The organism is Idiomarina sp. T82-3 (assembly GCF_001577655.1).
GTDB classification, from domain to species: Bacteria; Pseudomonadota; Gammaproteobacteria; order Enterobacterales; family Alteromonadaceae; genus Idiomarina; species Idiomarina baltica.
The window spans coordinates 1-57,671 of record NZ_LSBQ01000008.1 but is presented as its reverse complement, the minus strand read 5'-3'; the positions used below and the strand labels follow the sequence as shown (position 1 = coordinate 57,671).

Below are 57,671 nucleotides of genomic sequence, written 5' to 3'. Positions count from 1 at the left end.
TGCATTGTCAGGATGCAGCACACCAATTCAAGAGCAACGAACACTAGCGCAAACGCTTGAAACTGGAGGTGCGCTTAAGCCTTTACAAAAAAACATTGAACTCGATCAGGCGGACTTATTTTTTGATATTCACCCTGAGACAAAGTCGGTAATTGGCACAACGACATTGACACTCACCGTAACGGCTGAACAGAAGCAGCTATTGTTAGACTTGGACAACAACTATCGTATCTCATCAATTACCGCCGCAGGGCATCCGGTGAGTGACTTTAGTCACGAAAAGGGTGAGATCCGTTTTACCCTACCTGATAGTGTCACCGTCAACCAGCCGTTCGAGGTAACTATCAATTATGAGGGCCAGCCTCATGTGGCTGAACGAGCGCCCTGGGATGGCGGCTATGTGTGGTCTAAAACTGAGTCAGGTCAACCGTGGATCGCGACCGCAGTGCAAGGTGAGGGATGTGATTTAATTTGGCCCTGCCTCGATCACCCAACGTTTGAGCCGCAGCAAACAGATATTCGCATTCGTGTGCCAAAGGGACTCGTCGCGGCAAGCAATGGTCAACTTATCGAAACCACTGAGGGCGATGATTGGAGCGAATATCATTGGCGTAGCGAACAGTCACAAAATAATTATGGCATCGCGTTAAATATCGGTCCTTACGATAAGCTCGAGACGACCTATCACAGTCGTTACGGGCATGAATACCCGCTTGTATTCTATTACTTGCGAGGCGAGAAGGAAAAAGCACAAAAACTCTTTGCGGAGTTTCCTAAGCAACTTGAATTTTACGAACGGGTCATAGGGCCATACCCCTTTTATGCTGAAAAAATGGGGGTTGTACAAACACCTCATTTAGGGATGGAGCACCAGACCATTAATGCCTATGGGCAGGATTATAAACCAGGGAAGTACGACTTTGATTGGCTACTACAACATGAGCTGGCGCATGAGTGGTTTGGCAACCAAGTCACGAATACGGACTGGGACCATATGTGGCTACATGAGGGATTTGGTACTTATATGCAACCACTCTACGGCCAGTATCTACATGGTGATGCCCTATACCATACAATGATGTATGACCAGCGTATTGGGATTCGTAACGAGCATCCCATTGTTTCAAATAAACCAATGTCCGAGGATGACGTCTACAAAGCCGATCGTGGACCGGGTAGCGATATTTATCAAAAAGGCGCTTGGGTCTTGCACACGCTGCGTTACCTGATTGGCGATGAAGCCTTTTTTAACGCAACCCAACAGCTTGTCTACGGTACGGACGATCCCAAGCCAGGTAACTTCAAGCCACATTTTGCCGATACCCAAGACTTCATCGATGCCGTTAATGCCGAAACGGGAAAAGACATGACATGGTTTTTTGAGCATTATATTTATCAAGCGGCTCTACCCGAGTTAGTCTCCGAACGCGACGGCGACCAACTTACGTTGCACTTTAAATCGGCAGCAAAGGCTCCTTTTACGATGCCCGTCGAAATACGCGTCGGTGGTGAGCTAAGAACCGTTGTCGTATCGAAGGAGGCGAAGACAATTACACTCCCGTCTAACGACGTACACATTGTACTCGATCCAGAGTCGAAAATTTTGCGGCAACAAGATTATTTGGATGAATATTCGGCGTTTGAAGCCAAATAAACGATCCAAAACACCATGGAAGGTTTATTTATTAAGTATCTTTTAGAAACGAGAAGGAACGCATGAGCTACGTAAAAGAAACTATTGATATGTTGAAACGCACCTCTCCGGCGCAAAATGAGTTTTATCAAGCGGTGGAAGAGGTATTGGAGTCTATCGAACCGTTGTTGGAGGAGCACCCCAAATATCGTCAACAGGCGATCATTGAGCGACTCGTAGAACCCGAGAGACAGATCATGTTTCGCGTGCCATGGCAAGATGATGAAGGTCAGGTTCATGTGAATAAGGGCTATCGGATTGAATTCAATTCAGCCCTAGGTCCTTATAAAGGTGGGTTGCGATTCCATCCATCAGTGAACGCTGGCATCATTAAGTTTCTTGGTTTCGAGCAGATATTTAAAAACGCGTTGACTGGACTCCCAATTGGGGGCGGTAAAGGCGGCTCAAACTTTGATCCCAAGGGCAAGTCTGACGCGGAGATCATGCGTTTTTGTCAATCGTTTATGACCGAGTTGCATCGCCACATTGGTCCTCACACCGATGTTCCGGCAGGCGATATTGGTGTGGGAACCCGCGAGATTGGCTATCTCTTTGGTCAGTATAAGCGGCTAAAAAATCGATTCGAGGGTGTACTGACTGGTAAAAGTTTGCGTTGGGGAGGTTCGCACGCACGCAAACAGGCCACTGGCTACGGGGCTGTTTACTTTGCTCAATGCCTTTTAGGTGATCGTGGCGAAAAGCTCAGTGACAAGCGGTGCCTTGTATCTGGATCCGGTAATGTTGCCATATACGCGATGGAAAAGCTCTACGAGCTCGGTGCTACACCGGTCACATGCAGCGATTCAAACGGTATGGTTTATCATAAATCAGGTATTGACTTAGACCTAGTTAAACAGATTAAAGAAGAAAACCATGAACGCCTAAAAACATATTTAGACACCCACGACGACGCCGAATATATCGCTCGTGAAGATTACCCTGAAGACGGGCATAGTGTCTGGCGTTATGAGGGGGATATCGCGTTTCCGTGTGCAACGCAGAATGAACTGACTGAGCAGGATGCTCAAGCACTCGCTGAAAATGGCTGTTTAGCGGTGCTTGAAGGAGCGAATATGCCATCGACGCAAGCTGCGGTCGACTTCTTTGTTGAACAAAAAATCGGTTATGGTCCCGGTAAAGCAGCGAATGCGGGTGGTGTGGCAACCAGTCAGCTAGAAATGGCCCAGAATGCGAGTATGCAGCAGTGGTCGTTTGATGAGGTGGATCGTAAGTTACAAGAGATTATGAAAACTATCTACTCTGACTGTAAGCGCACGGCTGAACAATTTGGCTCACCTAATAACCTCGTTTTGGGGGCCAATATCGCGGGCTTCAAAAAGGTCGCTGATGCGATGATTGAGCAGGGTGTCGTTTAATCTGACGATGGCATCATTAAAAAAGGGAGTGCACGCACTCCCTTTTTTTATTCCTGTTGATCATCGATACTGTCTAACTCTTTCTGTTCGATAAAGGGGTCGATAGGTCGACTCCGCTCCCAAAAGCCTGTTTCGTTATCCAAGTCTGCTCCAGTACAGGCGGGTTGTGGTCCAATATCGGGGTGTGAATCCCATTGCGAGTGGTTGCTGTTAGCCATGATAAGTTCCTCTAGATTAGGGCAATCACCTATTAGACGAAAAAATAACCAGTTTGGATGCTGTGTTCGAAAAATTTCATCCAAGCCAGCCTAATCTGCGTGATTTGATCCAATCATTTACAAATGGACATCTTTTTGAAACCCAAATACATAGATAACTCGCTATAGTTAGCTCATAACAAAAATAATTTCACGGTGATGCAACCTTTGCTTACGCGAGTACGACTCATTAAGTAAGCCTCAAGATTAGGAGTCAAGATTATGAAACGTTTAATTTCGATAGTCGCTGGCTTAGTCGTATCAGCGAACGTAATGGCAAGTGCAGAAATGAATATAGAACAGGCACCTGCGTCATCAAGTGTCATGCAACACTACACAGTGACACCAGGACAAACGGGTTATCATGAAACCATTCGTGGCAGTGTGCGTCTGACTCAGCAGCGCATGATGTATGACCTGATGTTAAGTAACCAAGCGATGTTAGCGAATGATGCTCAAACCGTCGTATCTCAAGTTCGTGAGCAGTTTCGGACGAGCAGCGTTGCGGCAACCGGATTTCCGAGTGCACTAAAGCTCCGCGCTGACAAATAGTTGTACCTTGTTCCCAACCACTGTCGAGTTGATTCGGCAGTTATAAAAAAGGCGCCTAGCGGCGCCTTTTACTTATCTTCATATCATCGCCTATTGCTTAGGCATCTCTTGATGGAACTCTGCTAAGTCTTCAATCACTTGCTGATTTGGAAGGTCAGCAAAGCTAGCATCTTGGAACTTCTCACCGCGTAGTTGTACAGAGATCCGGGCACTATCTTCGTTTAATACCGTATCCTTGTAGAACTGTTTCGCGTCTTCCAGAGTCACTTGCTCAACCGCATTAATCAGCTGTTGCTTGGTATCAAAGTCATAACGATGTAAATACCAATCGCTCAACACCGGCTGTAACTCTTCAGACAGGTTCTTCGGCGGTTCGTTAAGCGTGACTAAGGTGCTTGATTTCAACTGTTCAAACGTCTCAGGCTTTAAGTTCTGCAATGTTTCCCAGTACTCCTTTTTGAAGGATTCAAAACGCGCCTGCATATCGGCAACATTTTTCACCGGAGTCTGAATATAAAGCCCAAAGCCGGTGTAGCGGTCCAGTTGTGGTGCAAAAGTACCTACCGCATAGGCAAGCTGCTCTTCGGTACGTAAGGTATCAAACGCCTCGGTACGGAAGTGGCCTTGCAATACGGTCGCTGCTGCTTGTGTAGCGAAGCTCGGTGTGCCGTTGATATGGGCATCAACAATTCCCACGTCTGCAACAGATAAGTCCTTACGTAACACTAAAGAAGTGTCAGCTTGCGGCTTCCAGAAGCGTGCAGTGCGGTATTCGGTGACGCTTCTGTCGGCGGGCAATAGATCTTTGATTTCATTGACTGCTAACTGTAAATCAGCCTTGTCGTAGTTACCAAAGGCAAACATTTTAATTGAGTTATTCGCTAATAGCTCATCCATGTAAGTTGCTAAATCAGCTGGTTTTACGTTCTGAGCAGCTTCGATAAGGCTGTCATCAGCAAACTGGTCTTCACGAATAATCTGACCATAAGCATCAAAAGATTGATACAGCGGGAATTGCTGACCTTTATTTTTAATACCGCGAACCAGACGATCAACAGCCTGTGCAAATGCTTGCGGCTCGACATCAAACGTGAGCTCATCTAATGCTCGTTGCATGAGTTCTGGCTGCTTGTCGGTAAAGCCCGAAATATTAAAGGTAAGACCCCGGTTATCGTTAAGACTTAAGCTCATGCCCGCGATGCTCGCCTCAGTCGATAAAGCACTCACACGCAGGTTGTAAAGATCCTGCCATAAAGCAAGCAGTACTGATTTCTTAACATCAGTAATCGGATCTGGATTGTTAATGATGGTGGTTAGCACGCCTCGTGGTTGGTCGGCAAATACTTGGCTTGGGTACTGCCATACCTCAATGCCGGGCTCTTCGATAACGACTTTCGGCTGGTCAAAGTCAGCATTTTTCTTTAAATCGAAGTTTTCAGGAAGCAACGTATTAACTTTAGGTAAGTTAATTGCGAGCTGTGGCTCGGCTGACCAAGTGGCAACCTCTGAAGCTGCAATATCTTCGACTTGGTATTTACCGTCGTAAAAACTCAGCTCTTTGTCGTGAGGTTCATCTTTAGAAATGTACCAAACGCGCAGGTGTTCAGGCGTTAACTGATTAAGTACGTTATTAATCGCTTCGGCATCAAATTCTTTGTATTCGTAAGGTGCGCTGATCACGTACTGAGCAGGATAATTCTGCATCGCGGAAGCAAGTGAAGCAACGTAACCAAACTCGTCTCCTTTTTCTAAGAAGCGGAAGCTGTTAGCTAGACTAGTTTGAATTTCTTTAAAGTATTTTTTATCAACGCCCTGCTCTTTAATCATGTTGATATATTGCATGATTAAGGCGGTGATATCTTCACGATGTTTCATACCTGCATCAGTCAGGTTAATATCGACGGTCAATGCGCCGTAATTACCATATTCAGTCGGGGACGCTGACGCATTTAAGCTAGAAATCAAGCCCATTGCCTTGAGGCGCTCAGTCGGTGTGCCTGGCATTTCTGAGCCCAACAGATAGGTCACAAAGCGATTCGGTTTGACCGCAAACTGGTCTTGGTTATCGTTGATAATAAACTCAAGGCGCAATTGCTTAACATCTTCATTGGGTACGTAGTGGATACGCTTTTTACCCGCTTTCGCAAAGTCGACTTTATCAGTGGTTTCTGGTGGTTCAATGTCATCATTTTCGATGCTGGCGAAATGCTTTTTCGCTAATGATTCCATTTTGTCGAGAGATTCGTTGCTGATCATTGCAACTTTCATGATGTTCGCTGAGTAATAGCGGTTATAAAAGTTCACAAGCTCTTCGTGCAGCTTGCTGTTCTCTTTATCACCGAGTGAATCGTTGTTACCAATTAAAAAGCGGTTTGCCGGGTGTTCACCTAAAAGCATGCGAGCGAGCTTAAACTGACCAAAGAAGTCCATCTCGCGGCGCATAGACCACTCGGCGTTGACAGCATTTTTTTCTTTGTCGGCGTATTCGGCATATAACTTGGGTGATTTGAAGAAATCTGAGAAGCGGTCGAGTGCTTCATCGTAGGCGTTGTTGTTGACTTTGAACATATAGTTCGTGATATCAAGCCAAGTTGATGCGTTTTGGCTACCACCGTTATTACTCATGAACTCGCTATAACCATTGGTATCCGGATACTTGTCGGTTCCGAGAAACAGCATGTGTTCAAGATAATGCGCCATACCTTGTTGGGTCATGGGATCTTTGAGCAAGCCAACGCCTACACTCAAAGCAGCTGCTGATTTTTCCGTGTTTGGATCGGAAATGAGCATAACTTCGAGTTGGTTGGGCAGTGTGACGACTCGATATTGGCGTTCGTCGTTCGGACTCTTTACGACTTGTTCAGCGAGTGCTTGTTGTGACTGCGCTGCTACTTGCGCATTATTAGATTGAGTTTCTGAACTGCTGCAACCAGCCAAAATAAGGGCTGAAGTGAGTGCAGACAGCATAAATAGATTCTTCATAAGCGTCATATTCCTGTTTAGGGTGTACTTTATAATAAACAGAAATACGCCGTTTCTTGCAGTAAAGAAATGCAACGGCACAAAGCAATTTGTAACAGAATTTGACAGCCGCCCGCCTTTGCAGACTAAGCGACTGTCAGTAAGTGGCTAGCGCATCGTCACAAACTCTTCCGCGCTGGTCGGGTGCAGAGCCACGGTTGAATCGAGATCAGCTTTAGTTGCGCCCATCTTCATCGCAGTCGCGAAGCCTTGTAGGATTTCATCCATACCTTCACCAATGCCGTGAATACCGACGACGCGTTCTTCTTTTCCGTAGCACACAATTTTGAAGTAGCTGAGTGCGCGGTGTGGCGTGACGGCGTTATACATCGCAGCAAAAGAAGAGGTATACACTTTGATATTGCTCTTACCGTATTTAACGATGGCATCTTCTTCGCTTAAGCCGACAGTACCAATGGTTGGATGGCTGAAAACCACGGTCGGGATATTCTCATAATCCATATGAGCGTTCGGCATATCATTAAACAAACGCTCAGCCAGCTGGCGACCCGCTTTAATGGCAACGGGCGTGAGTGCAGTAGCACCGGTATTGTCGCCTACGGCGTAAATGCCTTGCACGCTGGTGTTTTGGAACTTATCGACTTTAATAAAGCCTTGCGCGTCAAGCTCAACACCTGTTGTTTCGAGGTTGATCTTATCGGTTGCAGGGACACGGCCAATTGCCCACACAAGACAGTCGACATCCTTCATGGTTTCGCCGTTTTCAAAGTGCAAGGTGAGCGTACCGTTTTGCTCTTTAACCACTTCTTTAACCACGGTTTCTGTATGCAAGGTAGGCCCGTCTTGCTCCATACGCTCTAAAAGACCATCGGTGATGTAACGATCGAACGAGCGCAGTGGACGATCGCGACGTACGAGTAAGTGCGTGTCGGTGCCTAACGCCTGAAAAACGCCGGCAATCTCAACGGCAATGTAGCCTGCACCTACTACAGCAGCCTTTTTAGGTTGTTCTGTTAACGCAAAGAAGCCATCTGAATCGATACCGTGTTCTGCACCCGGCACATCGGGAATCATCGGTCGACCGCCAGTAGCGATGGTAATGTGGTCGGCAGTAATTTTCTCACCGTTAACTTCGACGGTGCGGTGGTCAACGAATTTGGCAAAGCCTTCGATAAATTCAACACCATTGCCTTGGAACCCACGATGGTAACCGCCGTGAATACGTTCAATGTAAGCCTCACGGTTTTTAACCATCGTTGCCCAATCAAAATCTTTCTGATCGAGATCAAAGCCATATGCGGATGAGTATTTCACTGCTTCGGCAATATGAGCGCCATACCACATGACCTTTTTCGGTACACAACCGACGTTAACGCAGGTGCCACCCACCGCATTGGCTTCTATAACAGCGGCTTTTGCGCCGCGAATGGCCGCGCGGTTAGCTGAAGCGATGCCGCCGCTTCCTGCACCGATAGCTAAATAGTCATAATGTCTGCTCATGAAAATCGACTCCTCAAATCTAAGATGCGCATATGATGAGTAAAAACCCCGTATCATGCAACGAAGATACGGGGTTTATCAGTGGTTAATACCGATTAACTTAATCGGAAGATCAGTTAGCGAGCACCTGCTGGCAGGTTCTCCTTCAAGAACTCAGTCATCATGGTCCGAAGGTGTAGCGTGGTACCCTCGCCCTCATAAAGACCGTGTGAACGATTGGGATAAGCAAAAAATTCAAACTGCTTATTGTATTTAATCAATTCGTTGACTAAGCGTTCACTGCCCTGGAAGTGGACGTTATCGTCGCCGGTACCGTGGATCAGTAGCAAATCACCCTCGAGATTTTTGGCGTGAGTGATAGCTGAAGTTTCTTTATAACGTTCAGCTGATTCCGGCAACAGACCTGAGTAACGCTCTTGGTAAATTGTGTCGTATAGCGTTAAGTCTGGTACGGGGGCGAGTGCCATACCCATATCGTAGGCTTCAGGATAACGGAATAGGGCGTTCAGCGTTTGTGAACCGCCGCCACTGTGACCCCAGATGCCGACACGATCGGTATCGATGTAATCCCAACGTTTTGCCATTTCTTGCAGTGCATCGTACTGATCACGAACAGTCACAACACCGAGATTTTTGTAAATCGAACGACGCCAATCGAAGCCGCGTGGAGATTTAGTTCCGCGGTTATCAATTGAAGCTACGATATAGCCTTGTTGGGTTAGCATGGTATGCCAAAGATACAACCAACCACCCCAGCGATTAGCAACCGTTTGACCCCAAGGTTCACCATAAACGTAGAATAAAATGGGATACTTTTTATTAGGGTCAAAGTCAGTCGGACGCATGATATAGCCATCAAGCGCTAATCCATCGCGAGCGGATACTCGGAAAAACTCGAGCGGCTTGTGGTTAAGTGCATCAACGGCTTTTTGCGCTTCATCGTTAGCGACAACCGTACGAATAACTTTGTGGTCGGGTAAACTGACCATATCAGTCACGGGAACATGGTTGACGTCGCTATAGGTGTGCTCGGCGTATTTTGCATCTTGTGAAACACTATAACTGTGAGTGCCTGGTTGATCAGGCGTTAAACGCTCTAATACACCACTCCCATCGAGTTTGGCACGGAATAAATAGCGCTCGAGTGGCGTTTCAGGTGATGCAATAAAGTAAACCCAGCCGTCGTTTTCGTTAATACGCAAGACTTCAACCACGTCCCAGTTACCGCGAGTAATCGTCGTCATCTTGCCGGTATCACGTTCAACACGGTAAATATGACGGTATCCAGAGCGTTCGCTCAGCCAAGTGAATGACTTGCCATTATCGAGGAACTTGACGTCATCAACGTATTCGGCCCACGAGTCGGTTGTTTCACTTAATAATTTTTGACTACGTCCGTTGCTGATGTCACTCAGGTAAACGCGATTGACGTCTTGTTTACGCGTGAGTTGTTGAATTAACAGTTGGCTTGAATTGCCCGCCCAATTCATGCGTACGAGGTAGTGCATGCGTGGGTCGCCAGGTAGTTGCATCCACGTGGTGTCGCCTCCGTCTGCTGGCATCACGCCAATACGCATGGCAGCGTTGGTTTCACCCACTTTAGGGTAAGGGAACTGCTTTAACGTCGGATAAAGCGAATCGGTGTTATTGATCATCGTAAAGGTCGGCGTGCCTTCCGTATCTAACTGCCAGTAAGCAATGTGCTGACCATCAGGACTCCAGCGGAAACCATCACGCAAGAAGAATTCTTCTTCGTTAACCCAGTCAAAGGTACCGTTAACAATGGTGTCGCTACCGTCATTAGTTAACGTTTGAATGTTAAACGTGTCCAAGTCTTGTACGTAAATGTTGTTCTGCATCACGTAAGCGACTTTAGTGCCTTGTGGATTAAATTTTGCAAACTGAAGCGTTGATTCAGGCGCATCACCGCCCAACTGACGCAATTCACCGGTTGTGCGATTCAGGACCCAATAGTCGCCCAGTGTATGCGTACGCCAACTGCGCTTAGTATTAGTGAAAATTAATACCTTATCGCCGTCGTTAGACCATTGGTAATCTGCAATATTAAGCGCGTGATCCCAGCCTTCAGGTGTGAGTGCTTGCGCTGATACCATAATATCGCGCGCATTGGTTTCGGGGTGGTAACGGACAATATCGCGACCTTTCACCTGTTTTGATGACTCAAGAGTCGTATAGCCCGAACCATCTTCTAGCCAGCGTGTTGGTGCAGGACGCTTTACACGAAATTTATCACTCGCAAAAATGTCTTGTAAAGAGAGCTGACCCTCAGTGGATTGAGCTGCTACCGAGTCATTTTTATCCGCAGACTGATTCGACATAGAGCTACAACCAGAAAGAGCAACGAGCGTCGCAAAACTTACCAGTGTTAGCCCCCGCTTTAGCGGCTTCAGTGCGCTAAAGGTTGACGTTTTAAAATTCATAGTCGGTTTCCATCTTGTTATTTAAAACATAAAAAGGATACCCGATGCGCGCCAGAAAATCAGTGTTTATGGTTGAAGATTGGACAAACTGCCCAATATAAGAGTTAAATTAATCGGTTTTATAAGGAAGGGTAAAGATGTCGAACCCACTACTTGAAGTCGCTAACAGTCATAATGCGTTGCCAAAATTTGCGGCGATTAAGCCAACGCACATAGAACCCGCGATTGAACAAGTTATTAACGATGCGAAAAGCACGGTTGATAAGGTGCTTGATACCAAACAATTTACTTGGCAAGGGTTTGTTGAGCCGTTGCAACGTGCGGATGAACGTATTCAAAAAGTGTGGGCTCCGGTGTCACACTTAAATTCGGTGATGAGTGAGCCTGAGCTCCGTAACGCGCATGACGCATGCTTAGCTTTGCTGTCTGAGTATGCGACTTACGTAGGTCAGCATCAAGGCCTGTTTGCAGGCTATCAAGCACTTGCTAATGGTGACGAATATTCTACGCTGAATCGGTCACAGCAGAAGCTAATTAATGATACCTTGCGCGACTTCAAACTGTCGGGCGTGGATCTACCTGAGAATGAGAAGAAGCGTTACGCGGAAATCACTAGTCGCTTGTCTGAATTATCGTCTCAGTTTAGTAACAATCTGTTAGATGCCACCCACGCCTGGCATTATCATATAACCGATGAAACGCTACTGAGCGGGCTACCCGATAGCGCGATTGAGGCTGCGAAAGAGGCGGCACAGGAAGCGGAAAAGGAGGGTTGGTTGTTTACCCTTGATATTCCGAGCTATCTACCCGTCATGTTGTATGCCGATAATGTCGAATTCCGTAAGGCGATGTATCAGGCTTTTGTGACACGAGCATCGGATGTCGGTCCGAATGCAGGTGAGTATGATAACTCCGACGTGATGAATGAAACGTTAGCCCTTCGTCATGAGCTTGCTAACTTACTCGGGTTTGATAATTACGCTGAAATGTCTCTGGCAACCAAAATGGCCGAGTCGCCTAATCAAGTGCTTTCGTTTCTAAACGATTTGGCTGAGCGCTCGTTAGATCAGGCTAAAGCAGATTATCAAGCCATTGAAAACTTTGCTAAAGCGCAGTCAGTACAAACCCTAGATGCGTGGGATGTTCCATATTATAGCGAGCAATTAAAACAGTCTGAATATGCGATTTCAGATGAGCAACTTAAGCCTTACTTTCCAGAGCACAAGGTAGTGGATGGGTTGTTCAGTGTTGTTAACCGATTATTTGGTATACATATCAAGGAACATAAAGAGATTGACACCTATCATCCAACCGTACGTTTTTACGAGATTACGGATGCCAATGGTGAAACACGCGGTTTCTTTTATATGGATTTATATGCGCGAGCTGGCAAACGTGGTGGCGCTTGGATGGCTGATTTTGTTGGCCGCAATCGTGATAGTAAGGGTGAGTTACAGTATCCCGTTGCATTTTTAACGTGTAATTTTAGTAAGCCAGTGGGAGATAAGCCGGCTCTGTTTACTCATGATGAAGTTTTGACTCTGTTCCACGAGTTTGGGCATGGATTACACCACATGCTTACCCAAGTAGACACGGGCGGTGTGTCAGGTATTGATGGCGTCGAATGGGATGCGGTGGAGTTACCAAGCCAATTTCTTGAAAACTGGTGTTGGGAACCAGAGGCGTTGGCCGATATTTCGGGTCACTACGAGACGGGTGAACCGCTCCCGCAAAACTTACTTGATAACATGCTGGCGGCGCGTAATTTCCAGTCGGCGATGCAAATGGTGAGGCAATTAGAGTTTTCACTATTTGATATGAAGTTGCATTATGAGTTTGATGCGGCGCAAGGTGCAGATATTGCGGGCGTCTTACAACGTGTTCGAGAGCACGTTGCTGTGCGTATCCCACCAGAATATAATCGCTTTCAACATAGCTTTGGTCATATCTTTGCTGGGGGGTACGCTGCCGGCTACTATAGCTACAAATGGGCTGAAGTGTTGTCAGCGGATGCGTTTGCCAAATTTGAAGAAAATGGCATTTTTGATCGAGCAACGGGTCGCGAATTTTTACACGCAATTCTCGAGCGAGGAGGCAGTCAACCTGCCGCTGAACTGTTTAGCGAATTTAGAGGGCGTGAACCCGATATAAATGCACTGCTCCGTCACAGTGGTATTGCCAATTAATAACGATTAAGAATGGGTGGCTAACACCCATTTGACGATGAGCATAATGCCTATCACCATTAAGACCGCCAAAATGATGCCAACGACGATAAAAGGCACAGGACTTTTTTTATTGAAGTCACGTTGGCGGTTTTTATCTGTTTGTACGCCAAAAAAAGCCGCAATAACACTCAAGAGTGTTTGCAAAATGGAGCCTTGGCTCATTCGCGCAATCTGCATAATATTCGGTTATAAGGCTGTCTGACTATTATAGCTAGAGGTCGACTGGGGCGTATGCTCTTCGGATGAGCTGAAGAGGAGTTCGATTAAATCGAAGAAGTGAAACTGGGTAGAGCGACTCTCACCTTTAAACCAGTTGGACCAAGTCACTTTCGTGCTAGGTGCTTGGCACTGTGCACTTGACTGCTTAATTTCGGAGGCGTTGAGTAACACTTCGCAACGTTGTGTTGAGTTAGCAGCTTGTTTAGAGACAAAAGCAGGACCTTGGTTCAGGGCAAAAACGCCTGAAGCCGTGAGAATCACGCCGACAGCGAGCGCTGCATATTTAGCGGATGTTTTCATGGTCAGCACCTTTATCATTAACAATTCTGATTAATTTATCAGCGAATTGCTGAAAATGCTAGTCGATATTACGAATTTTTTTGTCATCTTTTCGGTGCTATAATGCGCGCACTTTTAAAAACGGAGATGACCCATGCAGCCGTTAATTGCACCCTCGATTTTATCTGCCGACTTCGCGCGTCTGGGCGAGGAAGTGAATAATGTGTTAGCCGCGGGCGCTGACGTTATTCACTTTGATGTCATGGACAATCACTATGTGCCCAATCTAACCATTGGTCCAATGGTGTGTAAGGCGCTGCGGGACTATGGCGTCACAGCACCTATCGATGTCCACCTTATGGTTAAGCCGGTCGATCGAATCGTGCCCGATTTTGCTGCGGCTGGAGCTTCTATTATTTCTTTTCACCCGGAAGCATCTGAACATGTCGATCGTACGATTCAGACAATAAAGGAACACGGGTGTCAGGCGGGTCTCGTATTTAATCCGGCGACGCCATTGCATTATCTCGATTATGTGATGGATAAAATCGATTTGATCCTCTTGATGTCAGTTAATCCTGGTTTTGGGGGGCAGAAGTTCATCCCGGGAACGTTAGATAAGCTTCGTCAAGTGCGCGAACGGATTGACGCAAGTGGGCGTGATATTCGTTTAGAGGTCGACGGTGGAGTAAATTGCGACAATATCGGTGAAATTGCGCAGGCGGGTGCCGACATGTTTGTTGCAGGTTCGGCGATTTTTAATGCCGACGATTATGCCGAGGTTATCCGTACGATGAAGCAAGCGATTAACGCAAATTAAATTATTCAGTTAGGAAGCAAATTAAGATGTCGAAACCTATTGTATTAAGTGGCTGCCAACCCTCAGGACAACTATCAATTGGTAATTACATCGGCGCATTGCGTCAGTGGGTGAATATGCAAGCGACCCACGACTGCAAATTTATGTTGGTCGATCTGCATGCGATTACTGTGCGCCAGGAGCCTGAAAAACTGCAAGAGGCGACCCTTGATGGTTTGGCATTGTATCTCGCCTGCGGTCTTGATCCCGAACAAAGCACAGTATTTATTCAGTCACATGTACCAGAACATGCCCAGTTGGCGTGGATTTTAAATTGCTACACGCAAATGGGTGAACTGAATCGAATGACGCAGTTTAAAGATAAGTCGCAGCGTCATGCCAACAATATTAATGCGGGACTATTCACATACCCAGCACTGATGGCGGCTGATATTTTGCTCTACCAAGCCAACGAGGTGCCGGTGGGTGATGATCAAAAACAACATTTGGAACTCGCGCGAAACGTCGCTGAACGCTTTAATAATTTGTATGGAGAGGTGTTCAAAATTCCTGAGCCGATGATTCCTAAAGTCGGTGCTCGAGTGATGTCGCTACAAGACCCTACGAAGAAAATGTCAAAGTCAGATGACAACCCGAACAACTATGTGGGCTTATTAGAGGAACCTAAAAAAATCCTCAAAAAAATCAAAAAAGCGGTTACTGACTCGGATGAGAAAGCGCGCATTTACTTTGACCAACAAGAGAAGCCGGGTGTGTCCAATTTGTTGAGTATTATGTCAGCAGCGACAGGTCGTGGTATTGATGAGCTTGTCCCTGAGTATGAAGATAAGATGTACGGTCATTTGAAAAAAGACGTTGCAGAGGCTGTCGTCGCCATGCTGGAACCGATTCAACAACGCTATCACGACATGCGAAACGACCGTGAGTTTTTAAATCAAGTCATGAAGAAAGGTGCTGACAAGGCGCGGGAAGCTGCTCATCAAACGCTGTCAGATGTCTACAAAGCGGTTGGCTTTGTACAATATCCCGGTCAGTGAGGTCACCACGCGTGATCGCGTTAATCGACAACTACGATTCATTCACTTACAACTTAGCCCGTTACTTTGAGGAGCTAGGCGAGTCGGTATGGGTCGTGCGTAACGACGCCATTTCGCTGTCGGAACTGCTGGCACGGCAACCTCGCGCCTTAGTTATTTCGCCAGGGCCTTGTAGTCCTAATGAGGCCGGGCTGTCGTTGGCTGCGATAGAGGCTTGTGCGGGCCATATGCCAATCCTCGGCGTATGTCTTGGTCATCAGGCAATCGCTCAGGTGTGGGGTGCGCAAGTGGTGAGAGCGCCACGTGTCATGCACGGAAAAGTGTCGGAGGTAACCCATAGTGGAAAAGGACTTTATATGGGGCTGCCGTCGCCAATTGAAGTAACTCGATATCACTCACTGATTGTTGAGCAACATACTATCCCGGACGACTTTGTTGTAGATGCCTGGGTAGAAACGGACAATTTTGGTGTCGAGGTGATGGGGATGAGGCACCGGCGATTACCAATTTTTGGCGTGCAGTTTCATCCAGAATCGGTACTTACGAAAATGGGGCATAGGATTATTGGCAACTTTTTAGCAGAGCTAAACTCCTAGCATGCTATAGTCTTGCGCCATTCTATGTGTATTTGAGCCAGCTATTGTTAACAAGAGTATACTGTTAAATGTTTGATTTTTTTGCTGTATCGACCGAAGGTGGAAGCAAGGACCCCGCATTTCGTCTTGAGAAGCGTTTTATTAACTATCTGATTAGCTTTCCATTTGCCCGTAAAAGTAAAGATAAAGCGGATGGAGTAGAAAGTGAAGTTCAAGAGCAGAAGCGTCGGTTATTGCAAGTCGAACAAATTAACTATGATGAACGTGAACGTTTAGCGCGTGCTCGTCAACGCTACCAAGATCGGATTTCGGATGAGCTTCATGAAAATATCTATCGTCGTATTTTAGCTCAACTTGACGATAGAGATTACATCCGTGAAAAGCTGATCCCGCTTCCTGAAAAACTGCCGGATCTACTTGATATTCTGAGCACTAAAGCGGCGTCGATGAGACGTATCGAAGATATCGTGCAAGGCATGGATTGGTTTCATAATGGGGTCTTAAAAACGGTTAATCAGCCCCCATTTATTGACCAACGTAAGCAGAGTAAAAAAGTAAAACTAGAGAATCTGCGAACAGCGATGAGCTTCATGGGTACGGAAAACCTCCGTTTATTGGCGCCTGCTTACATCATGCAGAATTGGCTGCCGCCTTCCACGCAACCCTTTACATTGTTTCGCAGGAAAGTGTGGGAACATTCATTGGGAACAGCGATCATCGCGCAAGCAATCGCCGAACGGCAACAACTCAAGGATCCTGTCTTGGCGTTTACGCTCGGTATGTTTCATGAATTAGGAAAAGTGGCGCTGACTAAATTGTACTTACGTGTATTTGATGAGATCCAACGTGAAATGGCAATCGCTTCGATTAACGACAGTAGTCCAGAGCGCCACAGCGCACTCATCAGCATCACACCAGACGAGCGATTTTTGCGTAATTTGATGCTCGAGCAAGATAAGCGTGTAAGTTACATTGTCTCTGAGGGGTGGGGTCTGCAGCGAGTGCCGATCAGTCAACATTTGCAAAACTTTCACCAAGCGCACGATGTGGATGACTTTGACTCTGATTATGCGAAAGTCTTGTCCCAAGCAAATGCGTTTTGTGAGTTTCGTATGTTACGTGAGGTCGAGCTCGCCAGTGTTGAAGAGGGCTCACATCTACTGCGGCGCTATGACGTTGACGCCGGTCTTGTTGCCGAACTAAATACGCTCAATTTGAAGCGTCCAAAATTTAACGTGCCAAAGTAACCGACCGCGCTGTTTTTAAACTTTAGAAAAAATTGTGCGTATTCATTCTACTTTAAGCCGCGTTTGTGGATAGTTATTCGCATTCTTTGCAAAACTACTGCATATCACGGCTTTCGCCCCATTCATACCTGATTTACGCAGACAAATTGCTCAATTTTTGGCATAATATATCCTTTAAAATCATTCGTGATTGTTAAGTTAACTAATTCGCTGTAAGCGATAAGGAAGTGAGCAATGACAGATAATTCAGCAAAAATGGCCGTTACGCGTGAGATGTTTAGTGACGTGATGGTGCCAAACTATAACCCCGCTCAAATGGTGCCTGTGAAAGGTGAAGGTTCACGTGTTTGGGACCAAGCGGGAAAAGAGTACATTGATTTTGCTGGTGGTATTGCCGTTAACTGTCTAGGTCATTGTCACCCGGCAATGGTAAACGCGCTTCATGAGCAAAGCCAAAAGCTTTGGCACTTAAGTAACGTGTTTACTAACGAACCGGCGATTCGTTTAGCTAAGAAGTTAACTGACGCGACTTTCGCTGACCGTGTTTACTACGCCAACTCGGGCGCTGAGGCAAACGAAGCTGCGTTAAAACTGGCGCGTCGTTGGGCGATTGATGTGCACGGCGAACAGAAACAAAAAATTATTGCCTTTAACAAAGGCTTCCACGGTCGTACCTTCTTCACCGTCACGGTTGGTGGTCAGCCTGCTTATTCTGATGGCTTTGGTCCAAAGCCAGGTGCGATTGAACACGTACCTTACAATGATGCTGATGCATTGGCGAAACTTATCGATGACGAGACCTGTGCGGTGATGATGGAGCCATTGCAAGGTGAGGGTGGCGTTGTCCCTCCAGAGCAGGACTTCGTAAAACAAGTTCGTGAATTGTGTGATAAACACAATGCGTTATTGATTTTTGATGAAGTCCAGACTGGCTTTGGTCGTACCGGTACGTTGTATGCGTATGAGCAACTTGGCGTGACGCCAGATATTCTAACCTCTGCTAAGTCATTGGGTGGTGGTTTCCCAATCGGTGCAATGTTGACGACTGCGGCAATTGCAGAGCATTTAAAACCAGGCACGCATGGTAGTACTTATGGCGGTAACCCGTTGGCATGTGCCGTATCAGAAGCGGTTCTAGAAGTAGTAAATACAGAGACCGTGCTTGAAGGTGTTAAGCAGCGCGAAGCAATGATTAAAGAGCACCTCGCTGCAATTAACGACAAATACAATGTGTTTAAAGAAGTACGAGGCATGGGCTGTCTGATTGGCGCGGAGCTTACTGAGCAATTTGAAGGTCGTGCACGCGATTTCTTGCTCGCGGGTCAAGAGCACGGCGTTATGGTTTTGGTTGCTGGCGCCAGCGTTATTCGATTCACACCTTCGCTTATTATCCCTGAAGCGGATATCAAGGAAGGTCTCAAACGTTTTGAGCACGCCGTTGCTCAAGTCGTTGGTTAATTGAGGACCCTGTATGTTGGTTATTCGACCGATAGAGGCAGCAGATTACGAAGCGCTATATAGTTGTGCGGTAGAGTCTGGGCATGGATTTACATCGTTGCCAATTGATCAAGGTTTGCTCGAGCGAAGAATCGCTCGAGCGCAAGCTGCTTTTGCCAAGCAAGATGTAGCGACCCCAGGCGATGAAAGTTATCTGTTCGTCATGGAAGATACCGAAACGGGCGAAATTGCCGGTGTCAGTGGTATTGAGGCAGCCGTTGGGTTGACGGAAGCGTTTTGGCATTACCGCTTAGGTAAGGTCGTGCACCATTCTGAGAAGCTAAACATTCATAACACGCTCGAGACATTGTCATTATGTAATGACTACACAGGTGTTTCAGAGCTATGCACGTTGTTCTTACGTGAACCGTATCGTCACAACCTAAATGGCCGCACGCTTTCACGTTTTCGGATGCTGTTTTTAGCGCAATTCAAACAACGCTTTAGCGATTGGGTGATTGCCGAAATGCGTGGCGTGTGTGACGACGATGGCGCATCACCTTTCTGGGATTGGTTGGAACAACATTTTTTCTCGATGGACTTCCCCAAAGCAGATTACTTGAGTGGTATTGGCGATAAAACCTTTATTGCTGAACTCATGCCGCGCTACCCGATTTACACATCACTGTTGCCAGAGAAGGCAAGAGAAGTGATCGGCAAAGTGCACGATAATACGCGACCGGCGTTAAAACTACTCGAGTCTGAAGGCTTTAGGTTCCGTGGCTTTGTCGATATTTTCGACGCAGGACCAACGGTTGAGGCAGAAGTCCAGAACTTACGTAGTGTACGTAATAGTGTTTTAAAAGAGGTGGTGCTGGTCGATACGCCAGTAGATGCTGAGAGTGCAACACCTCATATTATATGCAACACACAAATTGAATCATTTAGAGCAGCTCAGGTTCGTCACGTTGACGGCTCTGAAAAAGTGCAATTGAGCGCTGAGCAAGCGGATAAATTGAATCTTTCTGAGGGCGATACGGTGCGTATCGTGGCTCTGTAACAGGAGAACAATGATGAGTTCTAATGTACAGTTTATTAACGATCAATGGCTCGCGGGCGAAGGTAAAACCTTTAAGTCGATTGATCCTGCACGTAATGAAGTTGTTTGGAGTGGTGAAAGTGCATCCGAGCAACAAGTTGATGCAGCGGTTATGGCTGCTCGTGCGGCATTTCCTGAGTGGTCTCACACTTCATTCGAAGATCGCTTAGCTATTTGTAAAAAGTTCTCAGAATTACTTGAGCAAAACAAAGAACGTTTAGCACGCGTGATGGCGGCCGAAACAGGCAAACCGGTTTGGGAAACACGCACTGAAGTGGGTGCGATGATCGGTAAAGTGGGCATTTCTGAGCGCGCATATCAAGAGCGTACAGGCACGGTTGAAAACGAGATGCCAGGCGCGAAGGCGTTTATTCGTCACAAGCCTCATGGGGTAGTCGCTGTTTATGGTCCCTATAACTTCCCAGGGCACTTACCGAACGGTCACATTGTCCCTGCTTTGATCGCTGGCAACACGGTGGTGTTTAAGCCGTCTGAACTGACGCCTCATGTGGCTCAAGTGACGGTCGAGTTGTGGCAAGAGGCTGGCCTGCCAGCGGGCGTGCTGAACTTGGTTCAGGGTGAAGTCGAGACCGGTAAAGCGCTGTCAGTCCATCCACAGATCGACGGCCTATACTTTACGGGGTCTTCGAATACCGGGCACTTGTTACATAAACAATTTGGTGGACGTCCTGATAAAATCTTAGCGTTGGAAATGGGCGGCAATAACCCGTTAATCGTTACCAACATTACTGATGTCGATGCCGCTGTACATAACATTGTCCAGTCAGCGTTTATCACTTCAGGTCAGCGTTGTACTTGTGCGCGTAAACTGTTTATCGAAAACACCGAAATGGGCGGCAAAGTACTCGACCGTTTGGTAGAAGTGACCGAAAACATCCTCGTTGATGACTACGATGCTGACCCTCAGCCGTTCATGGGTGCAATGATTTCTGCAAAAGCCGCGAGTCAAATGGTGGATGCGCAGAATGAGCTCGTCCAACTCGGTGGTAAACCATTGGTTAAGCTCAAGCAGAAAGACAGTAACTTAGGCTTTGTTACGCCAGGTATTATTGATATGTCCGGTGTCGAAAATGCGCCCGATGAAGAATACTTTGGTCCAATGCTTAAAGTTTACCGCTTTAACGATCTAGACGATGCGATTGCTAAAGCAAACGATACGCGCTATGGGTTGTCAGCAGGCATTCTGTGTGATGACGAAGCGACCTATCGTCATTTCTTTAAGCACATTCGCGCTGGCATTGTTAATTGGAACAAACCGATTACAGGTGCAAGCAGTGCAGCTCCATTTGGTGGTATCGGTGCTAGCGGTAATCATCGTGCAAGTGCTTATTATGCGGCAGATTACTGCTCTTACCCTGTGGCATCTGTCGAAGCCGATACACAAAGTTTGCCCGAAACACTAGCGCCGGGGCTAAAATTTTAATAAGTTATCTCAATGATTACTGAGACAGACGGTTACGTCGAACTTATTCACTACTTGACTGGGCAGCTTCCGTTGTTTGAACAGCGGAAGCTGCCAGCGGGTAGTGCCAACTACACCCTACGTGATGTGCTTGAAGAGCAACTTTCTCAGCATATGATGGCGTTGTTCGAGCAAAATGATATCGACCAAGATACTCGGCTCGATATGGTAAGAGAAGCTGACGCTATCATGTATGATTTAGAAGAAATCCTTTCTTCTGTTCTAAACAATCATCCCTCCGAACAACAAGAGGCCTGCATTATTGAATTCGTAGGTTTAGTAAAAAACCTCTTCGATCAGCGTCTCAATACTAAAGGTTAATTGCTTTTATGTCTGATAATACCCTGAATGCGACCGTCAAGTGGCTTGATGATTTGACGTTCGTTGCCGAGTCTGGGAGTGGCCATCAAATGGTACTTGATGGGCATGCTAAAACATCTGCCAGTCCCATGGAAGCGGTACTAATGGCTGCCGGAAGTTGTGCTTCAGTGGATGTGGTGAGCATACTACAAAAGGCACGACAAAAGGTCATGCACTGTGAATGTCGTGTGACCGGTGAACGAGTGAGTGACACCCCGAAAGTGTTTAAAAAGGTGCATTTGGAATTCGTGGTAACAGGACAAAATGTCGCCGAAACGCATGTGGACAGAGCAGTTAAGCTGTCAGCCGATAAATATTGCTCGGTCGCTAAAATGCTGGAAGCCAGTGTTGAGATGACTCACAGTTATAAGATTATCGAAGCGTGAATTATCGACATATTTATCACGCTGGCAACTTTGCTGACGTATTCAAACATCTTCTGTTGGTCATGGCGATTGACTATTACAAGCAGAAAGACAAGCCTATTTGTGTGCTCGATACCCACGGCGGGATTGGGCTATACGATCTGACCTCTGAGCAAGCCGGTAAAACGAATGAGTATCCAGAGGGGATTGGCAGGCTGTGGAACGATGCCGATGCGCCAGCTTTTGTTAAGCCTTACTTAGATATTGTTGAAGGTTTAAATGAGCAAGGTGAGTTGAAGTCATATCCAGGTTCGCCTTGGGTAGTGCAACAATTATTGAGAGCGAACGATAGACATGTTGTGAGCGAGCTGCATATAGAAGATGCCGAGGCGTTAAAGGCTAATCTTGAAGGGCAGCAAACGAGTCGCTTAGAGGTACTTGCGCCATTTGATGGTTATGAAGTACTAAAAGCTAAAATGCCTCCTAATGAGAAGCGAGGACTCGTGTTAATCGATCCACCATTCGAATCGGTTAACGAGTTTGATGATATTATAGCGGCTATCCAACAGGGTATTAAGCGTTGGGCGGCGGGAAGTTTTGCCGTTTGGTTCCCGCTCAAAGACGATGCGAAAGTGGCTGACTTTTACGGCCAACTCAGTGAGCTCGAGGGCTTACCAAAAACCTTGGCGATTGAACTGATGGTAAAAGAGCCTGACCCCAGTGCCGGTCTTTATGGGTGCGGTTACGTTTGGGTTAACCCCCCTTATGGAATACAGCAACAGTTACCTGATGTGATGAACTACCTGCAACGTGTTCTTGCTCAAGATGAGTCAGCTCATTCGCGTACTTTTTGGCTTGTTGAAGAGTAACGACTTAATTATCGAGCCAATCCACTTGGGTACGCAACTGCGTTTTGCGCTCGATAATTTGTTCAATTAAAGGTGTTAGTATTAACTCCATTGCGAGTGCTTGTTTACCACCGGGCACGACAAGCGTGTTGGTACGTGACATAAACGAACCGTCGATCATTTGCAGATAGTACGGGAAGTCGACGTTTTTCATTCCACGAAAACGAATAACGACAAAGCTCTCGTCATGAGACGGTATTTCTTTGGCGCTAAACGGGTTGGAGGTATCAACGGTCGGAACGCGCTGAAAGTTTATATGAGTGCGTGAGAACTGGGGGACAATATGGTAAATGTAATCTTCCATACTACGAATAATACTAGTCGTGACGGCCTCGCGTGAATGCCCCCTGTCCTGCGTATCGCGAACGAGCTTTTGGATCCACTCTAAGTTGACGATGGGTACCATGCCAATCAATAAGTCAACGTGTTTAGCGACATCATAACCGTCGCCGCAAACGCCTCCATGTAACCCCTCATAGAACAATGCGTCGGTGTTTTCTGGCATGTCTTCCCATGGCGTAAATGTGCCTGGCATTTGATTGTAGGGGACGGCGTCGTCAAAAGTGTGTAAATAACGTCGAATTTGTCCATTACCCGTGCGGCCGTATTCTTCGAACAACGATTCAAGCCGCTCGAAATCATTTGCTTCAGGTCCAAAGTAGCTAATATGGCGCCCTTGCTCTTGCGCCTTACGAATTGCGACATCCATTTCCGGTCTTGAGTAACGGTGAAAGCTATCACCTTCGACAAACGCAGCTGATACATCGAGGGACCGAAAGATATGACGTAGTGCTTGACCTGTCGTGGTTGTTCCCGAACCTGACGAACCCGTTACCGCAATGATAGGATGCTTCGAAGACATAAAAACCTATTAACAATGGATGAACATCTGTTATAGCGGATAACCGCGTCACGATCAATAATGTGGCGGTGGAGGCTCAACACTCGGATCCGCATCAGGTGATGATTGACTGTCTTGCACTTGTCTTAATCGTTCGCCTAAATACTTCATGCGCCGCGCTACTTCTGCGAGCTCGCGGTTGTGATCAGCGACGCGCTGATTCAGCGCGTCAATGACATCTTCTTGGAATGCTAATTGTGATTCCAAATTATCAATTCTACTTTGTAAGCGTTCTTCTTCACTCATATTACTGCTGCCAGTTAGGTTCTAGTTGCCACCATTCGCCATAGCCTGCGGAGCTCTCACTCATGACCATGCCGGTACTCTCGTTAAGCCAGGTTGATAATACCACGGCATTATTAGGTCGATGGCTATCGCGTAACTCAACGTTCCACGTCCTAAGTTCTTCGCCGGTTTTAGTACGCCAAAGTGTGATTTGACGAGACGGCGAGCCGGTAATTAAAAATTTACCTGACTGACTGAAACGTGCACTACTAAATATTCTAACACGCTCGATGATATCGAGTTGCTTTACTTGCTCACCGGAGTTTACATCCCAGATATAGGCTTTATCTAAACTCCCAGCGGTGAGGGCATAGCGTCCACCGCTGTCTAATGCCACCTTTGTTAAGCGAGTCTCATGCTGCCATTGATGTATGGGTTGTCCAGACTCAGTTGACCACAGAATGGCTGTTTGATCGGTACTTCCGCTCAAGGCATAGCGACCATTGGGTGTAATGACCAAGTCAGTGATTGAGCTTTGATGACCGTAAAACTCAAGACGTCGACCCGACTGCGGATTAAATGCGATCTGAGTACCGTTGTTTAGCCCAAGTACGATGGTGGAGCCGTTATTAGAGACGGCAATATTGTTAATGTCCGCTCCGCTTGATTGCCAATAACCTATGTTAGTTCCTTTATCAACGTCCCAAAGGCTAAATGCCTTACGACTTGCCGCGGCTACAGTTGCGCCATCGGCGCTAATATCGACGGCAATTATTTGTGACACATCAGCATCATCTTGGCGCCATTGATACTTGGCATCATTCGCGTAGCGTGGCCATAATAAGACGCCGTTACTGTCAGTCGCGACGACACTAAAGGAGCCATCATCGGCGATGTCTGCCACGTATGTGCCAGCTTCGGAATGGGCTTTTTTATGTATCTGCTCGGGTGCTGGCGTGCATCCAAATAGCAGCATGCTGATTACAAGACCAAGACTGAATACGACGTTTTGTTTAATATTCATGGGCAAGCCTTATGGTGTTGTGTAGTATGGGGCTGACCGAACAATTTGATTATGGCATAGTCAATTACTTTACGGGATGTTAATTGGAGAAAAAGATGAACCGAATGATGAAACCTCTAGCGCTATCGGCTATTGCGCTGGCTATTACTGCATGTTCGCAGCAAGAACCGTATCCTGTTAGCCAGAAGAAACTCGAATCAGAACAAGAAAAGCAAGCTTATGCGCTAGGTTCGTCAGTGGGTAGTTTTGTTGCTCGTAACCTTGATGATCAGGAAAAAGCAGAAGTGATGCTTGACCGTCAACTCGTGATTGCGGGTTTTGTTGATGCCGTCAAAGGTGAAAATAAATTATCTGACGAAGAAGCTGACAAACTACTGAATGACTTACGTTCAAAAGTGATGGAACAACGCAAGAATGTATTAGGTAGCAAAGCGGCGAAAGAAGGCAAAGCGTTCCAAGAAGAAAATGCTAAAAAAGATGGCGTTAAGGTAACCGAATCGGGTCTTCAATACGAAGTGATTGAAGCGGGTGAAGGTGATAGCCCTAGTGAAGACGACATTGTAGAAGTCCACTATGAAGGCACTTTAGTCAATGGCGAAGTATTTGATAGCTCGTATGAGCGTGGCGAACCGACAGTCTTTCCACTTAATCGTGTGATCCCAGGCTGGACTGAAGGCCTGCAATTGATGAAAGAGGGCGCAAAATATCGCTTCGTTATTCCGGCAGAGCTAGCTTACGGTGATCGCGAAGTGGGTGGTCAAATTCCACCTAATTCAACGTTAATCTTCACTGTTGAACTATTAGACGTGAAAGATAAGCCAGAGTCTGATAAATCTGAGACTCAACAGTAAGTTGTCACTTACATACAAAAAACGGCCGCAATTGCGGCCGTTTTTTATTGTTCATCGAATCATTTATAGCGCTTCGTGTTTTTCTAAGTGATGTAGTAACTGGTCTTCAAATTCCATTCGCAATTCAATGGCTTCACCAAGTGCTGATAGATCACGATCAAATTGATTTAGATGATTATTTGAATCAATTTCACCGTAATTATCATTAAAGTCTAAAGCGATTTCGGTGGTATCGCTGATGAGTGGAAATACTTGTTCTAACAAGGCTTCGAGGGGTTGCTTATTCTCTCTCGCTTGCTTCATCAATTGTTCATATATTTCAAAATGACCACTCGATACGTAGTCGACTAATTGACCACAGAAATCACGAATGTCAGTGACATCAGGTAAGCCGTTGCGTACACCTTCATAGGGAGGAAGGGCGGCTAGCTTAAAATAGTTAACGAGAAGGTCTTGTCGTTCAGTTAACCATTGGTCAATGCTGTCATGAGCTCCGCCCCAACGCTGGCGTGCTTCCTCACTTTTCTTTAACATGGGGTTCTCCGAAATGAGATCTTCGACATACTGTAAAGGTGTCGAATGCTTTTCTCAATCAAAATTGGCGATCTTTACTCTAAGGAGTGTAACGTGGTTAAGCCTTATGTAAAACCATCGAAAGACGAACCCGCACGTTGGTTTATTTGCTCGGCTGGTGATGTTTTCGTAACTGAGAATGGCAATGTTCCATCGGGAGCGATGGCATCACTGAACTTTCCTGATCTGTCTCAATATACGGTGGTCTATTTAGGCGAGTTGAGAGAGCGACCATGTTACCTTATTGTGGCTGACCTTAATGATCCTGCTTTTGTAGGCGGTGAGTTTGTGCCACTACGTAGCTTACTTTCTGTGCATGATGAAGAGCAGTTTGCGATGGCGGGTCGGGCGCGTCAGGTAATGGACTTTCTCAACCAGCATCGGTTTTGCGGTCGTTGTGGGGCGCGCATGCAAGCGGTGGACTGGGAACTCGCCATGCATTGTCAGCAGTGTAACCACCGGTGTTATCCACGCGTTTCGCCGTGCATCATTGTGGCGATAAGAAAAGAGAATGCGTTGTTACTAGCCCGAGGCAAGCGGCATAAACAAGGCGTTTATTCTGTTTTGGCGGGCTTTGTGGAGCCAGGCGAGTCGCTCGAACAAGCATTAGCGCGCGAGGTGCACGAGGAAGCAGGTATTGAAGTCTGTGATATCGAGTACCAACTGAGCCAGCCGTGGCCGTTTCCACACTCATTGATGATGGGGTTCACTGCACAATGGCAGTCGGGCGATTTACACATTGACCCTGTGGAACTCGAAGCGGGTGACTGGTTTGCTATTGATGACTTACCCGACACGCCACCCGAAGGCACGATTGCGCATCGTTTGATTGAAATCGCTATCGGCAAGGCACAGCAAGAGTGATAAAATAACCAATAAATTGGATGTTGGAAGACGTTATGAGAAAGCCCGAGTTAAAAAATGATCGTTATCTGAGAGCATTGCAGAAACAGCCGGTTGATAGAACACCGATTTGGATGATGCGCCAAGCGGGCCGTTACTTGCCTGAATATAAAGCAACTCGGGCTGAAGCTGGTGACTTTATGTCGCTGTGCAAAAATACCGAGCTCGCCTGCGAGGTGACATTGCAGCCACTGCGGCGCTTTGATCTCGATGCGGCTATCCTATTCAGTGACATCTTAACGATTCCAGACGCGATGGGGCTTGGTCTTTACTTTGAAAAAGGTGAAGGGCCCAAATTCTCGCGTCCGTTGCGCACTGAGGCAGACGTAAAGGGACTTACTGTACCGGATATGAGTGATGAACTGCGTTATGTGACCGATGCAGTGAGTCTCATTCGTCAGGAACTGGATGGAAAAGTACCCTTGATCGGTTTCTCTGGCAGTCCTTGGACATTAGCGACCTATATGGTTGAGGGCGGTAGCACTAAAAACTTCTCTAAAGTTAAGCAGATGCTGTTTGCTGAACCTGAGCTCATGCATCATGTACTCAACGTTTTGGCCGACTCGGTTATTGACTACCTCAATGCGCAGATTAAAGCGGGCGCACAAGCAGTGATGATTTTTGATACCTGGGGTGGCGTGTTATCACCACGGGACTATAAGCAATTTTCACTGGCATACATGGAAAAAATCGTCGCTGGTTTGATTCGTGAGCAGGATGGAAATCATGTACCTGTCACCCTATTTACTAAAAACGGTGGGCAGTGGCTAGAGGCGATGGCACAAGCGGGCGCTGATGGTTTAGGCGTAGACTGGACCACTGATTTGTCGGATGCTCGCGCGCGCGTTGGCGATCAGGTTGCTTTGCAAGGTAATATGGATCCATCCGTGTTATATGCTTCTCCACAACGTATCGAAGAAGAAGTTCAGTTGATTTTAGAGAGTTATGGTGAAGGAAGTGGTCACGTATTTAACTTGGGTCATGGGATTCATCCAGAAGTGAACCCGGACCACGCGGGGGCATTTATAGAAGCGGTTCATAAGCACAGCCCCAAATATCACCGCTAAATCGAACATGTTTTGAAACATTTGCGATTAACTCACGTTCAAACTCGTTAGATGCACCGCCCAATGGGCGGTGTTTTTCATACAATAGACCTCATTATGATGTTGTTTTTCTCGAGGTTATTGTATGGCGCGCCGCAATTGGATTAATCCAATTACCCTTGTTGTTATCGCCTTAATTGCACTGGCGATTTATTTTTTTGCATTTCCACCCGCTAAGCAAGTGGAGGAACAATCGCAACCGAGTGTTCCCGTAAAGACACAAGTTGTCTCGATGAGTGAGTACCGCGATGTGATTGAGGCCTTGGGTACAGCCCAAGCTAATGAGACCGTTGAAATCACTTCGCAAACACAAGATATCGTGGATGCAATTTATTTTGATAGCGGTGATCGTGTCGAGAAAGGTCAACTACTGGCTGAGCTCAATGCGCGTAAAGAAGTGGCTCGCGTACAGCAGCTACAGTTCAGTCTCAACGAAGCCCAGCGTCAACTTGACCGTTTAACCTCTCTGCGTCGTCAAAATGCAGCGTCACAACAGCAGGTCGAGGAGCAACATGTTGAAGTTAATCGCTTACAGGCGGAACTTGAAGTAGCCGAAGCTACCTTAGCGGAAATGAAGATCTATGCGCCGTTCACAGGTCGTGTGGGAATTCGTGAAGTGAGTCCAGGGGCTCTAGTTGCACCTGGAGATACCTTTACAACTTTAGATGACATCTCGCCCATTAAAGTGGACTTCAGTGTTCCAGAACGGTATTTCGCTAGCCTCGCCGTTGACCAGGAAGTGATCGCTCGAAACCGAGCGTATCCCGGCGAGCAGTTCCGCGGACGCATTACCAGTATTGATTCACGCATCGATCCTGTCACTCGGTCAGTGCGTGTTCGTGCCAAACTAGCCAATGATGATGAACGCTTACGCCCAGGTATGTTGTTGCAAATTACTTTGTTACGCAGCATTGATGAGGCTTTAATACTCCCTGAAAAAGCGTTACTGCCGATTCAGAACCGTCAATATGTGTTTGTTCTAACACCGGATAATCGCGCTAAACAGGTGGAAATCAGCATCGGTCGCCGTAAGCCGGGCGTAGTCGAGATCACACAAGGACTGAAGCCTGGTGACGAGGTCATCGTTGAAGGTTTAGTGCGCCTGCGTGATGGCATTCCTGTCGATGTAAGGGAGGACTAGGGCATGTTGTTATCTGATGTATCAGTAAAACGCCCAGTCTTTGCCACCGTCGTCAATGTACTGTTAATTATTTTCGGTATTGTTGCTTTCACAATGCTGCCGTTACGAGAGTTTCCGGATATTGATGCGCCTGTGGTAACCATTAGTACAGACTATCCTGGGGCGAGTGCTGAAGTCGTAGAAACGCAAGTAACACAGCTTATCGAAGAACGCATCAGTGGCATTGAGGGAATAAAAAATATCTCGTCACGCAGCCGCCCCGGGAATTCATCGATTAGCATTGAATTCACGCTTTCACGCGATATTGATGCAGCCTCCAATGATGTGCGCGAACGGGTATCACGTGCGCTGGATAATTTGCCCGAGGAATCCGATCCTCCCGAGGTTTCAAAAGCGTCTTCGGATGAAACAACAGTGGTTTGGTATAACTTGCGTAGTGAGAGTATGTCGATACTCGAACTGACCGATTATGCAGAGCGTTATATTGTGGACCGTCTCGCTGTTGTCGACGGCGTTGCGCGCGTGCGCATCGGTGGTGACCGTCGCTATGCAATGCGGGTTTGGCTTGATCGCGACGCGATGGCTGCACGTCAAATCACCGTGACGGATATCGTCAGCCGCCTCCGTGAGGAAAATATTGAGTTACCGGCGGGCGAAGTTGAATCGACCGAACGCGAATTTTCTGTGCGTATGGCACGTGCCTATTTATCTGAGGACGACTTCCGAAACTTAGTGATTCGTCAGGGTGATGACGGTTATTTAGTGAGGTTGGGTGAGGTTGCGCGTGTTGAGCTTGGCGCTGAGGACGACAAAACTGATTTCCGTGGTAATGGCGTCAATATGGTCGGTATCGGCATCATTAAACAATCCAAAGCCAACACCCTGAGTGTCGTAGAGAATGTGCGCGAGGAAATGGAAGTGTTAGAAAAAACACTACCAGAAACCATGTACTTAGCCACAAGTTACGACTCGTCTATTTTCATCAAAGGCTCGATTGATGAAGTGTATAACACACTACTCATCGCGATGGCATTGGTTGTAGTGGTTATTTATCTATTCTTAGGCAATATACGAGCGACCATTATCCCCGCGTTAACGGTCCCTGTGGCTATTATTGCTTCGTATATTGTGCTGTTTTCACTCGGATTCTCGATTAACTTATTGACCTTGCTGGCACTCGTGCTCGCAATCGGGCTTGTGGTTGATGACTCGATCGTGGTGCTAGAGAATATCTATCGTCGGGTCGAAGAAGGAGAGCCCCCCTTACTGGCAGCTTATCGAGGTGCTCGAGAAGTCGGCTTTGCGGTCATTGCGACAACGCTTGTGCTGATTTCAGTATTCGTACCCTTGGCGTTCTTGGAAGGCAATATAGGTAAGTTGTTCACCGAATTTGCTTTAGCCATTGCGGCGGCTGTGGCGTTCTCGAGTATTGCAGCGCTTACCCTGACGCCCATGCTAGGCTCGAAAATCTTACATAAGAAAGAACGGACTAGTAAGTTTGGTATAGCATTTGACCGCTTTTTCAAATGGCTTGAAGCGAAATATACAACAGTCTTAGAAGGTAGTATCAAACGCCCGAGTTTGGCACTGATACTGGTCGTTTTAAGTGGCGTGGTGAGTTACGGCGCAATGCAATTTGTACCACAAGAATTCGCACCACCGGAGGATCGCGGTACTTTCTACATTAGTATCAAAGGTGCCGAGGGCGCTAGCTTTGAATCTAATTCGCGACATATGGATGAAATCGAACAAATCCTACTGCCCTATATCGATCAGAACAAAATTGATCGCGTCATCGTCAGGGCGCCGGGCTGGGGGAATTCAGCGGGGATCGCGATTGTTGGCGCAATTCCTTTTGAGGAACGTGACTGGTCGACTTTTGAACTCATGGAAGAGATGCGTAAAAAGCTCAACCAAGTCGTCGGCGTACAGGCTTTTGCCTTTATGCGCAGTGGTATTAGCGGTGGCGGTGGTCGTCCCGTGCAGTTTGTACTGCAAGGTAATACCTACGAAAAGCTGGCTGAGTATCGCGATATTGTGATTGAGGAAGCCGCTAAGAACCCGGGTTTAGTTGAGGTTGATAGTGATTATAAAGAGACTTTGCCACAACTATTAATCGAAGTTGATGAAGTGAGAGCTGCCGATCTCGGTGTCTCGGTTGAAGATATCGGTATCACGTTGCAATCGATTTTAGGTCAACGTCGGGTAACGACTTATCTTGACCGTGGCGAAGAATACTATGTCATGCTCGAGGGTGAAAAAGCTGACTATCGCAGCCCAAGTGCTATCGACAACATTTATGTTCGGTCAGGCAAAAGCGGCGAACTGATCCCACTATCTAATGTGGTGGAAGTGAGCGAGCGGGCGACTTCATCTCAGTTGAATCGTTATAACCGTATGCGTAGTGTCACTATTGAAGCCAACCTCGCCGACGGTTATTCGCTCGGCGAAGCGTTGAGCTACCTAGAGGGCGTCGTCGACAAAAAACTTCCAGAAGATGTTTCTATTGATTACAAAGGTGAGTCGCAACTTTATAAGGAGAGTGGCAGCTCGATAGTATTTGTCTTTGGGCTCGCATTAATTATTACCTTCTTGGTACTTGCGGCGCAGTTTGAGAGTTTTATTCATCCACTGGTCATCATGTTGGCTGTTCCAATCGCCATTGTAGGCGCTTTTATTGGCCTGTATTTGAGCGGGAACAGCATTAATATTTATAGCCAAATTGGTATTGTCATGCTTATTGGCTTGGCGGCGAAGAACGGTATTCTGATCGTGGAATTTGCCAACCAATTAAGGGATGCAGGACTGTCCTTCCGTGATGCAGTGATTACGGCATCGCGACAACGTTTGCGGCCGATTGTGATGACGGCATTTACCACGCTAATGAGTTCAGTTCCGCTTATCCTGGGAACCGGGCCGGGCTCAGAGAGCCGCATGGTGATTGGTACGGTTATCTTCGCAGGTGTGGCGTTATCGGCGTTCTTAACGCTGTTTGTGATACCGGCACTGTATATGCTGATGGCACAGAAGACACAATCACCGATGGCGATTACACGTCGTTTGGAGTCATTGCAAGAGGAATACCCTGACCACCGTCACTAGACCGTGGGTCAGTAATGCCAGAGGGGCGAACGGTTGATACCGGGAAGCCCCTCAATAATTTTCTGAGCAAAACTCGGGTGGTTGGTAAAAATGCCGTCCACACCCATGTCATGTAATTCTTCGATATCATGCCCTTCATCTACGGTAAATACGTAGACTTCCAATGCGCGTCGGTGTGCGTCATCAACTAACTCCTGTGTGACAAAATCAACGTCAACATGAACAGAGTAGGCGTTAAGACGCGATGCAAAATCACAGTAGTCTAGTGGGCAACAAGTGGTTAAGGCACCTACGTTGATATTTGGCCGACGGTGTTTTAAGCGCTGTAACCAATGGTGATTAAACGAAGAGACGAGGATCTGTTCAGGTTTGAACAGCTTCCGTTGCAAAACATAATCGATGTCGAGAAGCAGCGACTGACTTGGGATATCCCCTTTTAACTCTATATTGACGTGACAATGTCCCGCGATATGCTCAAGTGCTTCACGCAGGGTGGGAATAGGTTGCTGACCGAATACCTTAAGCGCTCTAACTTGAGCTTGAGTCAAATCGAGCAAACGTCCTGGTGAAGCGGTTAAGCGTTCTAAGTATCGGTCGTGGAATACAAATCGCTCGTCGTCGACGGCATAAACGTCAAGCTCAATACCAAAGGCATGGCTATCAATCGCTCGACTGAATGCCGCTAGCGTGTTTTCGGGCGCTTCGAAGCTCGCACCCCGATGCGCCCAGACTTTCATGACCGAACCTTAGCCATCGCTGAACCCATTCGGGTCACAGAACCGGGTTGCAGTGCTTCATCAAACTCTATTGCCCCTTTAGCGAAGGTCATCACTACTGTGGAGCCGAGTTTAAAGTGACCCATCTCTTCACCTTTATTGAGACGAATGGCTTCAGGTCCAGATGTCGGGTAGGACCAATGTTGTATCCGAGCGCCCGTTGGAGGTGTGACGGTCCCCGACCAAACTGTGCCAATACTAGCAACAATCGTCGCGCCAACGAGTACCATCGACATCGGACCGACTTCGGTATCAAATATTGCGACGACTCGCTCGTTGCGTGCAAATAGATTCGGTACGTTTTGTGCGGTGAGTGGGTTGACAGAAAACAGGTCACCTGGAATATAAACCATCTTACGTAACACACCATCGACCGGCATATGGATTCGATGATAATCTTTTGGTGCGAGATAAATGGTGGCAAACGAACCCTCTCGGAACGGTGCCGCGTCCTCGTCTTTGCCACCTAATAGCTCAAGTAACGAATAATCGTGCCCTTTGGCCTGAAAAATACGACCTTCCTCAATATCTCCGAGCTGACTTACGGCACCATCAACCGGATGAGCTAGAAGGTCCGGCTCATCAACGATTGGACGTAATTCAGGTTTTAGGCGACGAGTAAAAAACTGGTTAAACGTGGCGTAGTCGCGCGGATCCTCTTGAATCGCTTCGGACATATCAATTTTGTACTGTTTGATAAACCAGCGAATAAAAGCCTGAGTAAATATTCCCGCCTTCGCCGCTGCAAATCGACCCACTAAACGCGATAGTAGGTGCTTTGGGAGTACGTATTGAAGACCAATTTTGAATCGTTCGCTGCTGCTCACTTACAGTTTTCCTTTTGCTGAAACTCGAGATGGCTTATTAGCCAACATAGACTCGATAATCCGATGATAATTTTCTAATCGCCATGGGTGTATTTCACCTTTTTCCACGGCTTCTTGCAATGCACAGCCCGGATCATTTTTGTGTTTGCAATCTTTAAACTTACAGGTCCCAAGATAAGGCTGAAAATCAACATAGCCACTGGCGACTTGCTCCGGTTCAAGGTGCCACAAGGCAAACTCACGTATCCCTGGAGAATCGATTAAGGCGCCACCACTGTTTAGTGGATACCAAGTTGCCACGGTCGTCGTATGCTGACCTAAACCAGAGTTCGACGAGACTTCTTTGGTTTCAGTTGCGACGTCGGGAAGAAGCCGATTCACGATGGATGACTTTCCGACACCACTTTGACCGACAACAATCGAGATATGTTCACTCAACATGTTGTTAAGTTCAGTCATGCCCTCTGCAGTGTGACTACTCACAAGAAGTACTCGGTAGCCAATCGCTTGGTAGTCGGATAACCGCTGCTCAATAAATTGTCGCTCTTCGGTATTAATTTGGTTTAATAGATCGGCTTTATTAAGAACGATAATCGGCTCAATATCGATCGCTTCACAAGCAACGATGTAGCGATCGATAATCTGTGTCGTAAAGCTCGGGAGTACGCTCGAAATAACAAATATCTGATCGATATTTGCAGCAACTGGTTTAACACCATCGTAATAATCGGGTCGAGAGAGCAACGACTGACGTTCGTGCACTGCTTCGATAATGCCCCGCATACCATCTTGCGCCTGAATCATTGGACGCCATTGCACTTTATCGCCCGTTACCAATGAATCGACTGTACGCCGTATATGGCAACGAATGATTTCATTACCGGTGGTCAGCAAGTCGGCGTGTTGTCCGTAACGACTGACGATGACGCCTGTCTCGCTGGCGCCTAGCTGGTCGCTGGGCACGTCGATTTCTCGCGCAAGACGTTTCTCGCGGTTCTGTTGAATTCGACGTTTTTGTCCTTTATTCAGCCGTTTTTGCTTTGCCAATCGCTTTACCTTGTTGCCACTTACAGTTTAACGCTATCATAACCCAAAATGAGTCGAGTTAAGAGAGTTCGAATGAGTGAAGAACAAAAAAGTCAGCGGTTAATTTGGGTCGATTTAGAAATGACAGGTTTAAACCCTGAATACGACCACGTTATTGAGGTGGCAACCATCGTCACTGATGCAGATTTGAATATCCTTGCTGAGGGTCCAACCATAGCGATTCATCAGCCGCAGTCAAATCTCGATAAAATGGATGACTGGAATGTTAAAACTCATACTGGCTCAGGTCTCGTCGATCGAGTAAAAAAGAGTCAGTACAGCGAACAGGATGCGGTGCGCGAAACCATTGAATTTTTATCACACTATGTCGAGCCCAATACATCGCCTATGTGTGGTAATTCAATTTGTCAGGATCGCCGATTTTTAGCCCAACACATGCCAGAGCTTGAGGCTTTTTTCCATTATCGAAACCTCGATGTAAGCACAATAAAAGAATTGGCCAAGCGCTGGAAGCCCGAAGCCATGAACGGCTTTAAAAAGAAAGGTGCACATGAAGCGCTTGCTGATATTCGTGAGTCAATTGATGAGCTCAAGCATTACAGAGCGCATTTTTTCGCCATTTAAACGGCCAGCGGTGAAAAAGCGGTTGACGTGGGCGGCGGTTTCAGTAGAATACACGCCGCACTGACGATGCGGGAATAGCTCAGTTGGTAGAGCACAACCTTGCCAAGGTTGGGGTCGCGAGTTCGAGTCTCGTTTCCCGCTCCAAGTCAGACTCTCCTAATTATTTATATCGAAATGCGGGAATAGCTCAGTTGGTAGAGCACAACCTTGCCAAGGTTGGGGTCGCGAGTTCGAGTCTCGTTTCCCGCTCCAAATCTCATTTATCTTAGTATTCGCTACCCAACATTCCTTTTAAATGCGCCACAACACTGCGTCCTAATGCGCTGTGATCATAGCCGCCTTCTAAACTGGACACGATGCGTCCGGAACAATGTTTGTCGGCAATTAACTTGAGTTTTTGCGTAATCCAAAAGTAATCATCTTCTTTCAGTAGGAACTGCGACATTTCATCCTCAATATGACCATCAAAACCCGCTGAGATAAGAATTAATTGAGGTTTAAAAGCATCGAGTTTAGGCAAAATTTGGTAGTAAACAGCCTCTCGCCAATCTAAGCTTTTGCAGCCTGGCGGTAGTGCGATAGAAAGAATGTGATCATCGTTGTTGTTCTCGTCAACATAGGGGTAGAGCTGTGACTGAAAAGTTGAACAGAACAGGATATTAGGATGCGCTTGAACTATATCTTCCGTGCCGTTGCCGTGGTGCACATCAAAATCGACAATCGCTACCCGTGATAAGCCATATGCCTGCTGAGCGTAGAGCGCTGCGATGGCTATATTGTTAAATACGCAAAAACCCATTGCTTGATTCTTTGTCGCATGGTGTCCCGGAGGTCTCACAAGGCAGAATGCCTGTTTGTTTTGGTCGGCTAATACTTTATCTACTGCGGCCACGTTTGCGCCGACCGCATGCAGTGCAGAGTCAAGCGTATCGGGCGTCATTGGGGTGTCTGGATCGAGCCAAACATGACCTTCGTGTGGCTGCTTACGGTACAGTTCACTAATGTACTTATCGCTATGCGCTAGTTTTATATGCTCTAATGTTGCTGGACTCGCCTGCTCGCGAGTCAACACAAAATCGAGTCCTGAACGAATAATTTGGTCATTCACCGCGTCTATTCGATCAGGACACTCCGGATGTTCTTTATCAGGGTTATGCAGTAGACAGTGAGGATGAGAGTAAAGGTAAATACTCATGAGGACGACTCTTCTTGGGTTTCGTTTTGCTTAAGTTCGAGTTTGAGCATGACTTCACCCGGCTCATCACTCGCTTGACGCACAAATCCGGACTTTTCAAATACGTTGAGCATGGGCTTATTATTCACGAGTACCACTGCCTGCATTGAGTCGAGTCCACGTAATTGGGCGATTCGTATCATTTCTTGTAGCAACACACTGGCCATTCCCTGACCTTGATAATGCTCACGAGTGACAAACGCCACCTCGCAACTGTTATGAGACTCAATATAGTAATAGCGCCCCACGGCCATGATTTTGGCCGCCGAGCCTTTTTGACGCACAATACACAGTGCAAGATCAACCGATTGGTCAATGCTCACTAAGGTACATGACTTTTCTCGACTCATTTGTGTAGGAACGGCGTTGTAGCGTAGTTGAAGCGTTTCCTTGGTATGCGAATAGAAAAACTCTTGCAGACGGCGTTCGTCAGACGGATACAATGGTCGCAAATCAAATTCCTCACCGGCGAAGGTGATTTTTTTAAATCCAATGTCTCCTAGCTCCGGCACATCGCTTGGCGTTAGTTGATGATAATTGGGGACCCAATAATGTTGCCTTACTTGCTGCAATAGTTGCTGGCGAAATTTTGGATGCGCAACGCGAATAAGTTCTAAAGCACGTTCGCGGATGCTTTTACCACGGAGTGATGCGACACCGAACTCTGTTACTACATAGTGCACATGGCCACGCGAGGTCACTACGCCGGCGCCTTCTCGAATGTGCGCGACGATGCGTGAGGTCTTGCCGTCTTGTGTTGTTGAAGGAAGGGCGATGACCGGCTTTCCTCCTTGACTCAATGACGCTCCTCGACTGAAATCAACTTGACCGCCAATCCCTGAGTAGAATTGATGTCCTATCGAGTCAGATACCACTTGTCCGGTCAAGTCGACTTCAATTGCGCTGTTGATGGCAATTAAGTTGTCATTGCGTGCCACATTCGTTGGTGAGTTGACATATTCGCTTGGATAAAAGCCGATATGAGGATTTCTGTCGACGAAATCATAGAGTGCTTGGCTACCCATACAAAAGCTAGTGACAATTTTATTGGGATGGAACGTTTTTTTACGATTATTAATCACGCCTTGTAACATCAGGTTCATGATATCGTCGGTAATAAGTTCGCTGTGGACTCCCAGATCTTTATGGTTGCCTAAGTAATGCAGCGCTGCGGCACAAATACGACCTAAGCCAATTTGTAAAGTACAACCGTCCCGCACCAATAAAGCAATATACTGTCCAATACGCTCAATAATTTTATTATCTACGGTATCGGGCGGTGGTAATTCAGGTAGCGGCTGATCGTGGTACCAAAAGTAATCAATCTGATTTTTGTGTAAGAAAGATTGACCAAAGGTAACAGGCATATGCTCGTTGACTTGTGCGATTACAGTATTAGCGGATTTGGCAGCGGCAGCCACCACATCAACGGAGACCCCCATTGAGTGATAGCCATATTGATCGGCTGGACTAACCATGATCAGGGCGGCGTCTAAGGGTAATATGCCATTATTGAATAAGTTGGGAATATCAGAAATAAAGCAAGGCGTGTAGTCGGCGCGCCCCTCATTAACGGCGCTACGTACGTTATCGCCGCCGATAAAAAAGGTATTCACTTTAAATAGTTGCTGATGCTCAGGAAGTGCCCACTTATTATCAGAGAGCGTCATCAACTGCACAATTTCAATGTCGTGTAGGTGTTTTGCATTTTCGATGAGATCATCAATCAATGCTGTTGGAACGGCAGCATGGGAGCCGATAAAAATGCGTTGCCCTGATTTTAATAGCTTGGACCAATCAAGTTTGCTCATAGTTACCACCTTAGAGGGAACCGTCATTATTTAGATTGTGCGCTAAATAGGCTAAACTGTTACAGGATGTTGCAAAATCGTATACAATGTCGCCGCTTACACAAAAATATAACAAAAAGTTGGACGCATATCCGTGAAATTTGCCAAAACTCAACAGTCATTCTCGCAAGCACTTTGTCTATTGTTACTGAGCTTTGCCCTCATCGGCTATGCGTCTTTAGTCGAAGCTCAGACCGCTGAAGCCGAGTCGAATAAATCGGTACAGTCGAAGCTGGACGACTATCTTAATCAGTCTCAGGCTGACGATTTTGATGGCAAAGCTTATTTGAAGCCGATTGTTGATAGTTTGTCTCCCGCAACTCCACTCGCTACACGGTTGCGCGCGTTAAGTTATTGGGCCTCTGAGTTTGCCTATGCTGAGCGCTATGATGAGGCGAACTCAATTCTTGATAGCCTGGCGGATGAGGTGAAGAAGAGTCATGATGCAAACCTTCAAGCCGAACTACTTGCGAATAGAATCGATCTTTTAGTCATTGCAGATAAGGTCGATGAAGCGTTTGTTAAGGTTCCTGACCTTGAAGCAATAATGCCTCAAGTCACCAGTCCGCGTATTAATTACTACGCCTATAACTTGCTTTCTAGTCTATATACGCAGTGGAGTCGCTATGAGGTGGCGCTTGCTTACTTAATTAAAGCCCAGTCGGCACTCGATCATATGCAGGGCATTAATCAACTTCGTCGTCGGCTTTATTTGAAATCTTCCATTGCTGATATTCAAATACGATTGGAGCAATGGGATCTCGCCTTAAAAACCTCACAGGAAGCACTCGTTGAGATGGAGGGGAATGCATTTCCTGCGCTTTCTTATGAGCTCTGGTTTACACAATATTATGCGTACATCAGTTTAGGTGATCACGAGAAAGGTCTAAACGCCTTGAAAAAGGCTTATGCTTACACTGAAAACTTTCCTTATCAAAGAGCGATCGTGCTGAATAATTTTGGTGACTCGTACATGCGTTTACAGCAACTTGATAAGGCTAAGTCCCACTTACAAGAAGCATTAGAATTAGCGCAGTCGCTTGACTACGGCGATATGATTCGCACCGTTGAGTTTAACTTAGGTTTTATTGCCGTGAAGCAAGGAGATAGCCTAGGTCTGCAGCAGATGAAGCGTGTTGTTGATTATTTTCGTGATACCGAACAATCCAGTGCGCTCGAGCAAACATTAAAAGAGTTGGCGCAAGCATACGAGCTTATGGGGCGTTATAAGGAGCAAGCAGCAGCATTAAAAGAGCGTCAGTCGATCCGAGAAAAAATTCTACAAAACTCGCAAAGCAAGGCATTAGCCGAGATGCAGGCGCTATACGATAATCGCGACAAGGCGCAACGCATCGACTTACTGGAGCAACGAAATAAGTTAAGTGAGCAAATCATAGAAAATAACCGTCAGCAAACCGTTATTACATGGCTAGCTATCGTGCTGGGTGGATTTGTATTTTTTACGCTTTTACTGCTTTATAGAAAAGTTAAGGAATCCAATCGTAAGCTACAACAAGCCAATGTTGCGCTATCGGAACAAACCAAACGAGATCCACTGACAGGACTAGAAAACCGCCGTTCCATGCAACTAACAATGGAAGCCCGAAAGACTAAAAATGTCGCGACCTCGATGGGTTTGGTTTTGCTCGATATTGATAACTTTAAAAAGATAAATGACACCTTCGGGCATCACACTGGAGACGAGGTCCTGGTGGAGATGAGTCAACGCCTACGCGAGCTTTGTCGTGAAGATGATAGTCTCGTGCGTTGGGGAGGTGAGGAGTTCTTATTTTGTTTTAATAGAGTCACGCAGCAACAACTGGTAACCCTGGTTCAGCGTATTCAACACGCAGTGTCAGCGGAGCCCGTACAAACGTCGAAGCAATCGATCGAGGTCAGTGCGACGGTAGGGTTCATAGTGCTGCCATTCAGTCATTTTAGTGAGTCTGAACTTGATTGGGAAAGTGCATTGAAACTGGCTGACCTCGCACTCTACTCGGGCAAAGCACGTGGTCGTCATTGCGCTGTTGGTGTAATGGGTTTAACAGAGCGAGGACATGCTCATATGGACGACTTAATTAACAATTCGGATGCAGCGATAGAGGAAAACTGGTTAGTTTTAGAGTTTCTCGAGGACGCGGAGTGAAGTTGTCGCAGTTTGGGCCAGGCGCGCTTGTTGCGGCTGCTTTTATTGGTCCTGGAACGGTTGTCACCGCTTCACTTGCTGGCGCGGAATTTGGCTATGCGCTGTTATGGGCATTGATGCTTTCCACTGTCATTTGCGCTGTTCTGCAAGAGATGGCGTCGCGTATTGGCGTTATTACGGGCAAGGGGCTCGGTGAAAATATCCGTTCCCAAATGACCTCGCCTTGGCTTCGTATTCTTTTCTTCACACTTATTATTGCCGCCATCGTGGTTGGTAACAGTGTTTACCAAGGCGGTAACTTATCGGGCGCTACACTCGGTGCACAGGAAGTGCTAGGGCAAGTACCGTTATTGTCGGATTGGTTTGCTCAGGGGTGGCCGTTAGTTTTTGGCGTATTAGCAGCCGCTATTCTTTGGCAAGGCAAAGCCAAGTTTATCGAATATGCGCTGATTACGCTGGTTTTGTTAATGAGCCTCGCGTTTATCGGCACTTTTTTGCTGACCGACCCAAACTGGCTCGGTGTTGCCGATAGTCTGCTGTGCTGGCGCTGGCCTTCGGACAGTATTATCACCGTTATCGCGCTGGTCGGAACTACCGTGGTGCCTTACAACTTGTTTCTTCATAGCGCGTCGGTGGCAAATAAATGGTCCGGTGATGACGGAGTAAAACAGGCTCGGATCGATACGTTTATCTCGATTCCATTAGGCGGTTTAATTTCCATGGCGATATTAGCCACGGCGGCGAGCGCCTTTTTTGCCCAAGGTATCGTTATTGAGTCCGCCGGCGATCTTGCTGTTGCCTTAGCGCCACTGTTCGGCGACTCAGCGAAGTACTTAATGGCGCTTGGCTTATGTGCCGCGGGTATTTCATCAGCCACCACTGCGCCACTCGCATCTGCTTATGCGCTATGTGGCATCATGGGGTGGAAGCAATCATTAACAGGCTTTGCGTTTCGTGCCATTTGGGCAACGATTCTAGTGCTAGGTGTTGTCATTAGTAGCCTCGATCTATCGCCGATTAAAGTGATCTGGTTTGCTCAAGTTGCTAACGGTATTTTACTTCCGGTTATCGTCGGCTTTATTTGGTGGCTATGTAACCAGTCGACGATGGGGCGCATGAAAAACAGTGTCGTGGGTAATGCATTCGCAGCCATCATCATGTTAACCAGTATCTTGCTGAGCTGGAAAAGTTTGCATCATGTCTGGCTGTCCATCACAAGTTAGTTATAGATAATTGCGGTTAAAAATAAATTTTTCGTTGACAAACTTTCTTTCTACATCTATATCGTCATTGTCGTTATAGGCGACAGACTTTTTGTTAGGTTTTAGTCTGTAGGAAGGGCTTGCCATGACCGCAATTACACGTGAATTTTTATTGAGAAAACCGTTTAACGATTTCCGCAATTATCCCTATGGTTTCTCTCGCTCTGGGGATTTTTCCATCCGAGAAAGTGACGCACTGACTCAATATGGCTGTTTAATCACTGCTTTATTGCAGGGTGAATTAACGCCTGGCTGCGATGAAGATATTTCGTTGCTCGCATCGGCTCGTGGTGAACAAGCGCCCGTAACCGTTGTTGAAAAGGCTTGGGCAAAATACCAAGCACGCATACACCGCCCTAAGGTGGCAAGTATGTATGGTAAAGGTAAATTATCCGATGAAGATTTCGGTTATTCCACTGACAGTGAAGATGACTTAATCGTCGAGGATTAATTGAGGAAAGCGTCTGTGACTAAAAAAGCAGGCGCTTTTTTGTTGTTGTTTTGCACGCTTCTTTGCTTCTGCCGCTAAATCAGAAACGTCGTGATACGAGTTACAGCGAGAGCAATCGGGTTGTACGATACCAATAGCGATGCCTAATAGTGGAAACTGCACTCGCTCGCCCGTTCTATCATTGGCCAAAATGTACTGTCGTTTCTGGTCAGCTGTCGCATAAAAATCATTGACTTTTTCCTCGAAGCGCTCGATTACCCCATGGTATTTATTCTTATTGGCGATATTCGCGGGCGAAATCGTGACGAAATCGTCGCCACCGATATGTCCGATAAAGTGATGACTCTCAGCGAATAGTTCGCGTAATAAATCGCCTACCCAAGATATCACGCGGTCGCCTTTCGAATAGCCGTACACGTCGTTATAGGGTTTGAAGTTGTTTAGGTCAAAGTAGGCGACTTCAAAAGCTTTGTTTTCATCGAGGTACTGGGAGATAGTGCGGTGTATCGGCACATTTCCGGGTAATAGTGTCAGCGGGTTGGCGTAGCGAGCATTCTGAACTTTTACTTCGGTGATGCGTCGCAAAAGGTCGCGGATAGAGGCAATGCCCTGAAATCGACCATTTTGCGTAACGATAAATTGTTTGTAGATATCAACATCAAAATCATCGGTCACTTTGTTACTAACCAAGTCAATAGGCGTCAGCCAGTCCACTATCATGGGGTTTTTATCCATCACTCGACTGACATCTTTATTGGCGTATAGTGCACGCCCGTAAGACCCCGAGAATAATTCCATGATGGCTTCGCGGCGCAACATGCCTACCGGCTTACTGTTGTCGACAACGGGGATTGCGGTGAGTTGCTTGTCATTAGTGAATAGATCAAGCGCCACGTGCGCTTTTGTCGTCGATGGAATGCTAGGAGCATCTTTAGCTAACTGAGCAATGGTATCGCCATTAGGTCGGTGAGAGCTGGCAATACGCTCTATCAGTTGCGAATCCGGGTGTAAGGGCGGGCTTTGAACGGGCCGACAGAGATAAAAACCTTGATACAAATGGATACCCATCTCATTCAACTGCTTTAATTCGGCGTGAGTTTCGATCCCCTCGGCAATGACTTTTGCGTTTAGGTTACGAGCAAGGTTGATAATTGACTGAACGAACTCCTTTTTAGTCGCATCATGTTGGAGTTCTTTTATAAAGTAGCGATCGATTTTAACGAAATCAGGTTGTAGCTCTGACCATAACTTCAGCCCCGAATAGCCCGCGCCCAGATCATCGATAGCCACACGCAACCCAAGCGCCCGATAATGTGTAATAGCTTCAGATAGTAAGTCGGTATCATCGATAGGGTAACGTTCGGATAGCTCAATAATGATGCGCTCCGGTGCTAACCCATGCAGTTCTGAAAGTCGCAGGGTGCTGCCTGTTGGGTGACTCTCATCTTTAAGTACGTTGGGATTTACATTGAGAAATAACTTGGCGTCTGTCTCAAGTTGGACAAAGCGTTGAATGGCTGCGTTGCGGCAGGCTAATTCGAGCTCTGATAGAAGCTCTTCTTCTTGTGCAACCTTAAATAACTGGTCAGGAAACTCAAGCAAGTGGCCAGCAGGGCCGCGAATAAGTGCTTCATACCCGAGGATCGTTTGTGATGCATTGTCAAAAATTGGTTGAAAGAGTGGTGACAAACGATCATGTTCAATGAGTTCTAATAAGACGTCCCGATTCGACATGCATTGTGAGCTGACTGATTAACGATGGCGTTAATTTATCTCATTTGAGTGACGAATTTGTGACAGAAGGTTTAAAAAGCGGCTGAGGCAGCCGCCTTTTAAAATGGCTATTAACCGAGACGTTTAATAGCGTGATGTGCAATATCATTGCGGTAATAAACATTATCCCAATGAATATGTTTAACTAATTGATATGCTTCAAGCTGTGCTTGCTGGACGTCATCGCCAAGCGCAACACAACACAACACACGACCGCCATTTGTTAACAAACGGCCTTGCTCATATTTTGTGCCAGCATGAAAAACTTTGTACGATTCCGTAGCTTCGGGAATCCCCTTAATTTCATCACCCTTGTGATAGGATTCAGGGTAACCACCAGCCGCCATCACTACGCCTACTGCGGTGCGTTCATCAAAGCGAGCTGAAGCACCCGCCAATTGACCTGTAATTGCCTTTTCGCAAAGTTCAACCAGATCTGAGCGCATGCGCATCATGATGGGCTGTGTTTCGGGATCACCAAAGCGACAGTTGTACTCTAACACTTTGGCAGAACCATCTGGAGCAACCATTAAACCAGCATAAAGGAAACCAACATAAGGTGTACCTTCCGCTGCCATACCGTCGATGGTGGGCTGAATGACGTGCTGCATAACCCATTCGTGGACTTCATCGGTGACAACAGGAGCGGGAGAATAAGCCCCCATACCACCGGTATTAGGACCCTTATCACCGTCATCGCGCGCTTTATGATCTTGACTCGATGCAAAAGCGACTGCTGTTTTACCATCGGCGATAACGATAAATGAAGCCTCTTCGCCTGTGAGGAATTCTTCGATGACCACACGGCTGCCCGCTTCACCGAATTTATTGCCAGCTAACATATCGTCGATTGCTGCGTCTGCTTGCTCAAGGGTTTCAGCAATAATGACACCTTTGCCTGCTGCTAAGCCGTCTGCTTTTATGACGATAGGTAGTTGGTTGTCACGTACATAGCTTTTAGCTGCCGCAATATCCGTAAAGGTATCGTATGCGGCTGTAGGAATGTTGTGACGTGCCAAAAAGTCCTTACTGAACGATTTTGAGCCCTCGAGTTGTGCGGCTGCAGCAGAGGGACCAAAAATCGCAAGTTTACGCGACTGGAAAAGATCAACGATACCTTTTACCAACGGCGCCTCAGGGCCAACAATGGTGAGATCGACCGCATTCTCTTGGGCAAAGTCAGCTAACCCTTCGATGTCTTCAGCACTGATGCTGACATTTTTAAGGTTCGCTTCATCGGCTGTTCCCGCGTTGCCCGGTGCAACAAAAACCTCAGTGACTTGTTTTGACTGGGCGGCTTTCCATGCGAGCGCATGCTCGCGACCACCGCCACCAACTACCAATATCTTCATGTGTTACCTTTGTGTTGTTGGTTTTCTAAACTTCAGTGTGAAGCGATCGCTCTCGCCAATCGCTTTGTATATCTCGGCATCATCACCTTCATTAACATTTAATGTAGGTGGTAGGTTCCAGACACCATTAGGATGGTCTGCCGTATCTTTGGGGTTGGCATTAATTTCACTGGCTTCAACAAGCTCAAAACCTGCTTGTTCAGCGATATCAATAACCCATTGTTGATGAATATACCCCGATTCGGCCATCGCATCAGCGCTCGCATCCTTTGGTAGGCGATGATCAACAACACCTAAAATACCGTCTGGCTTCAACGCACGCCAAAACTGCTTGAATGCGTCACGTACTGCTTCTTCACCGCCGCTCATGTACCAGTTATGTAAGTTACGGAATGTCAGTACGCGGTCAGCGCTGTTAGGCGGCGCAATGTCGCTTTCCAAATCAGTCAGTGGTGCAAACTCGGTGATTTCGACATTGCCGAACACCGCTTCGGTTTGGATACGATCCGTAAACTTTTCTAATGATCGTTGGTAATAGTCGCTACCCGAGTTTTGTGGAAAGTGCGCAGCGTAGAGCTGACCGCTTTCGCTTAAATAAGGCGCCAGAATTTCTGTGTAATAGCCACCGCCTGGCCAGATCTCAACCACTGTCATGGTTGGAGCGAGCTCAAAAAACTCAAGGGTTTCAACAGGATGACGAGCTTCGTCACGCTTTACATAGCGTTCCGTGCGGCTGTCGTCTTGAACGGCCTTTTCTAACGTCATGCTAGAGCCGACTGAATTTTCGTTCGACGCTTGCCCGCAAGCACTTAAAGTCAGTGCCGTGGCAATTGATAACATCAATTTTGTTTTCATTTTGCTTCCTCCGTAGTTGTTGAAGATAGATTAGCCCTGCTGAGGCAGGGCTGCAAATCTGTCTAACTATTACCTACGGATTAATGACGGAAATGGCGCATTCCCGTAAATACCATTGCAATGCCATGTTCATCGGCAGCCGCAATAATTTCTTCGTCACGAATAGAACCGCCTGGCTGAATAATCGCTTTAATGCCAGCTTCCGCAGCGGCATCGATACCATCGCGGAATGGAAAGAACGCGTCAGACGCCATAACAGAGCCTGGCACATTGAGACCTTCGTCGTTGGCTTTTATGCCCGCTATTTTTGCACTATACACGCGGCTCATTTGACCTGCACCTACACCGATTGTCGCGCCGTCTTTGGCATAGACAATTGCGTTAGATTTTACAAATTTAGCCACTTTCCAACAGAAACGCAGATCGGCCATTTGCTCATCGGTTGGCGCAACTTTTGAAACGACGCGTAACTGTGACTCATCCACATCTTGTGCGTCTGCTTCTTGCACTAATAGACCGCCAGCAACACGTTTGTAGTCCCATTGCTCGGTTGACTCCGACCACTCTCCACACGCCAATAAACGGACATTTTTCTTCGATTCGATGACGCTTTGTGCAGCTTCACTGACCGAAGGCGCAATAATCACTTCGACAAACTGTTGGTCGATGATTGCTTTAGCGGTGGCTTCGTCTAGCGGGCGGTTAAACGCGATAATGCCGCCAAAAGCGGATGTGGGGTCGGTTTTAAAGGCGCGTTGATAAGCCTGTTCAATGGAGTCTGCGACAGCAACGCCACAAGGATTAGCATGTTTGACGATGACGCAAGCTGGCTCAACAAAGCTTTTTACGCATTCGAGCGCGGCATCGGTATCCGCGATGTTGTTAAATGACAACGCTTTGCCTTGCAGTTGGGTTGCGCTCGAGACAGTTCCTTCAGGGGCATCTTGTTCGGTATAAAATGCGGCCTGTTGGTGGCTATTCTCGCCGTAGCGTAGGCTTTGCTTGTGATTGAACTGGAGGTTATAGGTGCGCGGAAATGCTGCTTCATCACGTAGACGACCACCTAAGTAGTTTGCGATCATGCCATCGTATTGGGCTGTATGCTCAAAGGCTGATACGGCGAGTTCAAAGCGTTTCTTTGCGGATACTGCGCCGTTGTTTTGCTCCATGTCAGCGATAACAAGTTCATAGTCATCGCTGTTAACCACTATCGTCACATCTTTATGGTTTTTTGCTGCCGCACGAACCATGGTAGGACCGCCAATATCGATATTTTCGATCGCATCCTCAAAACTGCAATCCGTTTTTGCGACAGTTTTAGCGAATGGATATAAGTTAACAACAACCATGTCGATAGGTGCGATACCGTGAGTATCCATGACCGCCTGATCGACATCGCGACGACCTAAGATTCCACCATGAACCTTTGGGTGAAGCGTTTTTACACGACCATCCATAATTTCAGGGTGTCCGGTGTGATCAGAGACATCGGTAACAGTAAGGCCAGAGTCTCGTAACAGTTTTGCGGTACCGCCTGTAGATAGGAGTTCTACACCACGTGATGCTAACTGCTTGGCAAACTCCACGATACCGGTTTTATCTGAAACACTTAAAAGAGCACGTTTGATAGCTGGGGTCGTCATTATAGAGCCTTAATTTTAATTACAATTAATGGACAGTGTAGTAAAAAAAAGAGCGCCAGAAGGCGCTCTTAGAGAATAGGCAATTAATTCATGCCGTATTTCTTCAACTTTTTGCGTAAAGTTCCACGATTGATGCCAAGCATGGTGGCCGCGCGCGTTTGATTCCCTCGAGTATAGGTCATGACTTCTTCGAGCAGTGGTGCTTCCACTTCGGATAAAACAAGCTCATACAGCTCTTCTGGATCTTGACCGTCGAGTTGACGTAAGAAGCTGTTGATAGCTTGTTTGACTGAGTCACGTAACGGCTTAGGTTGTGAGTTATTTCCAATAGTGGTTAAAGGAGACGTGTTCTCACGATTTGGGTTTTGATCAAACATAATGCGCTTATCTCTTTCCTACAGTGACAAAAAATAATGTTCCAAGGTATTAATCTGCTGTTCAGCTTCTTCAATACCGTTAAACGCTTGGCGAAACTCGCGCCCATTGGGACGCTCATTGAGATACCAGCCAACGTGCTTACGAGCGATTCGCACACCTTTGTATTCGCCGTAAAACTGATGTAAGGCTTTCACATGCTCTACGACAGTGTGGGCGACTTCGTCGAGCGGAGGTGCTTGTAAGTGCTCTCCGTACTCAAGGAAGTACTGTATTTGCTTAAATATCCAAGGGTTACCTTGCGCACCACGTCCAATCATGATGGCGTCGGCTCCCGTGTATCTAAGCACGTGTGCTGCTTGCTCGGGCGACGTAATATCTCCGTTAGCAATGACAGGAATTGATATTGTCTCTTTAATCGCACGAATGGTGTTGTATTCTGCTTCACCTTTATACATGCAGGCGCGTGTGCGTCCATGTACGGCTAACGCCTGAATACCGCAACGTTCGGCTATTTGAGCGATTTCAATTCCATTTTTGTGGTCTAGGTTCCAACCCGTCCTTGTTTTTAAAGTCACGGGTACATCAACCGCCTCAACCACTGCTGTTAAAATGCTTTCTACAAGCGCGGGGTGCTGCATTAATGCCGACCCCGCGAGCTTTTTATTTACTTTTTTTGCCGGGCAGCCCATATTGATATCAATAATCTGAGCGCCTTGGCTGACATTTATTTTCGCTGCCTGTGCCATCAACTCAGGCTCAGAACCTGCAATTTGTACCGACCGGATACCTAATTCACCAGAGTGATCCATGCGTTGCATCGATTTGTCTGTTTGCCATACCTTCGGGTTACTCGACAGCATCTCTGACACTGTCATGCCAGCACCGAGCTTATAGCAAAGCTGTCGGAACGGCTGGTCAGTGACCCCGGCCATTGGCGCTAAAATCAGGTTATTAGGTAAAGAATATGGTCCAATCCGCATCGGTCAAAAACTACTCAGCGAAAAGGGAGAGAATTTTATGGAATTTATGGGATAAAGGAAAGGCTAAAAAGTATGCAAATTTGGTCTTTTTTTAATTTTTTACTATTGACAAAAGTCGCGCAGAGTCACTCTGCGCGGTATCCTGCCAACATGATCCATTCATCTTGTTGAGTTGGTGTTTCAAATTTGATTTCCGGCGCATAAGCATCCATGACTGATTGCGCTTGGCGTGCGAGTATGCCTGATAGCACGAGACGCCCACCTGGTTTCACGAACTCTTTGATAACATGAGCTAATTCACGCAACGGACCAGCAAGTACATTAGCTAATACAATATCAGCTCGAAGGTTTGGGTGCTGTTCAGGCAAGTAGACGTCAAATTTATCGGCGACATGATTGCGCTCAGCATTTTCTTGTGTCGATATAAGTGCTTGCTTATCGATATCAATGCCTAGCGCATGAGCAGAACCCAGTTTAAGCGCGGCAATACCCAAGATTCCAGAACCGCAACCAAAGTCCACTATCTGCTCGTTACCTTTTACATGAGCATCAAGCCATTCGAGACACATCGCCGTCGTCGGGTGAGTCCCTGTACCAAATGCCATGCCGGGATCAAGCAATATATTGACGGCATCGGGCTCTGGAATATCGCGCCAACTTGGGCAGATCCATAGCCGTCTACCAAACTGAATAGGATGAAAGTTATCCATCCATTCGAGTTCCCAGTCTTTATCTTCAAGTCCATCGAGTTTGTACTGCAGTGGTTTGGGTAGAACTTTAGCTTTCTCTAAGTTAGCTACGACAGGCTTCATATCGATATCGGCATCGAATAAGCCAGTCACTAAGGTATGTTGCCATAGTAAGACCTCGCCCAGTGGCGGCTCGAAAATTGGCGTGTCAGCACCATCGCGATAAGTCACCGCTTGTGCACCGTTGGCCATGAGCATGTCACCCACTTGGGGGGCATGCTCTTCTGAACTTGATAATGTCAGTTGAATCCAGGGCACTGTTTAGTGACCCCCAAGGCCAAGTTTCTTCTCAAGGTAGTGAATATTGGTACCACCGTGTTGGAAGTTTTCGTCAGCCATGATCGACTTTTGCAATGGAATATTGGTTTTAATGTTTTCGATAATCAGCTCGTTCAACGCATTACGCATACGAGCGATAGCGATGTCACGATTTTCACCGTATGTTATTAGTTTGCCGATCATCGAATCATAGTTAGGAGGCACTTTATATTCTGCATATACGTGTGAATCCCAACGCACACCAAACCCACCCGGTGAGTGGAAGCGAGTAATTTGGCCCGGCGAAGGCACAAAGGTCTCAGGGTCCTCCGCATTGATACGGCACTCAACTGCGTGACCTCGAATCACCACATCTTCCTGATTGAAAGATAGTTGACGACCCGCGGCAATACGCAGTTGTTCTTTGATCAAATCGATACCTGTGACCATTTCGGTAACGGGGTGCTCCACCTGAATCCGTGTGTTCATTTCGATGAAGTAAAACTCACCGTTTTCGTACAAGAACTCGAAGGTACCAGCGCCGCGGTAGCCGATTTCGATACACGCTTTGGCACAACGCTCGCCGATGAACTTACGCATTTCTGGCGTAATACCTGGGGCAGGCGCTTCTTCGACTACTTTTTGATGGCGACGCTGCATGGAGCAATCGCGCTCACCTAAGTGGACCGCATTACCTTGGCCATCGGCCAATACCTGCACCTCAACGTGACGCGGGTTTTCAAGGAATTTCTCCATGTAGACAACAGGGTTGCCAAAGGCCGCGCGCGCTTCGTTTTGAGTCATGCGAATAGCGCCGAGTAGCTCGCTTTCTTGACGGACAACACGCATACCACGACCGCCACCACCGCCAGCTGCTTTGATGATGATTGGATAACCGATGCGTTTTGCTAATTTAATGTTGCGCTCATCGTCGTCGTCCAACGGGCCGTCTGAACCCGGTACACAAGGTACCCCCGCCTTTTTCATGGCTTTAATGGCTGATACTTTATCGCCCATTAAGCGAATCACGTCTGCCGTAGGACCTACGAAAACAAAACCTGATTTTTCCACCTGCTCAGCAAAATCAGCATTTTCAGCAAGAAAGCCGTAGCCTGGGTGAATAGCGGCGGCGTCGGTAATTTCAGCGGCACTGATAATTCTCGGAATATCGAGATAACTCTCTGCTGCGGGCGCTTTACCGATACATATCGCTTCATCCGCTAATAAGACGTGCTTTAAGTTACGGTCGACCGTTGAATGAACAGCGACCGTTTTGATGCCTAGCTCTTTACACGCGCGCAGAATGCGAAGTGCAATCTCACCGCGGTTTGCTATGACCACTTTATCTAACATGATGCGTTCCCGGTTTAATCTTATTCAATGACGAACAGAGGTTGGTCAAATTCAACGGGTTCTTCGTTTTCGACCAAGATTTGCTTAATAACGCCACTCTTATCGGCTTCGATTTGGTTCATCATTTTCATCGCTTCAACGATACACAGCGTGTCGCCTGCATTAACACGTGAGCCGACAGTCACGAATGGACTTGCGTCTGGTGAGGGTGCTTCATAGAAGGTGCCTACCATTGGTGAGCGAACGATATGTCCTGAGATTTCCTCTGACTCAGCCGGCGCGCTGTCAGAACTTTGCGGTGCTGCCGGTGCAGGAGCTGCTTGTTGAGGCGCGGCACTGTATTGGATAGGTGCTTGCGCTGGTTGCGGGCTGTAGCGGTTAATGCGAACAGACTCTTCGCCTTCTGTAATTTCTAATTCCGAAATGCCCGATTCTTCAACTAACTCAATGAGCTTCTTAATCTTGCGGATATCCATGGTGCTGTTTAACCTCTAATTTATTTTTCTAGAGTTGAATCGATGAGCCGATTAGCCGCAGCTAACGCTAGCTCGTAACCGTAAATCCCGAAGCCGCTAATGACACCCTCGGCTATATCTGCCAAATATGAGTGATGTCGAAACGCTTCGCGACGATAAATATTGGAGATGTGTACTTCGTAAAAAGGTATTCCCACGCCAAGCAATGCATCTCTTAGCGCTACGCTGGTATGCGCGAATGCGCCCGGATTAATGATGATCATCTGGGATTTGTTAGCCGCTGCGTGTACCCATTCGATCAGTTCATATTCGCGATTGCTTTGCTTGCACTCGAGCGTTACATCGAGCGTATTCGCTTGTGTTTGAAGTAACTGTTCAACATCTTTAAGCGTTTCATGTCCGTATATATTGGGCTCACGGCTTCCTAATAAGTTCAAGTTAGGGCCGTTTAAAACCAAAATATGCTTTTTTTGTCGAGAAGTGTTTTGCATATTGCCGCCAAAAGTTACGAACATGTTAAAAGTCAAAGATTAATGGCGGTTCAGTAAAGTTTAACCGCCATTTTGACAAAACTTTCTGCATTATAGTTGAGTTATGCTAGTTTGCAGTAAAATACTGGTCTTATCAGCGATTTTCGCCGCAAACTCTAGTTTGCAGTGTCTTTCATCTTTTGTAAATGTTCATTGAACGCATCTTCATCCAAAAAGCCGGTTACACGCCACTGCTTGAGCTCCTCGCCATTTGGGGAGAAGAATAAAAGCGTTGGTAATCCCAGTACTTGATAGTCGCTGAGTAGTTGCTTGTGTTCCGCAGTATTCGCGGTAACGTCTATTTGCAATTTTTTGAATTCGCTGAGTGCACTCTGTACTGAACGGCGTGAAAAGGTATATTGCTCAAACTCCTTGCACGCAACGCACCAATCTGCATAAAGATCGACCATCACCCACTGCTGAGATTGGTGTGCGTTATTCAGCTGTTGCTCAAGCGCTGCTCGCGTTTCAACCTGAGTGAAAAAACCGTGAGTTTGTTTAACAGAGTAATACTTATCGACTTGCCAATAGCTACCAGCGACGGCTGTCGCCGTTACCAGCAGATAGAGTAAAGTGCGGCTTAACGGATGCTTCAGATCGTTAATATGTCGTCCCATATACACCGCTAGACCGACAAAGTAAGTAAGCCATAAAAAGAAGCTTACTGTGTCGTTAAACAGGCGCTCTAATAAGAAAACCACAGCAGCTAATAGTAACCAGCCGAGCAAGTGCTTGATGATATTCATCCAAGCGCCGGCTTTCGGTAGTAACCTTCCACCGGATGCGGCGAAAACGATTAGTGGTAAGCCCATGCCTAAACTCAGGGCGTACAATAGTATAGCGCCAGAGAGCCATTCGCCAGTTTGTGCAACGAACAGCAATGCCCCACTCAATGGCGCGGTCGTGCAGGGTGAAGCGACTAACCCGGAAATCACGCCGATGGAAAATACACCGGCAATTCGACCGCCGCTCTGGTTTCTACTGATTTGGTCTAGTCGTGATTGCCAACCCGACGGTAGTTGTAGGTTGATAATATCCAACATGCTCATGGCAAAAATCGCGAAGGCAATTGCTAAGGTGGCAATGATGGCTGGGTGTTGGAAATAAGCCTGAAACTGCATCCCCATTGAAGCAACGATAAGTCCTAGCAACGAATAGGTGATAGCCATTCCCTGCACATAAATGAAGGCAAGAAAGACGAGGTTTTTAAGAGTCTTTGGTTTGTCTCCAACAACTGTCGCTGAGATGATTGGATACATGGGAAATACGCAGGGAGTAAAAGCGAGTCCGATACCTAATAGAAAAAATAAACCTAAGGTGGCGAAGTCGACCTGTTCAACCTGGTTGTTTTCCGTAGGATTAGATGCCGCCTTAATGGGCTCATTGGTATCACTTTGAACACCAATAGTGCGTGTTTCGGGCGGATAGCATAAGCCGGCGTCGGCGCAACCCTGATAGTGAAAGGTCACCTCGTTGACACCTGCATTGAGTGAGTAGGTCAGTTCGACATAATTTCGGTAAACCTGACTCTCACCAAAGAACTCATCGACGTGTGATTCCGCAGGAGGGTACTCGATAGGTCGATTAAGAGCCGATGCAGGTGTGAGTTTAAACGCGTGCTGATACAAGTAATAGCCAGGCTGGATCTCAATGCCAATAGTGAGTGGCTTTTCACTAAGCACCTGAACATTAAAGGCTTGATCGACCGTTAAAAACTCCGGCTGCTGGTCAAAGATATTACTACTTTGGGCAACGGCATTGGCCGTGAGTAGGTTCCAACTGATTAGCGCAAATAAGAAAGTCGAACATATTTTTTTCATGGTTTGGTTTGTACCTCAACCCAGTCCAAGTATGACTCAAGTCCATCGACGATTTCTGTAACGATAAACTCGGGTGAATCATAGTTGTGCTGTTCGCTGATAAACTGCTTAAGGTTTGCGACCTGCCAATGATGGGTTTTAATCACCAACCAGTATTCGCTGTCGCACTGAACTTTATCCTCCCAGCGATAGTAAGAACTCACCTTGGGCACGATTTTTACGCAGGCGGCTAGACGTCGCTCAATCATTGTTTTGGCTAGTCTATCAGCAACTTCGCCATCGTCGGTAGTGGTGTAAACCATGCGGATGGGGGTAGTCATGTTCACCTCGAATATGATGAAAAAAATTTTCTTGCAAACCTTGATAACAGAAAATCATACCCCATTTAAAGGTCACGACTAAATTTAAACGCCCACTCAGTGGGTTTTATCAACAACAATAGGTTAAGGAGTTATCGAGAAATGAAACTTCGTCCTTTACACGACCGAGTCATTATCAAGCGTATCGAAGTCGAAGCTAAATCGGCAGGCGGTATCGTTCTAACTGGCTCAGCAGCAGAAAAATCAACGCGTGGTGAAGTCGTTGCCGTTGGCAACGGACGCATCTTAGAGAGCGGTGAAGTACGTCCACTTGACGTTAAAGTGGGTGACAAAGTGCTTTTCAATGAAGGGTACGGCGTTAAGACTGAAAAAATTGACGGCGAAGAATACCTGATCATGAGCGAAAGCGACATCTTGGCTATCCAAGAGTAAGCCGAATCTAAACAGTCTCTAAGAGTACAGTTAAGAGGAATCAAAAAATGGCAGCAAAAGAAGTAAAATTTGGCAATAACGCGCGTCAAAGAATGTTGAAAGGTGTAAACACCCTTGCAGACGCGGTTAAAGTGACCTTAGGTCCTAAAGGCCGTAACGTTGTTCTAGATAAATCATTCGGCGCACCAACCATCACTAAAGATGGTGTTTCTGTAGCGAAAGAAATCGAGCTTGAAGACAAGTTCGAAAACATGGGCGCGCAGATGGTTAAAGAAGTTGCCTCTAAAGCTAACGACGAAGCAGGCGACGGTACAACCACTGCAACGGTTTTAGCACAAGCTATCGTAAACGAAGGCGTGAAAGCAGTTGCAGCGGGTATGAACCCAATGGATCTGAAGCGCGGTATCGATAAAGCAGTTACTGCCGCTGTCGAAGAACTGAAGAAGATCTCTCAACCTTGTGCTGACAGCAAAGCCATTGCACAAGTAGGTACTATCTCAGCTAACTCTGATAGCACCATTGGAGAAATCATTGCTAAGGCGATGGATAAAGTCGGTCAGGAAGGCGTTATTACCGTTGAAGAAGGTCAAGCGCTGCAAGACGAGCTTGATGTTGTCGAAGGTATGCAGTTCGACCGTGGTTACTTATCTCCTTACTTCATCAATAACCAAGAAAGCGGCTCTGTTGAACTCGACAACCCATTCATCTTGTTGGTTGATAAGAAAGTATCGAACATTCGTGAATTACTGCCTGTACTTGAAGGCGTATCGAAAGCAGGTAAGCCACTGCTTATTATCGCTGAGGACGTTGAAGGCGAAGCGTTGGCGACCTTGGTTGTTAACAACATGCGCGGCATTGTAAAAGTTGCGGCTGTTAAGGCACCTGGTTTCGGCGATCGTCGTAAAGCTATGCTTCAAGACATCGCGGTATTGACCGGTGGTACCGTCGTTTCTGAAGAAATCGGCATGGAGCTTGAAAAAACTCAGCTCGAAGACTTGGGTACTGCTAAACGTGTTGTTATTACTAAAGACAACACCACTGTTGTTGATGGTAATGGTGATGACGCTGCGATTGAAGGCCGTGTAACGCAAATCAAACAACAGATGGAAGAAACTTCATCTGATTACGACCGTGAGAAACTACAAGAGCGTCTTGCGAAACTCGCTGGCGGTGTTGCGGTAATTAAAGTTGGCGCAGCAACTGAAGTTGAGATGAAAGAGAAGAAAGCTCGAGTGGAAGACGCGTTGCACGCAACTCGTGCTGCGGTTGAAGAAGGTGTTGTACCGGGTGGTGGCGTTGCCTTGGTTCGCGCTGCAAGCAAGCTAGCGGAATTAACCGGCGACAATGAAGAGCAAAACGTAGGTATTCGCATGATGCTACGTGCGATGGAAGCACCACTGCGTCAAATCGCGTATAACGCAGGTGCTGAAGCGTCTGTTGTTGCAAACCGTGTACGTGAAGGTGAAGGTAACTTCGGTTACAACGCAGGTAATGACACCTACGGTGACATGCTAGAGATGGGTATCCTTGACCCAACTAAAGTTACTCGCTCTGCACTGCAATTTGCTGCATCGGTTGGTTCATTGATGATCACGACCGAAGCAATGGTTGCCGAAATCCCTAAAGACGATGAGTCTGCGGGTGGTATGGGCGACATGGGTGGCATGGGCGGTATGGGCGGCATGATGTAATCTGTCGTTCACCCCATGAACACTTAAAAAAGAGCCCTGCGGGTAATGCCGATCAGTTAAGAAATTTTCAATGATCGGTTGACCGATCCGGCAGAGTCTTCAAAATCCATAGTCAGAATTTCTGGCTATGGATTTTTTT

The 57,671-nt window shown here is 46.8% G+C and carries 52 protein-coding genes and 2 tRNA genes (1 of these 54 running past the window's edge); 27 read left to right on the top strand and 27 right to left on the bottom strand.

Annotated elements, in window-relative coordinates; genetic code table 11:
• Positions 1 to 1,654 carry the 3' portion of a M1 family metallopeptidase gene (locus AWU56_RS06890; RefSeq protein WP_286682102.1) on the top strand. It extends 53 nt beyond the left edge of the window, so only the last 1,654 of its 1,707 coding nucleotides appear in the window; the start codon falls outside the window, past its left edge; it ends in the stop codon at positions 1,652 to 1,654.
• Positions 1,655 to 1,716: 62 nt separating this feature from the next.
• Entirely contained in the window at positions 1,717 to 3,069 is a 1,353-nt protein-coding gene (gene gdhA, locus AWU56_RS06885) for an NADP-specific glutamate dehydrogenase (RefSeq protein WP_272978127.1), read from the top strand.
• A 47-nt stretch (positions 3,070 to 3,116) separates the two neighbouring features.
• Here gdhA and AWU56_RS06880 read toward each other — a convergent pair whose 3' ends face one another.
• Positions 3,117 to 3,287 (bottom strand): hypothetical protein, encoded by a 171-nt coding sequence (locus tag AWU56_RS06880; protein ID WP_006954401.1) that lies wholly within the window; start codon positions 3,285 to 3,287, stop codon positions 3,117 to 3,119.
• Positions 3,288 to 3,548: 261 nt separating this feature from the next.
• On the opposite strand from AWU56_RS06880, the gene AWU56_RS06875 reads away from it, so the two are divergent.
• Positions 3,549 to 3,878 carry a hypothetical protein gene (locus AWU56_RS06875; protein WP_006954399.1) on the top strand — a complete coding sequence of 110 codons (330 nt, stop codon included), beginning with the start codon at positions 3,549 to 3,551 and terminating at the stop codon, positions 3,876 to 3,878.
• A 90-nt stretch (positions 3,879 to 3,968) separates the two neighbouring features.
• Here the strand turns inward: AWU56_RS06875 and AWU56_RS06870 are convergent, their stop codons facing one another.
• The 3 genes from AWU56_RS06870 to AWU56_RS06860 form a co-directional block, all read right to left on the bottom strand.
• Positions 3,969 to 6,860 carry an insulinase family protein gene (locus tag AWU56_RS06870; RefSeq protein WP_286682101.1) on the bottom strand — a complete coding sequence of 964 codons (2,892 nt, stop codon included), beginning with the start codon at positions 6,858 to 6,860 and terminating at the stop codon, positions 3,969 to 3,971.
• A gap of 147 nt (positions 6,861 to 7,007) precedes the next feature.
• Positions 7,008 to 8,360, bottom strand: a complete 1,353-nt coding sequence (gene gorA, locus AWU56_RS06865; protein ID WP_286682100.1) for a glutathione-disulfide reductase — start codon at positions 8,358 to 8,360, stop codon at positions 7,008 to 7,010.
• 116 nt (positions 8,361 to 8,476) lie between these two features.
• A complete protein-coding gene (locus AWU56_RS06860; RefSeq protein ID WP_286682099.1) occupies positions 8,477 to 10,801 on the bottom strand; it encodes a S9 family peptidase in 2,325 nt (774 codons plus the stop codon).
• 137 nt (positions 10,802 to 10,938) lie between these two features.
• Between AWU56_RS06860 and prlC the strand changes: the two genes are divergently transcribed.
• Complete coding sequence (prlC, locus tag AWU56_RS06855; RefSeq protein ID WP_286682098.1) at positions 10,939 to 12,987, top strand: oligopeptidase A; 2,049 nt, start codon at positions 10,939 to 10,941, stop codon at positions 12,985 to 12,987.
• Positions 12,988 to 12,993: 6 nt separating this feature from the next.
• On the opposite strand, the gene AWU56_RS06850 is transcribed toward prlC, so the two are convergent.
• Complete coding sequence (locus AWU56_RS06850; RefSeq protein WP_006954392.1) at positions 12,994 to 13,191, bottom strand: DUF2970 domain-containing protein; 198 nt, start codon at positions 13,189 to 13,191, stop codon at positions 12,994 to 12,996.
• A 24-nt stretch (positions 13,192 to 13,215) separates the two neighbouring features.
• Positions 13,216 to 13,548 carry a hypothetical protein gene (locus tag AWU56_RS06845; protein ID WP_272977777.1) on the bottom strand — a complete coding sequence of 111 codons (333 nt, stop codon included), beginning with the start codon at positions 13,546 to 13,548 and terminating at the stop codon, positions 13,216 to 13,218.
• Positions 13,549 to 13,681: 133 nt separating this feature from the next.
• On the opposite strand from AWU56_RS06845, the gene rpe reads away from it, so the two are divergent.
• From rpe to AWU56_RS06795, 10 genes are all read left to right on the top strand, one after another.
• On the top strand, positions 13,682 to 14,347 hold the full coding sequence (gene rpe / locus AWU56_RS06840) for a ribulose-phosphate 3-epimerase (protein ID WP_006954390.1): 666 nt from the start codon (positions 13,682 to 13,684) through the stop codon (positions 14,345 to 14,347).
• Positions 14,348 to 14,373: 26 nt separating this feature from the next.
• Positions 14,374 to 15,384 (top strand): tryptophan--tRNA ligase, encoded by a 1,011-nt coding sequence (gene trpS, locus AWU56_RS06835; protein WP_006954389.1) that lies wholly within the window; start codon positions 14,374 to 14,376, stop codon positions 15,382 to 15,384.
• Between the two features lie 11 nt (positions 15,385 to 15,395).
• A complete protein-coding gene (locus AWU56_RS06830; protein ID WP_272977774.1) occupies positions 15,396 to 15,980 on the top strand; it encodes an anthranilate synthase component II in 585 nt (194 codons plus the stop codon).
• Between the two features lie 68 nt (positions 15,981 to 16,048).
• Positions 16,049 to 17,227: an HDOD domain-containing protein gene (locus AWU56_RS06825; protein ID WP_272977773.1), complete on the top strand. Its 1,179-nt coding sequence runs from the start codon at positions 16,049 to 16,051 to the stop codon at positions 17,225 to 17,227.
• 255 nt (positions 17,228 to 17,482) lie between these two features.
• Complete coding sequence (locus tag AWU56_RS06820) at positions 17,483 to 18,685, top strand: aspartate aminotransferase family protein (RefSeq protein ID WP_143441028.1); 1,203 nt, start codon at positions 17,483 to 17,485, stop codon at positions 18,683 to 18,685.
• Positions 18,686 to 18,698: 13 nt separating this feature from the next.
• Positions 18,699 to 19,724 (top strand): arginine N-succinyltransferase, encoded by a 1,026-nt coding sequence (astA, locus tag AWU56_RS06815; RefSeq protein WP_272977772.1) that lies wholly within the window; start codon positions 18,699 to 18,701, stop codon positions 19,722 to 19,724.
• A 13-nt stretch (positions 19,725 to 19,737) separates the two neighbouring features.
• A complete protein-coding gene (gene astD / locus AWU56_RS06810) occupies positions 19,738 to 21,207 on the top strand; it encodes a succinylglutamate-semialdehyde dehydrogenase (protein WP_272977778.1) in 1,470 nt (489 codons plus the stop codon).
• Positions 21,208 to 21,219: 12 nt separating this feature from the next.
• Positions 21,220 to 21,567, top strand: coding sequence for a DUF3802 family protein (locus AWU56_RS06805; protein WP_272977771.1), 348 nt, complete (start codon positions 21,220 to 21,222; stop codon positions 21,565 to 21,567).
• Between the two features lie 8 nt (positions 21,568 to 21,575).
• Positions 21,576 to 21,992 (top strand): OsmC family protein, encoded by a 417-nt coding sequence (locus tag AWU56_RS06800; protein ID WP_006954382.1) that lies wholly within the window; start codon positions 21,576 to 21,578, stop codon positions 21,990 to 21,992.
• Positions 21,989 to 22,840: a 23S rRNA (adenine(2030)-N(6))-methyltransferase RlmJ gene (locus AWU56_RS06795; protein ID WP_286682097.1), complete on the top strand. Its 852-nt coding sequence runs from the start codon at positions 21,989 to 21,991 to the stop codon at positions 22,838 to 22,840. The genes AWU56_RS06800 and AWU56_RS06795 overlap by 4 nt, the downstream gene beginning before the upstream one ends.
• A gap of 4 nt (positions 22,841 to 22,844) precedes the next feature.
• Here the strand turns inward: AWU56_RS06795 and AWU56_RS06790 are convergent, their stop codons facing one another.
• The 3 genes from AWU56_RS06790 to AWU56_RS06780 are packed head-to-tail and all read right to left on the bottom strand — an operon-like array spanning position 22,845 to position 25,029.
• Positions 22,845 to 23,741, bottom strand: a complete 897-nt coding sequence (locus AWU56_RS06790) for a phosphoribulokinase (protein ID WP_006954380.1) — start codon at positions 23,739 to 23,741, stop codon at positions 22,845 to 22,847.
• 54 nt (positions 23,742 to 23,795) lie between these two features.
• Positions 23,796 to 24,026, bottom strand: a complete 231-nt coding sequence (locus tag AWU56_RS06785) for a SlyX family protein (protein WP_286682096.1) — start codon at positions 24,024 to 24,026, stop codon at positions 23,796 to 23,798.
• Between the two features lies 1 nt (position 24,027).
• Entirely contained in the window at positions 24,028 to 25,029 is a 1,002-nt protein-coding gene (locus AWU56_RS06780) for a WD40 repeat domain-containing protein (protein WP_006954378.1), read from the bottom strand.
• A 95-nt stretch (positions 25,030 to 25,124) separates the two neighbouring features.
• On the opposite strand from AWU56_RS06780, the gene fkpA reads away from it, so the two are divergent.
• Positions 25,125 to 25,880, top strand: a complete 756-nt coding sequence (fkpA, locus tag AWU56_RS06775) for an FKBP-type peptidyl-prolyl cis-trans isomerase (RefSeq protein WP_006954377.1) — start codon at positions 25,125 to 25,127, stop codon at positions 25,878 to 25,880.
• A gap of 63 nt (positions 25,881 to 25,943) precedes the next feature.
• Here the strand turns inward: fkpA and AWU56_RS06770 are convergent, their stop codons facing one another.
• A complete protein-coding gene (locus tag AWU56_RS06770; RefSeq protein WP_006954376.1) occupies positions 25,944 to 26,414 on the bottom strand; it encodes an Rsd/AlgQ family anti-sigma factor in 471 nt (156 codons plus the stop codon).
• Positions 26,415 to 26,507: 93 nt separating this feature from the next.
• Here AWU56_RS06770 and nudC point away from each other — a divergent pair, with 93 nt between their 5' ends.
• The 4 genes from nudC (at position 26,508) to AWU56_RS06750 (ending at position 32,705) form a co-directional block, all read left to right on the top strand.
• Complete coding sequence (gene nudC, locus AWU56_RS06765) at positions 26,508 to 27,317, top strand: NAD(+) diphosphatase (protein ID WP_006954375.1); 810 nt, start codon at positions 26,508 to 26,510, stop codon at positions 27,315 to 27,317.
• A gap of 35 nt (positions 27,318 to 27,352) precedes the next feature.
• On the top strand, positions 27,353 to 28,423 hold the full coding sequence (hemE, locus tag AWU56_RS06760; RefSeq protein WP_286682095.1) for a uroporphyrinogen decarboxylase: 1,071 nt from the start codon (positions 27,353 to 27,355) through the stop codon (positions 28,421 to 28,423).
• 124 nt (positions 28,424 to 28,547) lie between these two features.
• A complete protein-coding gene (locus AWU56_RS06755; protein ID WP_286682094.1) occupies positions 28,548 to 29,603 on the top strand; it encodes an efflux RND transporter periplasmic adaptor subunit in 1,056 nt (351 codons plus the stop codon).
• 3 nt (positions 29,604 to 29,606) lie between these two features.
• Entirely contained in the window at positions 29,607 to 32,705 is a 3,099-nt protein-coding gene (locus tag AWU56_RS06750) for an efflux RND transporter permease subunit (protein ID WP_286682093.1), read from the top strand.
• An 8-nt stretch (positions 32,706 to 32,713) separates the two neighbouring features.
• Here AWU56_RS06750 and AWU56_RS06745 read toward each other — a convergent pair whose 3' ends face one another.
• Genes AWU56_RS06745 through rsgA form a run of 3 tightly spaced genes read right to left on the bottom strand, consistent with a single transcriptional unit; the run spans position 32,714 to position 35,355 of the window.
• Positions 32,714 to 33,442 carry a glycerophosphodiester phosphodiesterase gene (locus tag AWU56_RS06745; protein WP_006954371.1) on the bottom strand — a complete coding sequence of 243 codons (729 nt, stop codon included), beginning with the start codon at positions 33,440 to 33,442 and terminating at the stop codon, positions 32,714 to 32,716.
• Positions 33,439 to 34,308 (bottom strand): archaetidylserine decarboxylase, encoded by an 870-nt coding sequence (gene asd, locus AWU56_RS06740; protein WP_006954370.1) that lies wholly within the window; start codon positions 34,306 to 34,308, stop codon positions 33,439 to 33,441. The genes AWU56_RS06745 and asd overlap by 4 nt, the downstream gene beginning before the upstream one ends.
• Positions 34,309 to 35,355: a small ribosomal subunit biogenesis GTPase RsgA gene (gene rsgA / locus AWU56_RS06735; RefSeq protein ID WP_286682092.1), complete on the bottom strand. Its 1,047-nt coding sequence runs from the start codon at positions 35,353 to 35,355 to the stop codon at positions 34,309 to 34,311.
• 72 nt (positions 35,356 to 35,427) lie between these two features.
• Here rsgA and orn point away from each other — a divergent pair, with 72 nt between their 5' ends.
• The 3 genes from orn (at position 35,428) to AWU56_RS06720 (ending at position 36,231) form a co-directional block, all read left to right on the top strand.
• On the top strand, positions 35,428 to 35,979 hold the full coding sequence (orn, locus tag AWU56_RS06730) for an oligoribonuclease (RefSeq protein ID WP_286682091.1): 552 nt from the start codon (positions 35,428 to 35,430) through the stop codon (positions 35,977 to 35,979).
• A 68-nt stretch (positions 35,980 to 36,047) separates the two neighbouring features.
• Positions 36,048 to 36,123 (top strand) — tRNA-Gly (locus AWU56_RS06725).
• 32 nt (positions 36,124 to 36,155) lie between these two features.
• Positions 36,156 to 36,231, top strand: a tRNA-Gly gene (locus AWU56_RS06720).
• A gap of 13 nt (positions 36,232 to 36,244) precedes the next feature.
• Here AWU56_RS06720 and AWU56_RS06715 read toward each other — a convergent pair.
• Positions 36,245 to 37,174, bottom strand: a complete 930-nt coding sequence (locus AWU56_RS06715; protein WP_006954367.1) for a histone deacetylase family protein — start codon at positions 37,172 to 37,174, stop codon at positions 36,245 to 36,247.
• Positions 37,171 to 39,024: a GNAT family N-acetyltransferase gene (locus AWU56_RS06710; RefSeq protein ID WP_286682090.1), complete on the bottom strand. Its 1,854-nt coding sequence runs from the start codon at positions 39,022 to 39,024 to the stop codon at positions 37,171 to 37,173. The genes AWU56_RS06715 and AWU56_RS06710 overlap by 4 nt, the downstream gene beginning before the upstream one ends.
• 133 nt (positions 39,025 to 39,157) lie before the next feature.
• Between AWU56_RS06710 and AWU56_RS06705 the strand changes: the two genes are divergently transcribed.
• The 3 genes from AWU56_RS06705 to AWU56_RS06695 all read left to right on the top strand — a co-directional run bounded on the left by AWU56_RS06705 (position 39,158) and on the right by AWU56_RS06695 (position 42,922).
• Positions 39,158 to 41,209: a tetratricopeptide repeat-containing diguanylate cyclase gene (locus AWU56_RS06705; RefSeq protein ID WP_286682089.1), complete on the top strand. Its 2,052-nt coding sequence runs from the start codon at positions 39,158 to 39,160 to the stop codon at positions 41,207 to 41,209.
• Entirely contained in the window at positions 41,206 to 42,432 is a 1,227-nt protein-coding gene (locus tag AWU56_RS06700; RefSeq protein ID WP_286682088.1) for an Nramp family divalent metal transporter, read from the top strand. The genes AWU56_RS06705 and AWU56_RS06700 overlap by 4 nt, the downstream gene beginning before the upstream one ends.
• Before the next feature lie 124 nt (positions 42,433 to 42,556).
• On the top strand, positions 42,557 to 42,922 hold the full coding sequence (locus tag AWU56_RS06695) for a MaoP family protein (RefSeq protein ID WP_006954363.1): 366 nt from the start codon (positions 42,557 to 42,559) through the stop codon (positions 42,920 to 42,922).
• Here AWU56_RS06695 and AWU56_RS06690 read toward each other — a convergent pair.
• The 12 genes from AWU56_RS06690 to cutA form a co-directional block, all read right to left on the bottom strand.
• Positions 42,905 to 44,656: an EAL domain-containing protein gene (locus AWU56_RS06690; protein ID WP_286682087.1), complete on the bottom strand. Its 1,752-nt coding sequence runs from the start codon at positions 44,654 to 44,656 to the stop codon at positions 42,905 to 42,907. The two genes, AWU56_RS06695 and AWU56_RS06690, sit on opposite strands and share 18 nt — an antisense overlap.
• A gap of 110 nt (positions 44,657 to 44,766) precedes the next feature.
• Entirely contained in the window at positions 44,767 to 46,047 is a 1,281-nt protein-coding gene (gene purD / locus AWU56_RS06685; protein WP_272977995.1) for a phosphoribosylamine--glycine ligase, read from the bottom strand.
• 3 nt (positions 46,048 to 46,050) lie between these two features.
• Positions 46,051 to 46,902, bottom strand: coding sequence for a class I SAM-dependent methyltransferase (locus AWU56_RS06680; RefSeq protein WP_286682086.1), 852 nt, complete (start codon positions 46,900 to 46,902; stop codon positions 46,051 to 46,053).
• Positions 46,903 to 46,982: 80 nt separating this feature from the next.
• Positions 46,983 to 48,545, bottom strand: coding sequence for a bifunctional phosphoribosylaminoimidazolecarboxamide formyltransferase/IMP cyclohydrolase (gene purH / locus AWU56_RS06675; RefSeq protein WP_286682085.1), 1,563 nt, complete (start codon positions 48,543 to 48,545; stop codon positions 46,983 to 46,985).
• Positions 48,546 to 48,628: 83 nt separating this feature from the next.
• On the bottom strand, positions 48,629 to 48,922 hold the full coding sequence (gene fis, locus AWU56_RS06670; protein WP_006954357.1) for a DNA-binding transcriptional regulator Fis: 294 nt from the start codon (positions 48,920 to 48,922) through the stop codon (positions 48,629 to 48,631).
• 18 nt (positions 48,923 to 48,940) lie between these two features.
• Positions 48,941 to 49,903: a tRNA dihydrouridine synthase DusB gene (gene dusB, locus AWU56_RS06665; protein WP_006954355.1), complete on the bottom strand. Its 963-nt coding sequence runs from the start codon at positions 49,901 to 49,903 to the stop codon at positions 48,941 to 48,943.
• Positions 49,904 to 50,028: 125 nt separating this feature from the next.
• Complete coding sequence (gene prmA, locus AWU56_RS06660) at positions 50,029 to 50,910, bottom strand: 50S ribosomal protein L11 methyltransferase (RefSeq protein ID WP_286682084.1); 882 nt, start codon at positions 50,908 to 50,910, stop codon at positions 50,029 to 50,031.
• A 3-nt stretch (positions 50,911 to 50,913) separates the two neighbouring features.
• Positions 50,914 to 52,263: an acetyl-CoA carboxylase biotin carboxylase subunit gene (accC, locus tag AWU56_RS06655; RefSeq protein WP_272977992.1), complete on the bottom strand. Its 1,350-nt coding sequence runs from the start codon at positions 52,261 to 52,263 to the stop codon at positions 50,914 to 50,916.
• Between the two features lie 20 nt (positions 52,264 to 52,283).
• Positions 52,284 to 52,739 (bottom strand): acetyl-CoA carboxylase biotin carboxyl carrier protein, encoded by a 456-nt coding sequence (gene accB / locus AWU56_RS06650; RefSeq protein WP_006954347.1) that lies wholly within the window; start codon positions 52,737 to 52,739, stop codon positions 52,284 to 52,286.
• 20 nt (positions 52,740 to 52,759) lie between these two features.
• The gene (gene aroQ, locus AWU56_RS06645) at positions 52,760 to 53,230 is read right to left on the bottom strand and encodes a type II 3-dehydroquinate dehydratase (protein WP_040487587.1); all 471 of its coding nucleotides are present in this window, start codon (positions 53,228 to 53,230) and stop codon (positions 52,760 to 52,762) included.
• A 155-nt stretch (positions 53,231 to 53,385) separates the two neighbouring features.
• Complete coding sequence (locus AWU56_RS06640) at positions 53,386 to 55,089, bottom strand: protein-disulfide reductase DsbD (protein ID WP_272977991.1); 1,704 nt, start codon at positions 55,087 to 55,089, stop codon at positions 53,386 to 53,388.
• Complete coding sequence (cutA, locus tag AWU56_RS06635; RefSeq protein ID WP_040487585.1) at positions 55,086 to 55,409, bottom strand: divalent-cation tolerance protein CutA; 324 nt, start codon at positions 55,407 to 55,409, stop codon at positions 55,086 to 55,088. Before cutA ends, AWU56_RS06640 begins: the two co-directional genes overlap by 4 nt.
• Positions 55,410 to 55,550: 141 nt before the next feature.
• Here cutA and AWU56_RS06630 point away from each other — a divergent pair, with 141 nt between their 5' ends.
• Together AWU56_RS06630 and groL are read left to right on the top strand one after the other, a co-directional pair.
• Positions 55,551 to 55,841, top strand: coding sequence for a co-chaperone GroES (locus AWU56_RS06630; RefSeq protein WP_006954340.1), 291 nt, complete (start codon positions 55,551 to 55,553; stop codon positions 55,839 to 55,841).
• 47 nt (positions 55,842 to 55,888) lie between these two features.
• Complete coding sequence (gene groL / locus AWU56_RS06625; protein ID WP_006954339.1) at positions 55,889 to 57,532, top strand: chaperonin GroEL; 1,644 nt, start codon at positions 55,889 to 55,891, stop codon at positions 57,530 to 57,532.
• Positions 57,533 to 57,671 lie beyond the last annotated feature (139 nt).

Coding starts and splice junctions, on each gene's coding strand:
- gdhA (WP_272978127.1), top strand. CDS start 1,717: ATGAGCTACGTAAAAGAAACTATTGATATGTTGAAACGCACCTCTCCG.
- AWU56_RS06880 (WP_006954401.1), bottom strand. CDS start 3,287: ATGGCTAACAGCAACCACTCGCAATGGGATTCACACCCCGATATTGGA.
- AWU56_RS06875 (WP_006954399.1), top strand. CDS start 3,549: ATGAAACGTTTAATTTCGATAGTCGCTGGCTTAGTCGTATCAGCGAAC.
- AWU56_RS06870 (WP_286682101.1), bottom strand. CDS start 6,860: ATGAAGAATCTATTTATGCTGTCTGCACTCACTTCAGCCCTTATTTTG.
- gorA (WP_286682100.1), bottom strand. CDS start 8,360: ATGAGCAGACATTATGACTATTTAGCTATCGGTGCAGGAAGCGGCGGC.
- AWU56_RS06860 (WP_286682099.1), bottom strand. CDS start 10,801: ATGAATTTTAAAACGTCAACCTTTAGCGCACTGAAGCCGCTAAAGCGG.
- prlC (WP_286682098.1), top strand. CDS start 10,939: ATGTCGAACCCACTACTTGAAGTCGCTAACAGTCATAATGCGTTGCCA.
- AWU56_RS06850 (WP_006954392.1), bottom strand. CDS start 13,191: ATGAGCCAAGGCTCCATTTTGCAAACACTCTTGAGTGTTATTGCGGCT.
- AWU56_RS06845 (WP_272977777.1), bottom strand. CDS start 13,548: ATGAAAACATCCGCTAAATATGCAGCGCTCGCTGTCGGCGTGATTCTC.
- rpe (WP_006954390.1), top strand. CDS start 13,682: ATGCAGCCGTTAATTGCACCCTCGATTTTATCTGCCGACTTCGCGCGT.
- trpS (WP_006954389.1), top strand. CDS start 14,374: ATGTCGAAACCTATTGTATTAAGTGGCTGCCAACCCTCAGGACAACTA.
- AWU56_RS06825 (WP_272977773.1), top strand. CDS start 16,049: ATGTTTGATTTTTTTGCTGTATCGACCGAAGGTGGAAGCAAGGACCCC.
- AWU56_RS06820 (WP_143441028.1), top strand. CDS start 17,483: ATGGCCGTTACGCGTGAGATGTTTAGTGACGTGATGGTGCCAAACTAT.
- astA (WP_272977772.1), top strand. CDS start 18,699: ATGTTGGTTATTCGACCGATAGAGGCAGCAGATTACGAAGCGCTATAT.
- astD (WP_272977778.1), top strand. CDS start 19,738: ATGAGTTCTAATGTACAGTTTATTAACGATCAATGGCTCGCGGGCGAA.
- AWU56_RS06805 (WP_272977771.1), top strand. CDS start 21,220: ATGATTACTGAGACAGACGGTTACGTCGAACTTATTCACTACTTGACT.
- AWU56_RS06800 (WP_006954382.1), top strand. CDS start 21,576: ATGTCTGATAATACCCTGAATGCGACCGTCAAGTGGCTTGATGATTTG.
- AWU56_RS06790 (WP_006954380.1), bottom strand. CDS start 23,741: ATGTCTTCGAAGCATCCTATCATTGCGGTAACGGGTTCGTCAGGTTCG.
- AWU56_RS06785 (WP_286682096.1), bottom strand. CDS start 24,026: ATGAGTGAAGAAGAACGCTTACAAAGTAGAATTGATAATTTGGAATCA.
- AWU56_RS06780 (WP_006954378.1), bottom strand. CDS start 25,029: ATGAATATTAAACAAAACGTCGTATTCAGTCTTGGTCTTGTAATCAGC.
- fkpA (WP_006954377.1), top strand. CDS start 25,125: ATGAACCGAATGATGAAACCTCTAGCGCTATCGGCTATTGCGCTGGCT.
- AWU56_RS06770 (WP_006954376.1), bottom strand. CDS start 26,414: ATGTTAAAGAAAAGTGAGGAAGCACGCCAGCGTTGGGGCGGAGCTCAT.
- hemE (WP_286682095.1), top strand. CDS start 27,353: ATGAGAAAGCCCGAGTTAAAAAATGATCGTTATCTGAGAGCATTGCAG.
- AWU56_RS06755 (WP_286682094.1), top strand. CDS start 28,548: ATGGCGCGCCGCAATTGGATTAATCCAATTACCCTTGTTGTTATCGCC.
- AWU56_RS06750 (WP_286682093.1), top strand. CDS start 29,607: ATGTTGTTATCTGATGTATCAGTAAAACGCCCAGTCTTTGCCACCGTC.
- AWU56_RS06745 (WP_006954371.1), bottom strand. CDS start 33,442: ATGAAAGTCTGGGCGCATCGGGGTGCGAGCTTCGAAGCGCCCGAAAAC.
- orn (WP_286682091.1), top strand. CDS start 35,428: ATGAGTGAAGAACAAAAAAGTCAGCGGTTAATTTGGGTCGATTTAGAA.
- AWU56_RS06715 (WP_006954367.1), bottom strand. CDS start 37,174: ATGAGTATTTACCTTTACTCTCATCCTCACTGTCTACTGCATAACCCT.
- AWU56_RS06710 (WP_286682090.1), bottom strand. CDS start 39,024: ATGAGCAAACTTGATTGGTCCAAGCTATTAAAATCAGGGCAACGCATT.
- AWU56_RS06695 (WP_006954363.1), top strand. CDS start 42,557: ATGACCGCAATTACACGTGAATTTTTATTGAGAAAACCGTTTAACGAT.
- AWU56_RS06690 (WP_286682087.1), bottom strand. CDS start 44,656: ATGTCGAATCGGGACGTCTTATTAGAACTCATTGAACATGATCGTTTG.
- purD (WP_272977995.1), bottom strand. CDS start 46,047: ATGAAGATATTGGTAGTTGGTGGCGGTGGTCGCGAGCATGCGCTCGCA.
- AWU56_RS06680 (WP_286682086.1), bottom strand. CDS start 46,902: ATGAAAACAAAATTGATGTTATCAATTGCCACGGCACTGACTTTAAGT.
- purH (WP_286682085.1), bottom strand. CDS start 48,545: ATGACGACCCCAGCTATCAAACGTGCTCTTTTAAGTGTTTCAGATAAA.
- fis (WP_006954357.1), bottom strand. CDS start 48,922: ATGTTTGATCAAAACCCAAATCGTGAGAACACGTCTCCTTTAACCACT.
- dusB (WP_006954355.1), bottom strand. CDS start 49,903: ATGCGGATTGGACCATATTCTTTACCTAATAACCTGATTTTAGCGCCA.
- accC (WP_272977992.1), bottom strand. CDS start 52,263: ATGTTAGATAAAGTGGTCATAGCAAACCGCGGTGAGATTGCACTTCGC.
- accB (WP_006954347.1), bottom strand. CDS start 52,739: ATGGATATCCGCAAGATTAAGAAGCTCATTGAGTTAGTTGAAGAATCG.
- aroQ (WP_040487587.1), bottom strand. CDS start 53,230: ATGCAAAACACTTCTCGACAAAAAAAGCATATTTTGGTTTTAAACGGC.
- AWU56_RS06640 (WP_272977991.1), bottom strand. CDS start 55,089: ATGAAAAAAATATGTTCGACTTTCTTATTTGCGCTAATCAGTTGGAAC.
- cutA (WP_040487585.1), bottom strand. CDS start 55,409: ATGACTACCCCCATCCGCATGGTTTACACCACTACCGACGATGGCGAA.
- AWU56_RS06630 (WP_006954340.1), top strand. CDS start 55,551: ATGAAACTTCGTCCTTTACACGACCGAGTCATTATCAAGCGTATCGAA.
- groL (WP_006954339.1), top strand. CDS start 55,889: ATGGCAGCAAAAGAAGTAAAATTTGGCAATAACGCGCGTCAAAGAATG.